A 57,062-nucleotide genomic window follows, 5' to 3' on the forward strand; every position below is an offset into this window, starting at 1 on the left:
GCGCCCGTTCCCGGGTCAGGCGAACACATCCTGCTGGTAACGCCCCTCCGACTCCAGCCCGGCCAGCCAGGCCGCCCCGTCGGTACCGGTCTTGAGGCGGTGGAGGTCGAGCAGGGCCTCCCGTACGGCGGGCGCCATCCGCAGGCCGTCGCCGCAGACGTACACATGGGCGCCCTGCTCCAGCAGCTCCCACACCTCGTCGGCGTGCGCGGCGACGGCGTCCTGGACGAACCGGTACGGGTGCCCGGCCACGGCCGAGTACGCGGGACGCACCGTCACCGGCCCCGCCTCGGCCCAGGCGGCCACCTCCTCCGCGTACAGCTCGTCGTGCCCGGGGTGGCGGGAGCCGGTGAACACCAGGGCCCGCCCGCTCGCCCCCGCCAGCGCGCGCTCCTCCAGGAAGCCGCGCAGCGGCGCGAACCCGGTGCCGGGGCCGACCAGGATCACCGGCGTGGCCGGGTCGGCCGGCAGCCGGAACGGCGGCGCGGGCACGCGGACGTAGCCGTAGAACACCTCGCCGGGCGCCAGCCCGGCCAGGTAGGCCGAGCACATGCCCTGGTAGGTGCCGCTGCCGGACCAGGCGGGACCCTCGACCAGGCCGACGGTGAGCCGGACGAGGCCCGGATCGGCCAGCGGCGAGGAGGACACCGAGTAGTAACGCGGCCTGATCGGCCCGGCCATCTCCAGGAACACCGGCAGCGGCAGCTCGGCCGCCGGGAACCGTTCCAGCAGGGCCAGCGGGGAGACGCGCTTGGCCAGGATCTCCTCGGCGTAGTTCGCGGTCAGCTCGGCGAGCTGCCCCTGGGTCCAGGGGCAGCGAGTGTGCGCGGACAGCGCCTCCAGGTCGGAGCGGGTGGCCACCTCCTGCAGCTCGGCGAACTCGGTCAGCAGCAGGCCCGCCGTCACCGGGGTGTCCACCGGCAGGTGGGTGGCGCCGGCGGCGCGCAGCCGTACCACCTGCTCGCGGGGGACGCGCAGGCAGCGCAGCGCCCACTCCACCAGCTCGGGGTCGTTCTTGGCGAAGACCGCCACGTGGTCGCCCGCCGAGTAGGTGACGCCCTCGGGCAGCCGGGCCACGATGGAACGCACGCCGGGACGCGGCGCCTCGATCGAGAAGTCCCACAGCCCGTCCGGGTCGCCGGTCAGCTCCTCGTTGGAGACGACGGTCAGCGGGAAGGCCCGCTCGGAGACGACGGCGGGCCTGATCTCGGCCTCGCTGAGCACCTCCATCTCGTAGCGCGGCCCGGCGCCGTCGGCCGACGCGCTGTACTCGGCGGCCAGGGCAGCCCACAGCCGGGCCGTCCACGCGGACACGTCGCCGTCGAAGTCGCCGTCCGTGTCGGCCTCGCCGCGCTCGATCAGCGGCACCGCCCCGGCGGCCGTCAGCTTCTCGAAGGCGCGCCGGGGGAAGTCCTGGTACGTCGGCCACTGCGTGTTCCCGCAGCCCAGCACGGCCAGGCGGACCCCGGACAGGTCGGGCAGGCCGTCCAGGGCGTCGAAGCGCTGGGCGTTGTCGGGGGCCTTGCCGTTGTAGGAGGAGGCGACCACGACGAGCAGTCCCGACCGCGGCGGCTCCAGCTCGTCCAGGGTGGTCAGCGTGGTGGCGAAGCCGGCCCGCCCGGCCCGCTCGGCCAGGCGCTCGGCGAGGTCGGCGCTGGTGCCGAGGTTGGAGCCGTAGGCGACGGTGAGGGGCACACCGGTCACGGTGACGTCCTGCTGCTCGCTCTCCTGGACCTGCTGATCGGCCACGGCGGCGCGCTCGTGGGCGCGGCGCTCGCGGACCCGGAGGGTGAACCCCTCCGGCTTCAGGGTGAGCGTCTGCTTGATCTTCATCCGGTAGGCGTTCTGGTCGGACAGGGCGAAGCGCCGCAGGATCATCGCCAGCGCCAGCCTGGCCTCGGTGAGCGCGAACTGGCGGCCGATGCAGGCCCGCTCGCCGTTGCCGAACGGCTTGTACGCGCCCGGGTGGTGGGCGGCCTTGTGCTCCGGCAGCCAGCGGTCGATGTCGAACTCGTCGGGGCGTTCCCACGCCCGGGGATTGCGGTGGAGGGCGGGCAGCAGCACGCCGATCTTCTGCCCCTCGGGCACGGCGTAGCCACCGAGCGTGGTGTCCGCCACCGGGGACACCGCGAAGATCGGGATCGGCGACCAGAACCGCAGCGTCTCCTCCAGGACGCGGGGGATGACGTCGAGCTTCATGATCGCCTCGTAGGTGGGCGGCTCGTCGCCCGGCAGCAGCCTGTCGACCTCGTCGTAGGCGCGGGCCAGGGTGTGCGGCTCGCGGAGCAGGTTGTACAGGGCGAAGGAGAGCAGGCCGCTGGTCGTCTCGTGGCCGGCGATCAGGAAGGTGAGGACCTGGTTGCGGATGTTCTCGTCGGACAGGCGGGCGCCGGTGTGCGGGTCGGACGCCTCCAGCATGAGGCCGAGCAGGTCCTTCGCACCGCCCGCTGCGCCGGCGCGACGCTCCCTGATCACCTCGTCGACCAGCTCCTGCATGGTGGCGATGTCGCGCCGGTAGGCCTCGTCGCTCTTGCGCATGAACTTGTTGACGAACGGCAGCCGCTGGTTGCGCAGCATGGCGTGGGTCAGCGCGCCGCCCATGGCCCGCAGGAACGGGTGCAGCTCGGGCGACTCGAACGAGTTGAACCGGTAGCCGAACCCGGTGAGCGAGATGATGTCCAGGGTCAGCCGGGTCATGTCATCGGAAACGGGCAGATCCTCCCCCTGCCGGCCTGCCCAGGACGCGATCAGCCGCTCGGCCACCTCGAGCATCTGCGGGTAGTACGCCTTCATCGAGCGCTGGCTGAAGGCGGGCATCAGGATGCGGTGGGCATGCCCCCACACCGGCTCGTGCAGCTCGGCGGTGAACAAGCCGTCGCCGCCGAAGTCGCGCACGATGGAGAGGGGCGGGTCGATGCGCTTGATGAAGCGCGTCTCGTCGCACACCTCGCTGACGAGGTCGGGGTCGTACACCAGCACCACCGAGCGCCCGGCGATGTCGAGGCGGTAGATGCCCTCTTCGTAGTCCGCGGCCACCCGGACGAAATGCTCCACCGGGGAGTGCGGGGGGATTTGCAGGGTGTTGCCCACGATCGGCAGGCCCTGCGGGGCGGGAATCCGAGCCATGAGTTGCTCCCTCATGCAGCCATACACTGTATGGCGGACGCTACCATACGGCGTATGGCAGTGAGCGCGCGCAGGGGCACCCCTCTGACTCTCGAAGAAATCTGCGCCACGGCCGTGCGGATGGTCGACGACGGCGGAGTGGAAGGGCTGTCCATGCGCAAGCTGGCGGCGGAGCTGGACGTCAATCCCATGTCGCTCTACCACCACGTGGAGAACAAGGAGGCGCTGCTCGCGCTGATCTGCGCCACCGTGGGCGACCGCATGACCATGCCGCCTGACGACGGCTCACCGTGGCAGGAGCAGTTCAAGGCGCTGGCGATGGCCTACTACCGGCACGCGCTGGCCCATCCGGCCCTGTGGGGATACATCCACAACCATCCCGAGCTCATCGCGGACCGCCGGCGGCCGATCTGGCAGACGCTCAACCGGATCCTGCTGCTGGCCGGGGTGCCGGAGCCGGAGCTGAAGCGGACGAGCGACGTGCTGCACGCGTTCGTCTCGGGTTTCCTCTTCGCCCAGGTCCAGGGCCATCTCTCGGACGACCCCGGGGAGATCGCGCGCATGTTCGACATGGCCGTCAGCCTGATCACCCACGGCCTCCAGGACGGCTTCTGGAAAGGGTGAGGGGCGGGCGCGCTCAGCCCGCGGCCTCCCAGACCGCCTCGAACGCCTCCGGTGTGATCTCGGTCAGCTCCCAGATCTCCAGCGGCTGGTCGGTGAGGAAGCCGCGCTCGTCATGGAGGTGCCGCCACCAGTAGCGCCGGGCGGCCCGGTCGGCGCCGACCTCGACCTGACGAACCGCCCAGTGCTCGGCGTCGCCCTCGACGCTCTCGAACAGCCACGCCCGCCCGTCCTCGTCGCCGAGATGCCAGTAATGGCGGGGGGCGTCGGACTCGGCGAGCTGCCGCACCAGCGGCCGGCGGAGTTCTTCTGAAAGCACGCCGTCCACTCTAGGGTGCCCGATCGGCCGGCTCAGCCCTGATAGGCCCCGGCGTTCGGGGTGGCGGGTACGGGCCTGCCGGCGATGTCCTTGACCAGGGCCGTGCCACCGCCGTACCAGGACGCGGAGAGCCTGACGCCGCGGCCGAGCGCCGGGGAGCCGGGGCGCAGGCGCAGGTTGGTGGCGGAGACGAACCTCGGGTCGGCCATGACCGAGCGCGGCCCCAGCTTGAACCTGGCCTTGCGGGCCTTGTAGACGCTGCCGTCCTCGTCGGCGCCCGCGCCGTCCTCCCAGCCCGCCTCGCCGCCGACGGCGATCGCGTTGTTGCGCAGCTTGAGGATCGACGGCGCGCAGCCGTCGTGGCAGGACCAGCCGATGGTGTTCCTGGCCGGCAGGTAGACGGAGTTGTGCACGGCGATCGTGCCCTTGACCGGGCCGACGACGTGGCGGGCGCCGCGGGTGATGAGGAACGAGCCGCGGCTGCGGGAGGAGGTCACCACGTTGAAGGCGAAGACGTTGTCGCCGGCGGTCTTGCCCTTCGCCGCGCCGAGCTCGGTGAAGGTCTCGTTGTCGCGGGCGAGGTTGTGGGTGACGCGGTTGCGATCGCCGTTGAAGATCTCGACGGCGGCCCCGTCGGCGCCGTAGTCGCTGCTGCCGGCGAAGCTGCCGGTGATGGTGTTGCCGGTCACGAGGTTGTCGTCGCCGTTGAGGAGCACGCCGAAGGCGCCGGAGTCGTTGTCGCCGCCCGCGTCGTTGACGCTCATGCGGTTGTTGTCGGCCAGGACGCTGCCGCGGATGGTGTTGTGCGAGCCGCTGGCCGGGACGTAGACGCCGGTGACGTTGCCGTCGGAGCGCACCCCGGTCAGCTCGATGTGGTCGCCGGCGAGCGCGAACCCGGCCCAGCGGCAGCGGGAGGCCCACAGACCGCTGATGCGCCAGTGGTCGCCCTTGACCGTGACGCAGTCGGCGCCGGTGCCGCTGATCTTGGGGAGCGCGCCGGAGCCGTAGGCACCGACCACGATGGGCCGGGCCGCGGTGCCGCTGGGGGTCAGGACGAGACCGCCGGTGAAGCTGCTGCCGCGCTTGATCCTGACGGAGTCGCCCGGCTTGAGGTCGGCGGAGTCGAGCTTGCCGAGCGTCTTCCAGGCCGCCGAGGCACTGGTGCCGGCCGCCGCGTCGTCTCCCGCCCTGGAGTCCACGTAGTACGTGGTGCCGGCCCGGGAGGAGGCCGCCGCGGGGAGCGCGGGCAGCAGGGAGGCCATGACGGCTACGGAGAGCAACCTCATACGTGCACACCACTATCTAGTTGGAGTCAACGGGTTGGCAGGGGCCACCGTAGCCTGACCGCCGTGGCGAGCGCCACCATCCGGCATGGGTGTCGTCACGGAGCGTAGAACTCGGCCGACGGCTTGCCGCAAGAACTGAAAGATCTTGCACGGCGGGCCTGTCCGGACCCGCCGTCCGCCCCGCGTCCGGCGGCCTTCCGAAGGCCCTGTCTCCTGGCGGGCGAGATTTGCAACTTACCGAAACTTGCACTTGACCGTGGTCAACGATCGCGACATTCTTCACCAGAACATCACCCGACATCTCGGGCATCCAGGGGAAGGACGATCATGCTCGGCAACGACGACTGGTGGCGTGACGCCGTCGTGTACCAGGTCTACCCCCGCAGCTTCGCCGACGCCGACGGCGACGGCATGGGGGACCTCAAGGGCGTCCGCGCCCGCCTGGGCTATCTCGCCGACCTCGGCGTGGACGCCCTCTGGCTGAGCCCCTTCTACACCTCCCCGATGGCCGACGGCGGCTACGACGTGGCCGACTACCGCGACGTGGACCCCATGTTCGGCACGCTCGGCGACTTCGACGCGCTCGTCGCCGACGCCCACGGGCTGGGCCTGCGGGTGATCGTGGACCTGGTGCCCAACCACTCCTCCGACCGGCACCCCTGGTTCCAGGCCGGGCTGCGCGACCGCTACGTCTTCCGCGACCGGCCGAACGACTGGGAGTCCGTCTTCGGCGGCCCCGCCTGGACACAGGTCGAGGACGGGCAGTGGTACCTGCACCTGTTCGCGCCCGAGCAGCCCGACCTCAACTGGAGCAACCCGGACGTACGCGCCGAGTTCCGCGACATCCTGCGCTTCTGGCTCGACCGCGGGGTGGACGGCTTCCGGATCGACGTGGCGCACGGCATGGTCAAGGCCGACGGGCTGCCCGACGTGGGCCCCAGGGACGGCCGCCAGGCCGAGATGCTGGGCGGCGAGCAGGTCCCCTACTTCGACCAGGACGGCGTGCACGAGATCTACCGCGAGTGGCGGCCGATCCTGGACTCCTATCCCGGCGGGCGGATGGCCGTGGCCGAGGCGTGGGTGTCCTCGCCCGAGCGGCTGGCCCGCTATGTCGGGCCCGACGAGCTGCACCAGGCGTTCAACTTCGAGTTCATGATGGCCGACTTCCATGCCAAGTCGTTCCGTACCGTGATCGAGAAGTCGCTCAAGGAGGCGGAGCTGGTGGGCGCGCCCACCACCTGGGTGCTGTCGAACCACGACAAGCCCCGGCACGTCACCCGGCACGGCAGCCTGGCCCGCGCCCGGGCGGCCACGCTGCTCATGCTGGCCCTGCCCGGCTCGGCCTACCTCTACAACGGCGAGGAGCTGGGCCTGCCCGAGGTGCTCGACCTGCCGGACGAGCTGCGCCAGGACCCGGCCTTCCGGCGCACCGGCGAGAGCCGGGACGGCTGCCGGGTGCCGATCCCGTGGACGCGCTCCGACGGCTTCGGCTGGCGGGACCCGTGGCTGCCGATCCCCGCCTCCTGGGGCGCCCTGTCGGCCGAGGCGCAGGAGCACGACCCCGCCTCCACGCTCAACCTCTACCGGGCCGCGCTCAGGCTGCGCAAGCAGCACCCCGCGCTCGGCGGCGGCACGCTGAAGTGGCTCGACTCCCCCAAGGACGTGCTGGTCATCGAGCGCGATCCCGGGCTGGTCGCGGCGCTCAACACCGGCGAGCAGCCGGTGGTCCTCGACGTGACCGGTGAGGTGCTGCTGGCCAGCGGCCCGCTGGGCGCCGACGGCTCGGTCCCGCCGGACACCGCGGTGTGGCTCCAGCGCTGACGATTGGCGGAATCTTTCCCTAAACCGGACGTTATGCCGGGAATCACGCTCATAACCTCATGTGGTGGCACGCTGGTGGGCCAGATCCTTGCGCGGACGCGTGACCCTCATCGCGACGGCGATCGCCGCCCTCGTGTTCGTCCCCTTGGCCCTGGCCGGGATCACCGTGGCCAAGTCGGTGGTCGCCTCCGCCGTGGCCAGCGACACCAGGGACACGGCCGAGCGCATCGCGTACGAGATGCGCGGCGGCGCGCTGCCCATGGGCGCCGCCATCCCGGTGCCCAACCCGTCGGTCGACCTCATCCAGATCGTCGCCGCCAACGGGCAGGTGCTCGCCGCGAGCGACGCGGCCAGGAACCTGCCGCCGCTCAGCGACGTACGGCCGCCCGTCGAGGACCGGGTGCTCAGCACCACGAACTGCCTGCCGACCCAGTGCGTGCACCTGTCGGCGGTCCGGACCACCATGTCCGCCGACTCCCCCGTCGTCTACGCCGGCCGCCGCACGCCGGACATCCTGGCCGGCCGCACCCTGGAGGCCGTGGTGTTCTCCGAGGTCGCGGCCGTGGTCTCGCTGACGGCGTGGGCCACCTGGCTGATCACCGGGCGGGCGCTGCGGCCGGTGGCGACCATGCGGGCGGAGCTGGACGAGGTCCACGCCGGCGACCTGAGCCGCCGCGTCACCCAGCCGGCCGGTGACGACGAGGTGTCCCAGCTCGCCCGATCCGTCAACGCCACGCTGAGCCGGCTGGAACGTTCCGCGCTGCAACAGCGCCAGTTCGCCTCCGACGCCTCGCACGAGCTGCGCACCCCGCTCGCCGGGCTGCGCGCCCAGTTGGAGAGCGCCCAGCTCTATCCGGACGACACGGACCTGGAGTCGCTGATGGACGGCGCGCTGCGGGACACCGACCGGCTGGAGGCCATCATCACCGACCTGCTCCTGCTGGCCAGGATCGGCTCCAGGGTGGACATCGTCAGCGAACGGGTGGACCTGGCCGACCTGGTCCGCCAGGAGCTGGCCGTCCGCTGCGACAAGCTCCCCGTACAGGTGGACCTGGAGCCCGGCGTGGTCGTCGACGGCGTGCGGCTGCAGCTCGCCCGGCTGCTCACCAACCTGCTGGACAACGCCCAGCGGCACGCCGAGCACACGGTCCAGGTCACGGTACGCGGGGAGGGCTCCGAGGCGAAGGTGGCGGTCGAGAACGACGGCGTGGAGATCGCCGCGGAGGACCGCGAGCGCATCTTCGAGCGTTTCACCCGGCTGGACGCCGCCCGCAGCAGGGACGCGGGCGGCACCGGGCTGGGCCTGGCCATCGCCAGGGACGTGGCGATGGCCCACCGTGGCCGGATCGGCGTCGAGGACTGCCGGGGCGGGGCGCGCTTCGTGCTCCGCCTGCCCATCGCCCCGCCGCGGCGAGGCCGCCCGTACGCGGGCGGCTAGACCGGCGAGAGCCGCCTGTCGCCGCCGGTGCCGGGTTCCGGCTCCCGGCGTTCCTCGTCCTCGTCCAGCAGCGTGGCCTCGTCGAACGGAAGCTGCCCGGCCAGCACGGCCTCGGCCCGCCCCCGGTCGAACTCGCCCGTCCAGGTGCCGACGAGCACGGTGGCGACGGCGTTGCCGGCGAAGTTCGTCAGCGCGCGGGCCTCGGACATGAACCGGTCGATGCCCACGATGAGGCCGACGCCGTCCACCAGCTCGGGCCGGTGCGCCTGGAGGCCGCCCGCGAGCGTGGCCAGCCCGGCGCCCGTGACGCCCGCCGCGCCCTTGGAGGCGATCATCATGAACAGCAGCAGCCCCACCTGCTCGCCGAACTCCAGCGGCGACCCGGTGGCCGTGGCGATGAACAGCGTGGCCATCGTCAGGTAGATCGCGGTGCCGTCCAGGTTGAACGAGTAGCCGGTCGGCACGGTGATGCCCGCCACGGCCCGGCTGACGCCCAGGTGCTCCATCTTGGCGATGAGCCGGGGCAGGGCCGTCTCCGAGGAGGAGGTGGACAGGATCAGCAGGAACTCGCGCGCCAGATAGCGCAGCAGCGTCCACAGGTTGATCCTGGCGACCAGCCACAGGATCGTGCCCAGCACCACGCCGACGAACAGCACGCACGTCACGTAGAAGGCGACCATGATGATGGCCAGGCTCTTGAGCGCCTCCAGGCCGGTGGCGCCCACGACGGCCGCCATCGCGCCGAACGCGCCCACCGGCGCGGCCCACATGACCATGGCGAGGATGCGGAACACCAGCCGCTGCAGGTGCTCGATGCCGCGCAGGACCGGCGCGCCCTTCTCGCCCATGGCCTGCAGCGCGAACCCGGCCAGCAGCGCCACCAGCAGCGCCTGCAGCACCGAGCCGCTGGTCAGGGCCGACACCAGCGTGTCGGGCACGATGCCGAGCAGGAAGTCGACCGTGCTGCCGGCGCCCTTGGCCGCCTCTTCCTGGACGGTCTGCCTGGCGGCGTCGGTGATCTGCAGCCCCGAGCCGGGGTGGATGACGTTGCCGACCACCAGGCCGATGATCAGCGCGACCGTGGACATGACCAGGAAGTAGCCCAGGGCCAGCCCGCCGACCTTGCCGACCTTGGCCGCCTTCCTGACCGAGCCGATGCCGAGCACGATCGTGCAGAAGATGATCGGCCCGATCACCATCTGGATCAGCGAAACGAAGCCGGTGCCGACGGGTTTGAGCGCCTTGCCCACGTCCGGCCAGATGAATCCGACCAGGATCCCGAGCACGACCGCCACGATGACGGCCAGGTAGAGATAACGAGTGCGATCACGCATGGGGGGTTCTCCAGCGTAGATGAATTACCTTCTGGATGTCCGACTATGCGATTCGCAGTGACGCAGGTCACCATTGAGTAAGTTTCGTTCACGGGAGAAATATCTGATGCGGCGCTGGAGCCTGGCAGGCCAGATGCTGGTCCTGCACCTGCTCGTGGTCGCCGTCACGGTGGCGGGCGGCGCGCTGCTCGCGCTGGTGCAGGCGCAGGACCTGCTCACCGACGAGGCGGCCAACACCGCCACGGCGGTGGCGGTGAGCGTGGCGGCCTCACCCGAGGTGCTCGCCGCCCTGGACACGGCCGACCCGAGCGCGCGGCTGCAGCCGTACGCCGAGCGCGTACGCCACCGGACCGGCGTCGACTTCGTCACCATCATGCGGCCGGACGGGACCCGCTACACCCACCCGAACCCCGACGAGATCGGCCACCCCTTCCTCGGCCACATCGACCGGGCGGTGGCGGGCGAGACCTTCACCGAGACCTACACGGGCACGCTCGGCGCCTCCAAGCGGGCGGTCACCCCCGTGATGGCGGGCGGGCAGGTGCGGGCGCTGGTCAGCGCGGGCATCACGATCGAGAAGATCAGCGCCAGGCTGCGCGACCAGTTCGCCTGGAACGGGCTCGTCGGCGCGCTGGCGCTGGTCGTGGGCGCGGCGGGGACGTGGCTGGTCACCGTACGGCTGCGCCGCCAGACGCACGGGCTCGGCCCGGTGGAGCTGGGCCGCATCCACGAGCACCACGACGCGGTCCTGCACGCCGTCAGGGAGGGCCTGCTGCTGGTCGGCAGGGACGGCACGCTGACGTTGTGCAACGACGCCGCCCGGCAGCTGCTCGGCCTGCCACCGGACGCCGAGGGCCGGCACGTGGCCGAGCTGGGGCTCTCGGAGGTGCTGGCCGACCACGAGGAGCGCGTCCACCTGGTGGGCGACCGGGTGCTCGCGGTCAACAGCGCCGCGAGCCGGCTCGGCACCGTCGTGACCGTGCGGGACCACACCGAGCTGCAGTCGCTGACCGGCCAGCTCCACGCCGAACGCGGCTTCGCCGACTCGCTGCGCGCGTCCGCGCACGAGGCGGCCAACCGGTTGCACACGGTGATCACGCTGGTGGAGCTGGGCCGGACCGAGCAGGCCGTGGCGCTGGGCACGGCCGAGCTGCGGGCCGCGCAGGAGCTGACCGACCGGGTGGTCGGCGCGGTGCGCGAGCCGGTGCTCGCGGCGCTGCTGCTGGGCAAGAGCGCCGAGGCGGCCGAGCGCGGCGGCGAGCTGGTGATCAGCCAGGACAGCGAGCTGGACGACCTGGGGCTCGACTCGGGCGAGCTGGTCACGATCGTGGGCAACCTGATCGACAACGCGATCGACGCGGCGAGCCGGGTGGAGGTGCACCTGGCCGCCGACGCGGACGGCGTGGTGATCAGGGTGGCGGACGACGGGCCCGGGCTGAGGGACCCGGCGGCGTTCACGAAGGGCTGGACCACCAAGGGCGACGGCCACGGGCTGGGACTGGCCCTGGTGGGCCAGGCGGTGCGGCGGCTGGGCGGCACCATCGACGTCGCCGGCTCGACCTTCACCGTGCGGCTGCCGGTGCCAGACCCGCGCACAATTCAGCACATGCCGGACGTGGTGCGATGAGTTCGGCGCGCGTTCCGGGGTCCGTGATCTCCGTCCTGGTGGTCGAGGACGAGGAGATCACCGCCGAGGCCAATCGTATCTACGTCGAGCGGGTCCCGGGTTTCGCGGTGGCCGCGGTCGTCAGGTCGGGCGGGGAGGCGCTGCGCTTCCTGCGCAGGACGCCGGTGGACCTCATCCTGCTCGATCTCTACCTGCCCGACATGCACGGCCTGGAGGTTTGCCGGGCCGTACGCGCGGGCGGCCTCATGTGCGACGTCATCGCCGTCACCTCGGCCCGCGACCTGGCCATGGTGCGCTCGGCGGTGTCGCTGGGCATCTCGCAGTATCTGCTCAAGCCGTTCACCTTCGCGACACTCGCCGAAAAGCTCACGCGTTACGCCCGGTTCAAGGAGGAAGCGGGCCTGGCCGTCGGGCAGGGGGACGTGGACCGGGTGCTGGGCACCCTCCGAGGCAGCTCCGAGCTGCCGAAAGGGATGTCCAGGGACACTCTCGACAGCGTGGCCGCTCAACTGCGCCGGCACCCGCAGGGCATGGCGGCCCAGGCCGTGGCCGACGCCGTCGGAGTGTCCCGCGTGACCGCCCGCCGCTACCTGGAATACCTGGTGGAGCTGGGGGTCGCGGCCCGCTTCCCGCAGTACGGCGGAGTGGGTCGGCCAGAGTTGCTCTACCGGATCCCCATGGAAAGTTAATGACACTGACGCTGGCTGTTCAATCCGGCCCTCTAGCTTCTGGGTGCAATCCAATGCTTTGAGGAGACACACCTTGCGAGTCCTGGCCGTTGTTCCCGCCCGCGGAGGTTCGGCGGGCGTACCCCTGAAGAACCTCGCCCTGGTCGGGGGCGTCCCCCTGGTCACGCGCGCCGTGCGAGCCGCGCTGCGCGCTGAACTGGTGGACCGGGTCGTGGTCAGCACCGACCACGACTGCATCGCCGAGACCGCCAGGCAGGCGGGCGCCGAGGTCGTCGAACGGCCCGAGGAGCTCAGCGGCGCGACCGCCTCCAGCGAGTCGGCCGTGCTGCACGCGCTCGACGCTCTCGGCGAGGACCCCGAGGTCGTCGTCCTCGTGCAGTGCACGAGCGCGTTCATCGACCCCGCGGACCTGTCGGCCGCGGTGCGCAAGGTGCTCGACGGGGAGGCCGACTCGGTGGTGTCGGGCCTGCCGACGCACGAGTTCCTCTGGACGGCCGCCGGCGGCGGGGTCAACCACGACCCGGCCGTCAGGCAGCGCAGGCAGGACCGCGAGCCCGAGTTCCGCGAGAACGGCGCCTTCTACGTCATGCGCACCTCCGGCCTGCGCGAACACGGCCACCGCTTCTTCGGCAGGACCGCCGTCCAGCCCGTGCCGGCGCGGCACGGCATCGAGGTGGACGCCCCCGAGGACCTGGAGCTCGTCCGCGCGCTCGCCCCGTTCATCGACGTGCCCGAGCCGATCGACGTGGACGCGGTCATCACCGACTTCGACGGCGTGCACACCGACGACCGCGCCTACGTCGACTCCGACGGCCGCGAGATGGTGCTGGTCAGCCGCTCGGACGGGATGGGCGTCTCGCTGCTGCGCCGCTCCGGCGTGAAGGTCCTGATCATGTCCACCGAGCACAACCCGGTGGTGGCCGCCCGCGCCCGCAAGCTCGGCGTGCCCGTGCTGCAGGGGCTGGCCGACAAGCGCACCGTGCTGCGCGACTGGCTGAGGATCGAGGGCCTCGACCCCGCCCGGGTGGCCTACGTCGGCAACGACGTCAACGACCTCGGCCCGATGAGCGAGGTCGGCTGGCCGGTCGCGACGCCCGACGCCCACCCGCGCGTTCGCGCCGCCGCCAGGGTCGTGCTGACCAGGGCCGGCGGGGACGGCGCCGTGCGCGAGCTCTGCGACCGCGTGGTGGCCGCGCGGCCGGAGCCGACGGCGACCGAGGTCAGGACGCAGCCCAGGCTGGGCCCGGTGGCCATCGGCGACGTGCTGGTCGGCGAGGGTGAGCCGGTCTACGTGATCGGCGAGATCGGCATCAACCACAACGGCGACCTCGACCTCGCCCGCCGCCTCATCGACGTGGCGGCCGAGGCCGGCTGCCAGGCGGTCAAGTTCCAGAAGCGCACTCCCGCGATCTGCGTGCCCGAGGAGCAGAAGGGGCAGATCAGGCAGACGCCGTGGGGCGAGATGACCTACCTGGAGTACAAGGAGCGGACCGAGTTCGGGTACGACGAGTACCGGCAGATCGCGAAATACTGCGACGAGCGTGGCCTGCACTGGTTCGCCTCGCCGTGGGACGTGCCCTCCGTGGAGTTCCTGGAGGAGATGGACGTCCTGGTGCACAAGGTGGCCTCGGCCAGCGTCGCCGACCACGAGCTGCTGCGTGCCCTGGCGGCCACCGGCAAGCCGCTCATCCTGTCCACCGGCATGTCCACGCTGTCGGAGATCGACGCGGCCGTAGAGATCCTCGGCACCGATAAGCTGATCATGATGCACGCCACCTCGACGTACCCGCTGCCGCCCGAGGAGGCCAACCTGCGCACGATCACGACCCTGAAGGACCGCTACGGCGTCCCCGTCGGCTACTCCGGCCACGAGCGCGGCCTGCAGATCTCGCTGGCCGCCGTCACGCTCGGCGCGGTCTGCGTGGAGCGGCACATCACGCTCGACCGCACCATGTGGGGCTCCGACCACGCCGCCTCGCTTGAGCCCTCCGGCCTGGAGCACCTCGTACGCGACATCAGGATCATCGAGCAAGCCCTGGGCGACGGCGTCAAGCGCGTCTTCCCGGGTGAGGAGGCGCCCAAGGCGCGTCTCCGCAGGGTGACCGTCTGACCGTCCCGTACTCCATAGGCCCCCCAGGAGAAATACCGTTGATCACCCTCTCGGTTGTCGTGCCGGTCCGGGACGGCGAGCGCTTCATCGCCGACGCGCTGACCTCGCTCTGCCGTAACGCCCGGCGCGACTTCGAGTTCATCGTCGTGAACGACGGTTCCGTGGACGCGACCGGGGACATCATCGAGGACTTCCTCCCTGATCTCCCCGGGCTCACCGTGTTGCGCAACCCCGCCCCCGTCGGGCTGGCGGACGCGCGCAACACGGGCCTGTCGGCCGCGTCCGGCCGGTACGTGACGTTCATGGACGGTGACGACTGGCTCGCGCCCGGCTATCTGGCGCAGCTCGTCGCCGCCATCGACGGGCTCGGCTGCGACTTCGTACGCACCGACCACGTCCAGGTCGAGGGCCGCAAACGGGTGCTGCACCGGGCCCCGATGACGCGGCGCGGCGTGGTGCTCAATCCGCGCGACGCCATCCTGCCGGCCAGCGTGCGGACCATGGTCGACTACCCGTACGCGTGGGCCGGGATCTACCGGCGCTCCCTGCGGGACCTGCTGCACTTCCCCGGCTCGCTGCACACCGCCGAGGACCGGCCGTGGATCTGGCGGCTGCACCGCGAGGCCGCGACGTTCTCGGTCGTGTCACTGGCCGGGGTGTTCTACCGGCGCCTGGTCTCCGGGTCGCTGACACAGGTCGGCGACGAGCGCCAGCTGCACTTCTTCGACGCGTTCGAGCTGGTGCTCAAGGACCTGGAGCCGGAGTTCCAGCCCAAGGCCGTACGGAACTTCTGCGCGCTGCTCGCCCACCACCTCGGGCTCGCCGACCGGTTCACGCCGGCGCTGCGGGCCCGCTTCGAGGAGCGGGGCGCGCAGATGGTGCGCGCGTTACCGCGGGACCTGGTGGCCGAGTCGGTGGCGCGGATGTCCATCGAGCGCGAGACCACGCTCCGGGCCCTGGTGCCCGATCTGCCCCCCAGCCCGCACATCCGGGTCCGCCGTGACCGGGAGGAGTCCTAGTGAAGGTCTTCTACGCCTCGACGCTGTTCGGGGCGATGTCCCTGGCTGCCGCCATCGACGACGGCCGGTTCGGCGGCGGGCGCCGCGTCCTCGTCGTGTCCAACAACGCGGCCATCCCCGAGGTGTCGACGCCACTGGACCAGGCGCCCGGATTCGCGGTGCTGCGCTCCCGGTTCGACGAGGTGCTCTCCTGGAACGAGCTGATCGCGCCGCTGCACCCGTCCGACTGGCGGGCGCGCGTCATCGAGGTCCCGATGATGGAGCGCCTGATCCGCGCCCACTGGCGGCTGGACGGGGTCGAGGAGCTGGTGCTGGAGTCGATCGCGGTGGCGCCGGCGCGGACGATCGCGGGGCTGGTGCGCGACTGTCCGATCACCGTCTACTCCGACGGGCTGATGAGCTACGGCCCGACCCGCGACCCGCTGCCGGCCGAGATCTTCCGCCGCATCGGGCGGCTGCTCCACCTGGACCTGGTGCCGGGGCTGACGCCGCTGCTGCTCAGCGAGTACGGCGTCGCCCCCGCCGTCCTGCCCGAGGAGCGGTTCCTGTCGATCGTGCACGAGGTGGCCACCACCGCGCCCGAGATGCCGACCGGCCCGGCCGTCATCCTCGGGCAATACCTGTCGGCGCTGGAGATCGTCACGCCGGAGGAGGAGGCCGAGCTGCACGAGACGATGCTCAAGGCGCTGGTCGCCCGCGGCTACCGGGACATCGTCTTCAAGCCGCACCCGGCGGCCGGCCGCCGGCACGCCCAGCTGCTGCGGGCCGCGGCCGGGCCGCTCGGCGTGCGGCTCTCGGTGGCCGGGGACAACGTGCCGGCCGAGGTGTGCTTCGCGGCGCTCCGGCCGGAGCTGGTGGTGGGCTGCTTCTCCACCGGTCTGGTGACGGCCCAGCGCTATTTCGGGCTGCAGGTCGCCTCCTATGGCACGGAGATGGTGCTCGACCGGCTGACGCCGTACGAGAACAGCAACCGGATCCCGGTCACCATCGTCGACGCCCTGCTGCCCCGGATGTCGGCGGACGGCACGATCGAGCAGCCGCCGGCCGTGGACCTGCCCCGGCTCGTCCGGGCGGTCGGCTACTGCATGCAGGCCGACAGCTACCCGGACCTGCGGCCGGAGAGCATCGAGTTCGACCGGCGCTACTTCAAGCGCAAGCGGCTGGAGGTGCTGGGCCTCACCGGCGCCGGAGTGGGCAAGCCCAGCACGTTCACCAAGATCCGCAGGAAGATCAGGTCAGCGATTTGAGGTAGCGGCGCATCCGCCGCTTGGCCCGCCAGCCCGCCCGCAACATCGTGGGCGGCACCTCCACCCGCAACCTGGCCCTGCGCCGCGCGGCCGCGAACTCGGGCCCGTCGAGCAGTGACTTGGCGGGCACCCGCGGCCGCGAGATCACCAGCCCGGCCAGCAGTCCCGCCCAGTCGTTGCGCTCGGCCGGCTGGAAGTAGTTGGCCGCGCACCACCGCTCCGCGGCCGTCCGGAAGTCGCCCTTGGCCAGGTCGTCGAGCGTGCCCAGCAGGTCGCTATCCTCGAACACCAGGTTGATCATCTCGGCGCTCACGCCGAAGTCGCTCAGCACCAGCGACGGCACGCCCATGGCGATGGCCTCCAGCGCCGCCGTCGAGCTCACCGTGACGAACCCGGCCGCGTGCGAGAGCTGCTCGTACATCGAGCCGGCCTCGAAGAGCAGCCGGCCCGGCTCGCCCATCTCCCGCCACAGCCGCTGGTAGTGGTGGCGCTCGTTGTGCGTCTGCCGCTCGTCCTCCAGGGCGCGCAGCTTGACCACCACGTCCAGGTCGGGCCGCCGCGCGGCCAGCTCGGCCAGCGCGGTCAGGATGCTCTCGCGCTGCTCGCGCTGGCGCGGCACCTTGGCCTGCGTGGCGAACACGACCCGGTTGCCACTCCCGGAGACGACCTCCGGCCGCAGGAACGGCAGCCTGGCCAGGCCCACCGCCCCGCCGCCGCCCAGCCGGGCCGCGATCTCGCCGAACTCCGCCGTCTCACGCTCGCTGTGCACCACGAACAGGTCACAGCCGCTGCGGAACAACCACGCCTTCTCCGTCGCGGGCACCGAGATGCCGGGCAGCCCGCTCACGAACACCGGCCGGGGCCGCAGCCCCGCGAACACCTCGGCCACCAGCACGTCCACCACCGGGCCCGTACAGGCCACGAGGATCACGTCCGGCTGCGTCCGCTCGGCCACCCGGCGCACCGAGCGCGCGGACAGCACCGGCGGCGGCTCCTGCCCTTCCGCGCGCCGACCCACCGCCGCGGCGATCTGCTCCGGGGAGGGCGCGATCGGCGTGCGCACCACCACCAGCTCCGTCACGCAGCCCGAGGGCAGGTCGTCGAGCAGGCAGGCCGCCCATTTCAGATACGAGTCGGAGTCGGCAACCGCCAACACTTTCAACCGGATACTCCAGTCAGATGCGAGCGCAGGGCGGGAGCCGCCCTGCTGGTCCACCAGTCATCGGGAACGTCCACAGGCTCCACGGCGACACCGCGCGGGCTGAGCAGCACCCGCAGCGAGGTGATCGCGGTGGAGGGGAGGCTGAGCACCCGCTGACCGGGGTCCAGTCCGCGCAGGGTCAGTTCGGCGGGCGCGCCGGCGTCGTGCACGGTGATGCCGGGACGCTCGCGGATCAGCGCCACATCCCCCGGGTCCTCGCGGCGGTGCGGGTAGTAGGCCAGCGGCTCGCGCGCGGCCAGCTCCGTCAGCCAGCGCAGGTAGTGGTCGCGGTGCACCAGGCCGTTGCGGACGAGCGAGGTGCCGAGCACCACCGTACGCTCGACGGGTCCCTCGGCGCTCGGCGGCTGGGCCCGCAGCCAGGAGAAGTCGTGCCGGACCAGGTCGACGCCCGCCTGCTTGACGGCCGCTTCGAGCTTGTCGTCCACGGACAGGGCGGTGAAGACCGACACCTTGCTCAGGCGCAGCCGCAGCGCCGCCGCCAGGCCGAGCGCCTGACGCAGCCTGGTCGGCGTGGCGCGGGCCCGCAGCAGGGGCTTGAACGGCCCCGCGGCCAGCAGTTCGAGCAGCCGGATCGTGGCCAGCCCGTCGTCCACCACGATGATGCGGCCGGGATTGGACGCCAGCCAGCGAAGCTGCACCTTGCCGGAGAAGGCGTCGCCGACGGCCTGCACGCTCCTGGGCATGCGCTCACGCGGCTCTGCCAGCTCCAGGCCGTCGGGCAGCCCGAGGGCGCCCAGCTCCCGCCGCGTCGCCTTCAGCGGTCGAAGGCCCGCACGCGGCACGACAGCCGTCGTGGGACCGAGGAGCCCGGCATGGTGGGCCTCGACGGCGCACAGCATCTGGAGCGGGGACTCCACCCAGGCCGACGCCTGTTCGACCACTCGTAGTCCTCCCAGCCGGGTGATAGGCCCGTTTTACGACCCCTGCAAGCTACCCCGGCCGCCTTAAGCCCTCAGAAACTCAGCGTGAACAATGGACGGTATGAACTCGCTCATGCTCAACACCGACGGCGTGCAGATCCCCCAGCTCGGGTTCGGTGTCTGGCAGATATCCGCCGACGAGACCGAACGGGCCGTGACCACCGCGCTGCAGGCCGGCTACCGGCACATCGACACCGCCGCCGCCTACGGCAACGAGGAGAGCGTGGGCCGGGCGGTGCGCGCCAGTGGCCTGCCGCGCTCGAAGGTGTTCGTCACCACCAAGCTGGGCAACGGCGACCACACCCGCGCCGAGGAGGCCTTCGACGAGAGCCTGGCCCGGCTGGGCCTGGACCACGTCGATCTCTTCCTCATCCACTGGCCGGTGCCCCAGCAGGGCAAGTACGTGCAGGCGTGGAAGGCGTTCGAGAAGATCTATCGTGACGGCCGGGCCAGGGCCATCGGCACGTCCAACTTCACCGTCGGGACGCTCACCCGGCTCATGGACCAGACCGACATCATCCCGTCCATCAACCAGATCGAGCTCCACCCCTACCTGCAGCAGCGCGAGATGCGGGCCTTCCACGAGGCCAACGGCATCCTCACGGAGGCATGGAGCCCGCTCGGGCAGGGCAAGGGGCTGCTCGACGACCCGGCGCTGCGGGTGCTGTCGGACAAGTACGGCAAGACACCCGCGCAGGTCGTGCTCCGCTGGCACCTGCAACTCGGCAACGTCGTCATCCCCAAGTCCGTGACGCCGTCCCGGATCGCCGAGAACATCGACGTCTTCGACTTCATCCTCGACGCCGAGGACATGGTCGCCATCGGCGCGATGAACAGGGGGCATCGCATCGGGCCGGACCCCGACACGTTCGGCTGACCTGATACGTCGTAGCATGCTCCCCCGTGCGGGACTTTGCGTGGGGCATAGCGGCGACGGGCGGCATCGCGCGGACCGTCGGGGCGGCGATCGTGGCCGAGCCCGGCATGCGGGTGGCCGCCGTCGGGTCCAGGGCCCTCGGCCGGGCGCGGGCGCTGGCGGCCACGCTGGGGGCTGAATCGGCGTACGACTCCTATGAGCGGTTGTGCGCCGATCCGGCCGTGGACGCGATCTACGTGGCGACGCCGCATGCCCAGCACCTGGAGGTGGCCGAGGCGGCCATCGCCGCCGGCAAGGCCGTGCTGTGCGAGAAGCCGCTGGCCGCCACCGTGGCCGACGCCGAGCGCATGATACGCCTGGCGCGGGAGGCGGGCGTGTTCCTCATGGAGGCCATGTGGATGCGCTTCAACCCGCTGATCCAGGCCATCGCGGCCGATCCGCGCTTCGGCGACGTCCGCTCGGTGCAGGCGTCCTTCGGCTTCAGCCACCCCTACGACCCCGCGCACCGGCTGTGGGCGCCGGAGCTGGGCGGCGGGGCGCTGCTGGACCTGGGGATCTACCCGTTCGGGCTGGCCCAGCTGTTCCTCGGCCTGCCCACCGAGCTGCGGGTCACCGGCTCGCTGGCGCCGAGCGGGGTGGACGCGGAGGCGGCCGGCGTCCTGCTCTACCCGGAGGGCCGGCGGGCGTTGGTGGAGACGTCGCTCCTGGGCGACTATCCCAACAGCGCCAGCGTCGTGGGCACCGGCATGCGGGCCGACATCCTGACGCCGTTCTGGGCGCCGCAGCGGATCCTGCTCTCCGGGCCCGGCATGGAGCCGGAGGAGCACGTACTGGATCCGGCCGACAACGGGTACGCGGGCGAGCTGCGCGAGGTCAGGGCCGCGGCGGCCGAGGGCCGAACGGAATCCTCGATCATGCCGCTTGACGACTCTCTTGCCATGATGCGCCTGCTGGCTGACGCCCGGCGGCAACTTGGCTAGCTGTGCCTTTATGGACTTGTAATACCCTTGCCGGATGTATTACCTTATGGGGCATTCGCGGATGAACATCCGGTTTGTCCGGTTTTATCCGACCATCGTTTGAAAGATCACAGGAACGTCCTGTGACCGCTGAATCCGCCGCCAGGCGGAACCGGGGACCCACGTCCTTTGGGGTGAATCGGCACTCCGGTGCCGTAGGACAGCTTCCACGTCCGAACCCGTCAGCTAACCCGGTAAGCGGCATGGAAGCAAGGAGTCACCCCCTCGATGGCAGAACACTGTACGACCTCCCGGAAGGCCCACCTCGCCCGCGCCGCCGTCGGAGCGGCGATCGTCGCGGGACTCTTCGGCGGCAACATCGCCGCCGCCAGCGCCGACAGCGCCCACGAGCAGCCGGCCACCGTCACCGCCCACCAGGCCGCCGACGGGAACAAGCCCGAGAAGGCCGGCATCCAGGTCACCGCCTCCCAGGTGCTGGCCCTCGCCCGAGCCCAGATCGGCACCTCCGAGAACTCCGACGGCGGCGGCACCAAGTACCAGAAGTGGTACGCCTCCACCCCCCGCGCCGCCGAGACCGTCGCCCGTGACGGCGGCACCACGGCCGGCTACCTGGACGCCGCCTGGTGCTCGATGTTCGTCTCCTGGGTCGGCAACCAGACCGGCGCCCGCAACCTCATCGGCTGGGACGCCTACACCGTCGCCCACGCCAAGTGGTTCGCGGACAACCACCGCTTCGGCGACGAGCCCAAGCCCGGCGCCGTCGTCTTCTTCTCCTGGAGCGGCAGCAAGAGCATCGACGACATCCAGCACGTCGGCTTCGTCGTCAAGGACAACGGGAACGGGACCATCTCCACCATCGAAGGCAACACCGCGGGCACGGTGGCGGCCCGGGTCCGCTCCAAGTCCCAGGTCGTCGGCTACGGCTACCCGGACTACGCGGGCTGACTGACTAGCTGACGCGGGCCCTGCCGCCCCGCCGGACACGATGTGAGCGCGCACCCTTTCGCCCAGGGTGCGCGCTCACATCGCGTCCGGGGCCTCTCAAGCCGAGCTGGGCGCGTCGCCCAGCCCCGAAGCGGGCCGGCCTCGGCCGCGCGGTGCCGGGTTTGGCGGGGCCGCGCACCGGCTACGAGTATCCGGCGACGCTGTCACCAGCGGAAACCCGCCGGTGCCGCCCCGTCGCCACGCCGCCACGCCGCCACGTCGCCCGCCGCCCGCCGCCGTCGAGGAGATCCGCATGAGAGCCGACCCGCCACCCCGCCGGTCCGCCGGTGCCCGCCGTACCGGGGGGCGCGGGTGAGGGGCGGGCTGGGGCGGATCGCCGACGCGCTGTTCCCCCGCGGCCCCAACCCGCACGGCGAACTTCCCGCCCTGCTGATCGCGCTGACCCTGGTGAGCGGCCTGGTGGACGCCGTCAGCTTCCTCGGCCTGGGCCGGGTCTTCGTCGCCAACATGACCGGCAACGTCGCCTTCCTCGGCTTCGTGCTGGCCGGCGACCACGAGTTGCCGATCTGGGCCCCGCCGCTGGCCCTGTCCTCCTTCGCCGCCGGCGCGTGGAGCGCGGGCCGGCTGGCCGGGCGGATGGCGGACGCGCGGCGCGAACTCGTCATGCTCACGATCGCGCACGCGTTCCTCGTGGCCGCCGCCCTCGCGCTGGCCCGGCTCGCCGGCCACCGGGAACCGGCCGTCCAGGCGGCGCTCATCGCCCTGCTGGCCTGCGGGATGGGCCTGCAGAACGCCGCCGTGCGCAGGGTGGCGGTGCCCGACATGACCACCACCGTCCTCACCCGTACGCTCACGGGCCTGATCGCCGACCCGCCGGGGCGGGCCACCCGGCGGCGGGCCGTGTCGGTCCTCGCGCTGTTCACCGGCGCGCTGGCCGGCGCCGCGCTCTACCTGACCGTCGGACCGGTACCCCCGCTCGCGGCGGCGCTGGTGCTGCTCGCGCTCGTCGCGGTCTCGGTCCCCCGGGCGCCGCGGCCCCCGGCTCCGGCGGAGGCATAGCGCCGCCCGCCTTTACATTGTAGATTTCGTGGTGACCGGCGGCGCGGCGGCGGCCTCCGTACGCAGCGGGACCTCCCGGACGAACCAGGCCGCGGCGAAGGCGAGCACGGCCAGCACCGCGGACCCGGCCAGCACCATGTGCAGCCCCGCGCTGACGGCCTCCCGGACGGCGGCGCGTACGGGGGCGGCCAGCGCGGACATCAGCTCGGGAGTGAGCCCGCCGCCGCCCATCAGCCGCTCGGCCGCCGCGGCGCCGAGGCTGCCGGACAGGCCCGCCTCCATCCGGCTGCTGTAGAGCGCCCCGAGCAGGGCGATGCCCAGCGACCCGCCGATGGTGCGCACCAGCGTGACCGTCCCGCTGGCCGCCCCCATGTCGCGCGGGCCGGCGCTGTTCAGGGTGAGCAGCAAGGTGCTCTGCATCAGCAGCCCGGTCCCCACCCCGGCGACCACCGTGAGCGCGGAGGAGAGCCCCGTACCCGTGCCCGTGTCCAGCAGGGTGAGCAGCAGCACGCCCGGCACAAGCACGGCCCCGCCCAGGATCGGGTAGACGCGGTAGCGGCCGTTGCGGCTGATCAGGCGGCCGGTCACGAGCTGCGCGGCGAGCATGCCGAACAGCAGCGGCAGCAGCAACATCCCGCCGGCGGTGGGCGAGGCGCCCTGGACGAACTGCATGTACTGCGGCAGGTACGCCGTCACCGCCATCATCACGGCCCCCGCCAGGAAGCTGAGCACCTGGGCCAGCGTGAAGTTGCGGTCGCGGAACAGCCCCGGCGGGATGATCGGCTCCGCGGCCCGCCGCTCCACCCGGACGAACCAGGCCAGGGCGCCCACCGCGACCGCGCCCAGGCCCAGGATCTGCGGCGAGGTCCACGCGTACGTGACGCCGCCCCAGCTCGCCAGCAGCGTCAGCGCCAGGATGCCGCAGGTCAGCAGCGCCGCCCCCGGCACGTCGATCCTGGCTCTGATCCGCTCCCCCGTGAGCCGGACGCCGAGGCCCACGACGACCAGGGCCACGGCGCCCACCGGCACGTTCACGTAGAAGGTCCAGCGCCAGCTCAGGTGGTCGGTGAGCAGGCCGCCGAGCAGCGGGCCGCCGATGAAGGCGACCGGCATCATGGCCCCGACCATCGACTGCACCCGGCCGCTCTCGCGTGGCGGCACCAGCACGCCGATGATCGACAGGGGGCCCACCATCAGCCCGCCCGCGCCGATCCCCTGTATCGCGCGGAAGGTGATGAGCTGGCCGATGTCCTGTGCCAGCCCGGCCAGCATGGACCCGGCCAGGAAGATCACGATGGCGGTCATGAACGTGCCCTTGCGGCCGTACAGGTCGCCCAGCTTGCCCCAGATCGGGGTGGTGGCCGCGCTGGCCAGCAGGTACGCGGTCACCACCCACGACAGGAGCTCCAGCCCGCCCAGCTCGCCGGTGATCGTGGGCAGCGCGGTGCCCACGATCAGGCCGTCCAGCATGGCCAGGAACATGCCGAGCATCAGCCCGAACACGCCGAAGTAGAGCGAGCGTGTCACGGGGTCACATCCCGTACGGGCGGGCCGCCCTGGCCTCGCGCAGGGCACGCCCCCACCACGCGAGCTGGTCGAGCATCGCCTTGGCGGCCGCGTCGCCGCCCGGGTTCGGGGTGGTGCCGTCCGGCCCGAGCTGGGCCCACGGCGCCTGCAGCCCCACGGCGTCGCGCATGGTGACGGCGTGCAGCTCCGCCAGCACCAGCCGCAGCTGCTCCACGGCCCGCAGTCCGGCCGAGAAGCCGCCGTAGGCGACGAATCCCACCGGCTTGGCCTGCCATTCGCGATTGTGCCAGTCGATGGCGTTCTTCAGCGCCGCGGGGAAGCTGCGGTTGTACTCCGGAGTGACGATCACGAACGCGTCCGCCGCCGCCATCCGGGGCGAGACGGCCGCCAGCAACCCCGCGGCCTCGTCCGAGGCGGGCGGCCGCCCCAGCTCCGGGAACACGGTGGGCAGCGGGGTCTCGACCAGGTCGATGACGTCGGCGGTCATGTCGGGGCGCCGGTCGAGGTGGTCGCGGATCCAGCTCGCCACGACGGGGCCGAATCGCCCTTCCCTGGTGCTGCCGAGCAGGACGGCGACGTGCAGTGGGGTGTCCATGGAATCTCCTGATGTGTACAACGTATTAGTGCGGATACAACGTACACACCGATGTGTACGTTGTCTACCGCTGATACGTTGTACGCGACACCGTGCCGGAAGGGAGGCGGTCCGATGGCCGCACAGAAGGACGAGCCCTCGCTCTGGGAGCGCCTCGAGCGCCCCGCGCCCGCGCCCCGCCAGACCCTGTCACCGGAGCGGATCGCCACCGCGGCGGTGGGCGTCGCCGACGCCGAGGGGATCGAGGCCATCACCATGCGGCGCCTGGCCACCGAGCTGGGGGTCGCCCCCATGGCCGCCTACCGTTACGTGTCCGGCAAGGACGACCTGCTGCAGCTCATGGTCGACCACGTCTACACCGAGCTGGAGCCGCCCGAGGAGGGCACCGGGTGGCGCGAGGCGCTGCGGCTGATCGCCCTGCGGACGCGCGAGCTGATGCTGCGCCACCTGTGGCTCGCCCAGCTCCCGCCGAGCGCGGTGCTGGCGCTGACGCCGAACCGCACGGCGACCACCGAACGCTGCCTGCGCGCCCTGGACGGCCTCGGCCTCGATCCCGACACGATGATGACGATGGTCACCACGCTCCACTCCTACACGCTCGGCGCCACCGGCGCCGAGATCGCGATGCGCCAGGTCATGGTCGGCCACGGCTGGACCAGCGAGCAGGAGGTCTACAAGAGCATGGCCCGGCAGCTCCGCCACCTGCTCGACACCGGCCGCTACCCGGTGTTCAAGCGGTACATCTACGAGGGCAGATGCAAGAACGATCCTGACTGGCAGTTCGAGACCGGGCTCCAGTACGTTCTGGACGGGATCGCCGCCCGGGTCGCCGTGCCGTAGATTCCGGCGGACGTGTCGATCCGCCGCGGTGCCGTTCGACGCGGTGACGGGACCGGCCGGTGGCGGCCGGACGCAGGAGAAGGAGACGACCTCGATGAAGTTCATGATCGTGGGCAAGGCCAACGCGGAGACCGAGGCCGGGATGCTGCCTCCCCAGGAACTGGTCGATGACATGTACGCCTACAACGAGTCGCTGGCCAAGGCCGGCGTGCTGCTGGCGGCCGAGGGCCTCTACCCGAGCTCGGAGGGCGCGCAGATCGCCTACAGCGGTGGCAGGGCGAGCGTGATCGACGGGCCGTTCACCGAGGCCAAGGAGCTCATCGCCGGGTTCTGGCTGATCCAGGTGAAGTCCAGGGAAGAGGCCATTGAGTGGGCCATGCGGGTGCCGGTGCCGCCGGGGCACGACGGGATCGGGCTGGACGTGTGGCGGGTGTTCGACCCGGCTGACGTACCGGACGACTCGCTGCCGCAGGAGACCCGCGAGCGTGAGGAGGCGCTGCGGGAGCGCCTGCGCGCCGACGACCACTGACCGGCCCACGCCGATCCCGTCCGGCCTGAGCGGTGACCTCCACTGCCCCGCGGGGGTCCCGGCCGGGACGCGAGTTGCGAGCCCGGGGTGCGGGCTGGTGTCATAGGCCCGATGACGGCTTCCGACACCCACCACACCATTGAGGCGGTCTGGCGGATCGAGGCCGCCAGGCTCATCGCCGGGCTGGCCGGGCTCGTCCGCGACGTCGGGCTGGCCGAGGAACTGGCGCAGGACGCGCTGGTCGCCGCGCTGGAGCAGTGGCCCGAGTCCGGCGTGCCGCGCAACCCCGGCGCCTGGCTGATGACCGTGGCCAAGCGCCGCGCCATCGACCTGATCCGCCGCAACGAGCGCCTCCAGCGCAACCTGGCCGAACTCGGCCACCGGCTCGACACGGCCGGCGGCGACGAGCCGCCCGAGGTCGACGAGATCGAGGACGACCTGTTGCGGCTGGTGTTCACGGCCTGTCATCCGGCGTTGTCCGTGGAGGCGCGGGTGGCGCTGACGCTGCGCGTGCTCGGCGGCCTGACGACCGAGGAGATCGCGCGGGCGTTCCTGGTCTCGGAGTCCACCGTGGCCCAGCGCATCGTCCGCGCCAAGCGCACGCTGGCCGACAAGCGCGTCCCGTTCGAGGTGCCGCAGGGCGCCGAGCTGGCAGGGCGGCTGTCCTCCGTGCTGGAGGTCATCTACCTGATCTTCAACGAGGGCTACTCGGCGACCGCCGGGGACGACTGGATGCGCCCCGCCCTGTGCGAGGACGCCCTGCGGCTGGGGCGGGTGCTGGCGGGCCTGATGCCGAAGGAGCCGGAGGTCCACGGCCTGGTCGCGCTCATGGAGATCCAGGCGTCCCGATCGGCCGCCCGGGTGGGTCCCGGGGGCGAGCCGATCCTGCTCCTGGAGCAGAACCGGGCGCGCTGGGACCGGCTGCTCATCCATCGCGGCCTGGCCGCCCTCGACCGGGCGGAGTCCGTCGCCGCCTCGCCCGGCCCGTACACCCTTCAGGCCGCCATAGCCGCCTGCCACGCCCGGGCCCTCACCGCGCAGGACACCGACTGGGTCCGCATCGCCGCCCTGTACGAGGCGCTGGCCAAGCTTTCCCGCTCCCCCATCGTCGAGCTCAACCGGGCCGTCGCGCTCGCCATGGCCTACGGGCCGGAGGTGGGCCTGGGCCTGCTCGACCAGATCGTGGACGAGCCGTCGCTCAAGGACTACCATCTGCTGCCGAGCGTGCGGGGCGACCTGCTGTTCAAGCTGGGCCGGACCCGGGAGGCACGCGCCGAGTTCGAGCGGGCGGCCACGCTGACCCGCAACGCCCGCGAACGCGCCCTCCTGGAGGACCGCGCCGCCGCCTGCTGACCCGCCCGGCCCACCCCGGCGAGATTCCCGGATCGGCTCACCCCGGCCCGGCCGGCGGGTTTGCGGACCGGCGTGCCCCGGTCCGGTGTCTCCAGATCACCGGACGGGCGGCTCCGGGCGGGAGGGGACGGTCAGCACGCTTCCAGGGCCGGGAGGCGGCCGGCGAAGAACGCTCCGGGAGACACCCCCATCATGGCGCGGAACTCGGCGTTCATGTGCGACTGGTCGTAGTAGCCGGCCGCCGCGGCGAGCCCCGCCCATCGCGCGGTCCTGGCCCGGCCGGCGGCCAGCACCCTGCGGACCCGCGCGATGCGCTCGAAGCGCTTGGGCGACAGCCCGATCCAGGCGGTGAACAGGTCACGCAGGTGCCGCTCGCTGACGCCCAGCCGCCGGGCCACCCCGGCCACGGACTCCCGGCGCGACCCGGCACGACCGGCCAGCGCTTCGGCGGCGGTGCGGATCAGCTCGCTGCGGGCCAGCTCGGCGCTGCCGCGGGCACGCAGGCGGGCCGACAGCGTCGCCTCGACCCGTTCGAGGAGATCCCGCGGATCGACGCCCGTCCCGGCCGGGGCGTGCCACGGGCCGCCGTCCACGTCATCGAGGGGGATCACCCGATCCACCAGCTCGCTCACCGCGACCCCGAGCAGCAACCTCGCGACCCCCGGGCGGAGCCGGATCCGGAGGCAGAGCGGGAAGTCCTTGCCCGCGTGGTAGGTGGCACGCGTACGCGGCCCGACGATCAGCAGCTCGGCGCGGCGGGCGGAGGACGTACGGAGGACCAGCGCGGTGTCGCCGTCGGGGACGTGCACGAGCGGCTCCCCGCCGATGTACCCGCCGGGGTGCCCGCCGCCGGAGGTCAGGGCGGTGACGCCGCCGGCCCACCATCGCGGGGGCAGGGCCAGGCGGGATTCGGTGCTCACGGGCCTCACGCTATCCGGCGCCGCGCGGCTTCGGCGAGCGGGCCCGGCCGTGCCGAAACTTCCTATAGGCGCTGGTGGCGGCGCTGGCAGGGTGGCAGGCATGATCCTTGTTACCGGTGCGACAGGCACCGTCGGCAGTGAGGTGGCCCGGTTGCTGGCGGCCGGGGGCGAGCGCGTACGGGCGATGACCCGGAACCCGGGGAAGGCACCGGCGATGGCCGGTGTCGAGCTGGTGCGGGGCGACTTCGACGACCCCGGATCCCTGGCGGTGGCGGCGGCCGGGGCGAAGGCGCTCTTCCTGCTCGACGCCCCCGGCCCGTGGATGGTCCGCCACGACCTGGCCATGCTGGCGGCCGCGCGGGCGGCGGGCGTGCGTAAGGTGGTGAAGCTCTCGGCCATCGGCACCGGCGAGCGGGACGGCGCCGGGCCCGGGGACTGGCATCTCCCGGGAGAGCGGGCGCTGCGGTCGGGCGACATGCGGTGGACGATCCTGCGGCCGTCCAGTTTCGCCTCCAACGCCCTGCGCTGGGCCGCGCCCGTCCGCTCCGGGTCCCCGATCCCCAACACGACGGGGAACGGCACGCAGGGGGTGGTCGACCCGCGCGACGTGGCCGAGGTCGCGGCGCGGGCGCTGACGTCGGACGAGCACGCGGGCGACGTGCTCACCCTCACGGGACCGGAGTTGCTGAGCGTCCCGGGCCAGGTCGAACGGCTGGGCACGGTGCTCGGACGGGTCCTGGACACGGTGGACGTGCCGCTGGAGTCCTACCGTGAGAGCCTGCTCGCCGGCGGCGTGGACCCGGTCTTCGCCGAGGTGGCCGTCAGCGGCTCCCGCCTGGTCGCGGCCGGCGGCAACGCCCGGCTGACCACGGACGTGGCACGGGTTCTGGGCCGCCCGCCCCGCTCGTTCACCACCTGGGCGGAGGACCACCGCGCCGCGTTCACCGGCTGACCGGGCACCCCGCGCAGCCCCCGTTGTGACTGGCCGGGTGACCGGGAGGCAGAGGGGGCTGTGCGGGTGACATGCCCTTGATGCGACACAAAAGATGTCTCTTGTGGTGGGAGCGCTCCCAATCAGGTCTTTGCGAGCTTTATCAGCAAAAATCCCCTTCTGACGGGCCTAAACGCCCCCTTGGTAACGGTTACGTTTCGGCGCATTGACGCGCTGAGCCGCTAAGTGCACCCTTTGTGGGAGCGCTCCCAAGACTCCCACCGCGGCGGGGCGCATGCCGCGGTGCATCTCCCCAACATTCACCCGAGAAGGGGTCCACCATGATGATCAGCAGGCGTCGCGGCGGTCTTGCCGCGGCCTCGGCCCTGGCCGCGGCGGCGCTGACCGTCGCGTCCTGTGGCTCCGGCAGCACCCCGGAGTCCAGCGCTCCCGCCTCCTCGGCGGCGGCCGAGCCCGTCACGATCCGCGTGCAGACCTTCGGCGGCGGCACCAACTTCGGCTACAAGAACGCCATCGAGAAGTGGAACGCCGAGCACAAGGACATCCAGATCAAGGAAGAGCACCTCACCGACCAGTTCGAGCAGCAGTACTGGCCGCAGATGATCCAGTGGTTGCAGGCCGGCAACGGCGCGGGTGACGTGGTCGGCATCGACGAGGGCGGCATGGGCCTGGCCAAGGCGCATCCCGAATGGTGGGCCGATCTGAAGGAGTACGGCCTGGAGTCCCGCAAGGCGGACTTCCCCGCCTGGAAGTGGGAGAACGGTGTCACCGCCGACGGCAAGCTGTTCGGCCTGGGCACCGACATCGGCGGCATGAGCATCTGCTACCGCAAGGACCTGTTCGAGAAGGCCGGCCTGCCGGGCGACCGCGACAAGGTCAGCGCCCTCTGGCCGACCTGGGACGAGTTCATGAACGTCGGCAAGACGTTCCAGTCGAAGGTGAAGGACAGCAAGTTCGCCGACGGCACGAACACCCTCTACCAGGTGGTCCTCTACCAGGAGGCGGCCAAGAACGGCAACGTCACCTACTTCGACAAGGACAACAACCTCATCGTCGACAAGAACCCGGCGGTGAAGGCGGGCTTCGACTTCGCCACGAAGATGAGCCAGCAGGGCCTGACCGCCAAGCTGCGCAACTTCACCGACGAGTGGGCGGCGGGCACCCAGAAGGGCGCGTTCGCCACGCTCGGCTGCCCGTCCTGGATGCTCGGCGTGGTCAGCGGCAACGCGGGCGACGCCGGCGCGGGCAAGTGGGACGTGGCCGCGGTGCCCGGCGGCGGCGGCAACTGGGGCGGCTCCTGGCTGGCCGTGCCCAAGCAGTCCAAGCACCCGAAGGAAGCCGCGATGGTCGCCGACTACCTGACCAGCGCGCAGACCGAGGCGAGCATCTTCACCGACTTCGGCAACATGCCGAGCAACACCAAGTCGCAGGCGGACCCCGCCGTGCAGGGCGCCAAGAACGAGTTCTTCAACGACGCCCCCATCGGTGAGATCTTCGCCAAGTCCGCGTCGAGCCTGCAGCCGGTCTTCCTGGGCGTGAAGCACGCCCAGGTCAAGAATGCCATCGAGTCGGTCATCCAGGGCATGGACGACGGCTCTGTTCCCTACGACAAGGCCTGGCAGCAACTGGTCGACGACGCGGTGAAGGCCGCGGGCTGATCTCCCTGCCCGGCCCGCGCCCAGCGGGCCGGGCTTGCCGCCGCCGAAAGGTCTGCTATGAGCCTCGACACCCTTCCGCGGGCGATGCGGAGCAACCACCGCCGCCCGCGCCCGCCCGGCCGCCGCTGGCGTTCCAGACTGGACGTCAAGGCGATGCCGTACGCCCTGGTGTCCCCGTATTTCCTGCTGTTCGCCGCCTTCGGGCTCTTCCCGTTGGCCTTCACCCTGTACTACTCGCTCTACGACTACGACCTGGCCGGCACCACCGAGTGGGCCGGGCTGGGCAACTACACCGCGCTGCTGGCCGACGACGACTTCTGGAACGCCGTGGTGAACACGGTGGGCATGTTCGTCATCGCGACCGTCCCGCAGATGCTGCTGGCGCTGTTCCTGGCCAACGCGCTGAACAAGCGCTTCAGATTCCGCCTGGCGATCCGGATGAGCGTGCTGCTGCCGCTGGTCACCTCGGTGGTCGCGGTCGCGGTGGTGTTCACCCAGCTGTACGCCCGCGACTGGGGCCTGGTCAACTGGATCCTCGGCTGGTTCGGCGTGGATCCGACCAACTGGCGGGCCGAGCGCGTGCCGTCCTGGATCGCCATCGCCACCATGGTCGACTGGCGCTGGACCGGCTACAACGCGATCATCTTCCTGGCCGGCATGCAGACGATCCCGCGCGACCTGTACGAGGCCGCGGCGATCGACGGCGCCTCGCGCCGCCGGCAGTTCTGGCAGATCACGCTGCCGATGCTGCGCCCGACCATGATCTTCGTGGTGCTCAACTCCACGATCGGCGGCCTGACGCTGTTCTCCGAGCCGACCACGTTCTACAACGGCAACGTCGACGGCGGGTCACAGGGGCAGTTCCAGACGGTGGCGATGTTCATCGTCAAGGAGGGCTTCCGCGAGTTCGACTACGGCTACGCCGCCGCGGCCGCCTGGCTGCTGTTCCTGCTCATCCTCCTAGGAGCGCTCATCAACTTCCTGTTCGTGCGCAGGATCGGGGGCACGAAATGACCAACTGGTCTCCGACCGTCATCACCAGGGTCATGCTGGGCCTGGCCATCGTGGTGTCGGCCTTCCCTCTGTACTGGATGCTGGTGATCGCCTCGCGCACCAACGCCGACGCGGTGGCGGTGCCGCCGCCGTTCCTGCCGGGTGGCAACCTGGGCGAGAACATCGTCGCGGTGCTCAACAACGAGGACGCGCACTTCCTGCTGGGCCTGACGAACTCGTTCCTCATCGCGAGCATCGTCACGGTCTCCGTGGTGCTCATCTCGACCCTGGCCGGCTTCTCGTTCGCCAACCTGAACTTCAAGGGCCGGAACATGCTGCTGCTCGCCGTGCTGCTCACCATGGCGGTGCCGCTGCAGCAGATGGGCGTGGTCCCGCTCTACCGGCTCATGGTGAGCCTGGAGTGGACGGGCACCCTCAAGGCGGTCATCCTGCCGTACCTGCTCAACGGGTTCGGCGTGTTCCTGATGACGCAGTACACCCGGCAGGCCGTGCCCATGGAGCTGGTCGAGGCCGCCCGGGTGGACGGCGCCGCCACGCTGCGCATCTGGTGGAACGTCGTGCTCCCCGCGGTGCGGCCCGGTATGGCCGTGCTCGGCATCAACACGTTCATGCTCATGTGGAACGACTTCATGTGGCCGCTGATCGTGCTCACCCCGGACAACCCGACCGTGCAGATCGCGATCACCCAGCTCAACGCCAGGTTCTCGACGAACTACACGTTGATCTTCGCGGGCACCGCGTTGTCCATCATTCCGCTCATCGCAGTATTCGTCGCATTCGGCCGCCAGATCGTCGGCGGACTCATGGAAGGTGCGGTCAAGGCGTGACGACACAAGAGGAACAGACGCGTTCCGGGCTGCGCTTCCCCGCGGGCTTCGCGTGGGGTGCGGCGACCTCGGCGTACCAGATCGAAGGAGCCGTCCACGAGGACGGGCGCGGCGTGTCCATCTGGGACACGTTCGCCAGGACGCCGGGCCGGGTCCTCAACGGACACCACGCGGACATGGCCATCGACCACTACCACCGGTACAAGGAAGACGTCGGCATCATGGCGGAGCTGGGCCTGTCGGCCTACCGCTTCTCGGTCTCCTGGCCCCGGGTGCAGCCCTCGGGCTCCGGCCGGATCAACGCCAAGGGACTGGACTTCTACAAGCGGCTCACCGACGAGCTGCGCCAGCACGGCATCGACCCCTGGCTGACCCTGTATCACTGGGATCTCCCCCAGGAGCTGGAGGACAGGGGCGGCTGGCCCAACCGCGACACGGCCTACCGCTTCGCCGACTACGCGGCGGCCGTGCACGAGGCGCTGAAAGACCACGTCCACACCTTCAGTACCGTCAACGAGCCATGGTGCGCCGCGTTCCTCGGCTACGCCTCGGGCGAGCACGCCCCCGGCCGCCGCGAGCCGCAGAACGCGATCAGGGGCGCGCATCACCTCAACCTGGCCCACGGGCTGTCCGTGCAGGCGATGGACGCCCGCCGCGTCGGCGGGTGCGTCAACCTGTACGCGGTCACCCCCGCCACCGACAGTCCCGAGGACCTCGACGCGGCCAGGCGCATCGACGGGCTGCAGAACCGGTTCTTCCTGGACGCCCTGCTGAGCGGGCGATATCCGGAGGACGTGCTCAACGACCTGCCGTTCGAGACCGACTTCATCGAGCCGGGCGACATGAAGATCATCAAGGCGCCGATCGACGTGCTGCTCGTCAACTACTACAGCCGCTTCACGGTCTCGGGAGCACCAGGCGGCAAGGCGTCGGCGGCGGCGGCCCCCACGGACACGGCTTCGCCGTGGGTGGGCAGCGAGCACGTGTCGTTCGTCAGCGGCGGCCACCCGGTCACCGCGATGGGCTGGGAGATCGACGCGGACGGGCTGGTCGAGGTGCTCACCAGGGTCGCGCGGGACTACCCGCCGATCCCGATGGTGCTCTCCGAGAACGGCGCCGCCTTCGACGACCACCTGAACGACGGCCGGGTGCACGACCGGGAGCGGCAGGCGTTCGTGGAAGCTCACCTCGGCGCCTGCAAGCAGGCCATCGAGGCGGGCGTGCCGCTGGAGGGCTACTTCGCCTGGTCGCTGATGGACAACTTCGAGTGGGCCTGGGGCTACGGCAAGCGGTTCGGTCTGGTCCATGTGGACTTCGAGACACAGAAGCGGCTGCTCAAGGACTCGGCGCTCTGGTACGCGGAGATCATCCGGCAGAATAGGCGCCATGAACCGACCGACTCTTGAGGCAGTCGCTGCCCGGGCCGGCGTTGGCCGGGGCACGGTGTCGAGAGTCATCAACGGCTCGCCGAATGTCAGTGCCAGGGCCCGCGAGGCCGTGGAGCTGGCCATTCGCGAGCTGGGCTACGTGCCCAACCGTGCGGCGCGCGCGCTGGTGACGCGCCGCACGGACACGGTGGCGCTGGTGGTGTCCGAGTCGCAGTTCCGCGTCTTCGACGAGCCGTATTTCGCGGGCACGATCCGCGGCATCGGCTCGGCACTGTCGGAGACCGGGCTGCAGCTCATCCTGGCGATGGCCCGCACCCCGGAGGAGCACGGGCGCCTCCAGCACTACCTGACCTCGCAGCACGTCGACGGCGTGCTGCTGCTGTCCCTGCACGGCGCCGACCCGCTGCCGGGCAGGCTGGAGGCGCTGGGCGTGCCGACCGTGCTCGGCGGCCGGCCCGTGGGCCTGGATCCCTACAGCTACGTGGACATGGACAACAGGGCAGGGGCCCGCCAGGCGGTCAAATACCTGCTGGGCCTCGGCCGCGCCGCCATCGCGACGATCGCGGGCTCCCAGGACATGGGCGTGGGCGTGGACCGGCTGGCCGGCTACCGCGACGCGCTGCTGCCCTCGCGGCTGCCAGAGCTGGTGGCCTACGGCGACTTCTCGGAGCAGAGCGGCGCGACCGCGATGGCCGAGCTGCTGGCGGCCCATCCCGATCTCGACGCGGTCTTCGCCGCCTCCGACCCGATGGCGCTGGGCGCGATGCGCGTGCTCAAGGCCCAGGGGCGGGCGATCCCGGGCGACGTGGCGGTGATCGGGTTCGACGACTCCAAGGCCGCGCTGCACGCCGACCCGCCGCTGACCACCGTCCACCAGCCGACCGAGGCGATGGGCCGGCAGATGGCCCAGCTCCTGGTGGCCCGGATCAACGGCGAGGAGCTGCGCCAGCCCGTCGTGATCCTCGACACGCACCTGGTGCGCCGGGAGTCCGCGTGACCGGGGACCACGAGCCGGACCGTCACCATCGCCTGGAAGGGTGGGTCGCCTGAGAGCGCTCCGCCGAAAGGGGTTGCCGTGGACAGTAGGACGAAGCGCCGGCTGACCGGCGCCGAGCTCGACGCGCTGACCCGGCGCGCGCTGGGCGCGGGCGTGACGGCCGCCACCGAGCTGACCGACGGCTTCGCCAACGCCGTCTGGCGGCTGCGGCTGGACGACGGGCGCGAGGTGGTGCTCAAGCTGTCGCCGCCCCCCGACCTCGATCAGCTCAGCTACGAGCGCAACCTGCTGCGCATGGAGGCCACCGCCTACGAGCTGGCGCTGCGGGCGGGGGTGCCGGTGGCGGAGCTGCTGCGGGCCGGCTTCGACGATCCGGTGCTGGGCGGCGACTACTTACTGCTGGGCGCGCTGGACGGCGTGTCGTGGAACGACGTCAAGCCCGCGGGCGAGGACGCCCTGCGCCGGGAGCTGGGCCGCCATCTGGCCAGGTTCAACACGGTGACCGGCGAGGTGTTCGGCTACCCGCACGCCGGGATCGTCGGCGCCACCTGGCGGGAGGCGTTCCTGGCCATGGTGTGCGCGCTGGTCGGCGACATCGAGCGCTACCCCACACCGCTGCCCCGCCCGGCCGGGGAGATCATGGCGGTGTTCGAGTCGGCGGCGCCGGTGCTCGACGAGGTGACGACGCCGCGGCTGGTGCACTTCGACGTGTGGGCGGGCAACGTCTTCCTCGACCTGAGCGGGACGCCGCGGATCCAGGCCATCATCGACCACGAGCGGGCCTTCTGGGGCGACCCGATCGCCGAGTTCGTCACGCCGACGATCTTCGGCGAGCTGCGCGAGGACGACCCGCTGCTGGCCGGCTACCGCGAGGTGACGCCGCTGGAGCTCACCCCGTCGGCGCTGGTGCGGCTCGACCTCTACCGCGCCTACCTCTACCTGATCCTGCTGGTCGAGAACGGACCCCGGCAATACCCGGAGGACGAGTACGCCAGGGTCCGCGATCAGGCCATCCGCTCACTCGGAGACGTGCTGGACCGCCTCATACGCGCGTCCCCGGGCTCCGGGGGCTAGGTCTGCGCACTGGCCGGCGCCGGTGATCGTGTTCGGCACGCCGAGGTCCACCGGCGCGGGCGTGTTGCCGGCGCAGGCGAGCGCGCCCTTGACCGTGGTGCCCGAGAGGATCGGCGCGGTGTTGCCGGTCAGCCGCGCCGCGCCGCGCAGGTCGGCGCCGACGACGGTGAGCGCCCGCGCGCCGTCGACGCTGACCGCGCCGCTGACGCGGGTGTTCAGCAGGTGCACGGCGGCGGCCCCGGACGCGGTCAGCGTGCCGGTGAGGCTGCCGCCGGTGACCACCAGCGCGGCCCCCGGCCGGACGGTGACGTTGCCGGTGACCTGGGCGCCGTCCAGGCAGGTGACGCCGCCGGCGACGGTGATGGGGCCGCGCTGCGCGCCGGTGAGCGTGCGGGTGCAGGCGGGCGGCGGGGCGATCGTGGTGACGGTGAAGCGGCCGGGCGCGCCGTAGTTGCCCGCGGCGTCGATCGAGCGGTACTCGACCTCGTGCCGGCCGCGCGGCAGCTTGCCGTAGACCAGGGAGTCGATGACCGTGCCCTCCTCCGAGAACGTCCACGGCAGCTCGGACGAGGTCGGCCAGCCGAAGTAGTTGAACCAGCCGTCGCCGTCCACCCGCGACTCCGAGACCACGTAGCCGTCGTGATCGTCGTCTCCGGTGAGCCGCATGGAGAACGGGCCGTTGTAGACGTAGGTGTCGCCGGACCGGGCGAGCGGCCGGGACAGCTCGTATCCGGTGGTGGGCGGGGTGGCGTCGACCGTCCAGGTGCGCGTCTGGCCGCCCAGGGTGGCGGTGAGGGTGTGCGTGCCGGGCGCCAGGTCGTGGCCGCCCAGGTCGAAGTCGGTGCCCGTGGCCCGCTCGCCGTCCAGCGTCCAGGTGACCTCGGGGACGGTGGTGGCCGGGTGGGTGGTCTCGACGTAGACGACGTCGTCGCGGCCGAGCGGGCGGTCGGTGGGCGTGGAGGAGACGAAGGCGGGCTCGACGCCGTCCGGCGGGGTGGTCAGCGCGGTGTCCACCGTCCAGGTGCGCGTCCTGGTGATGGCCGACCTGATCGCCGGGTCCCGGACGAACTCGGTGGGGTCGGTGACCGTGGCCCTGACCGTGTGCGTGCCGGGGGTGAGGCCGAGGGTGCGCAGGTCGAGGGTGTCGCGGTCGCCGGGCAGGTCCGTGCCGTCCACGGTCCAAGTGGTCGTGAGGGAGTGGCCGACCGGGCGCATCGGCTCGACCCAGAGCACCCGGTCGGCGCCGACGGGGGCGGCCGTGGGGGCGGAGTCCTGGATGACCATGGTCTTGGCGGTGATGCGCTGGACCATGACCTCGCGGCCGACCTGGTCGTAGTAGTAGCCGAGGGTCTTCATCATCGAGTGCCGGCTCGGCCGCCAGACGCCGGTCGTGTAGTAGAGACCGCCCTCGTAGCGGGCGATCGGGCCGCCGGACTCGCTGGGCTCGCCCAGCCAGCGCCACCACTTGCGCCGCTGGTCGCTCATCTGCTGCTCGGTGAGCAGGGTGTGGTGGGCGCTGGACGGCTCGCCGCCGGTGTAGGCGCCGCCGGGGACGCCGCGCTGGTAGTAGTCGTACTCGTCCTGCAAACCGCCCAGGGAGTGGCCCAGCTCGTGCGGGCTGATCAGGGCGGACATGCTGTTGCTGCCGGAAGCGGTGGCGTACGCGCCGCCGGCGCCGCCGTACGTGGCGCTGTTGCCCAGGGCGAGGATCTGCCGGTTGCCGGTGGTGGTGCCGGTGACCAGGTTCGCGAACCGGTTGGCGGCGGCGTTGTCCATGGTGATCAGGCGCTGGACGCTGCCGGGGTCGCACCGGCCCCAGAAGCCCATGCCGAGCGGCGTGTTCCGCCGCGGCGCGTCGAGGCCGGGGTCGCAGCTGATGCCCGACTCGCCGGAGACGATGTCGATCCGGTAGACGTTGATGTAGTTCCGGTAGGTCTTGAACGGCTCGATGGACCACATCACGTTGAGGTGCCGGTCCACGTCGGCCTGGAACCGGGCCTGCTCCGCGGCGGTGTAGCCGTCACCCATGACGATCAGGTTGAACCGTTGGGCGGGAGCCCCCGTGACCTGCACGGGCACGACGGTGGCCGAGCCGGGTTCGGGGGCGGTGGCATGCGCCGGGACGGTCAGCACCGGGGGGACGGACAGCAGGGCGGCGGCCAGTACCAGGGCCGCTAATCTACGCATGCCCTGAACTATCGGGCCAAAGCCGGCCTTGCGTCCATGGTCCGCGCCGATCTTCCGGCGGCCGTCAGGCGCTGGGCAGTTCGGTCAGCAGGATGGGTGGCGTCGTGGGCTTCTTGGAGCCGCCCGCGGGCTCGACCGTGAGCGCCACGTGGCCGTCGCCGGGCACGGGCGTGAGGAGCACGGGCGTGGTCATCCCGCCCTGCTCGTGCCGGAGCAGGCCGGCCGGGCGCGGGCCGCCGGGGCCCATCAGCCACAGCTCGTACGCCCGGCCGCGCGGCGGCTCGGGCAGGTCGGACGAGGCGAACACCATGCGGCCACGCGAGCGGGAGATCACCACCGTGCCGGTGCCGCCGCTGGTGACCGGCTGCCGCACGGTCTCGGCGTCCGGCGCGGCCAGCACGGCGAGCAGCTCACCGTTCCTGGCGTTCACCTCGCCCAGCTCGCGGCGGGCGTCGAAGGCCAGCACGCCCAGCACGACCGCGGCCGCCGCCGAGACCGCCGCCAGGGCCGCCGCCACCCTGGTCCGCCGGGACCGCAGCGGCAGCACGACCTGTCCGGCGTCGGACGTCACGCGGATCTCCGGCGCCACGGCCTCCGGTATCCGTTCGCGCCGGGGGTGCCAGATCGTCGGGCTGTCGTCGTGGTCCTGTCCTCGCTCCTGTCGCGGCGCGTCGGGACGGCGCCGCTCGTGGGCGGCGGAGAGGAGCCGCCGCCGCAGCCCGGTGGGCGGCGGCTCGGCCACCGCCTCGGCCAGCCTCGCGGCCGTCTCCCGCAGCCGGCGCACCTCGACCCCGCAGCGCGGGCAGGCGAGCAGGTGCTCCTCGAAAAGCACCCACTCGGCGTACGGCAGCGCGTGCACGGCGTAGGCGCCAGAGAGGGTGTGGAGCTCGTCGTTCATCCTTCCACTCCCTGTGCGAGAGGCGGCTCACGCATGTACTTCGGTGGTTCGGGCATGTCGGATGGCCACGAGGCTTGCTCATTTCCGATGGTGTGAGAGAATCTCACTAGGTGATGAATTATGAGCTGTGTCATAGCGGGCGGCGGCCCGGCGGGCGCTGTGCTCGCGTTGCTGCTGGCCAGAGCGGGCGTCGAGGTGACGCTGCTGGAGAAGCACGGTGACTTCCTGCGCGACTTCCGGGGAGACACCATCCATCCGTCCACGCTGCAGGTGCTCGACGAGCTGGGCTTGGCAGAGGAGTTCGCGAAGATCCCGCACCGCAGGGCGTACGGGATGACCATGGTGTCGGACGCCGGCGAGATCCGGCTGACGAGCCTGCGCGGGCTGCCCGGCCGGTACGACTACATCGCGTTCGTCCCGCAGTGGGACTTCCTCAAGCTGGTCACCTCGGCCGCCGCGGCCTACCCGGCCTTCCACCTGAAGATGAACGCCGAGGCCTACGACCTGATCAGGGAGAACGGGGCCGTACGCGGCCTGCGCTACCGGGACGCGTCCGGCGAGCACGAGATCAGGGCGGACCTGACGGTCGCCGCCGACGGCCGGCACTCGACCCTGCGGAGCCGGGCCGGGCTCGTGCCGAAGGACCTCCGCGCGCCGATGGACGTGGTGTGGTTCCGGCTGCCCCGGCACGACGATGACCGCACGGACGCCTTCCTGCGCGTCTCCGCCGGGCACATGATGGTCGCGATCAACCGGGAGACCTACTGGCAGCTGGCGTACCTGATCCCCAAGGGCGGCTTCGGCGAGCTCGTCCGCGGCGGGATCGACGCCCTCCGCGAGCCGGTGGCCGAGCTGCTGCCGTGGCTGGCCGACCGGGTCGGGCAGATCAGCGACTTCGACGACGTCAGCGTGCTCACGGTGGCGCTCAACCGGCTGCGCCGCTGGCACCGGCCCGGGTTCCTGTGCATCGGGGACGCCGCGCACGCCATGTCGCCGGTGTTCGGGGTGGGGATCAACCTGGCCGTGCAGGACGCGGTCGCCACCGCCAACCTGCTGGCGGGCTCGCTCCGGTCGGGCGGGCCGATCCCGGAGTCCACCCTGCACCTGCTGCAGCGCCGGCGGCTGTTCCCGACGCTCGTCACGCAGGAGGCGCAGCGGCTGGTCCAGAACCGGGTGATCAGCCCCGCGCTGAGCCGGCGGTTCAACCCGTCCCGGATGCCACGCGACCTGACGAGGATCCCCGGGATCAACCGGCTGACGGCCCGCTTCCTCGGGCTCGGCGTACGCCCGGAGCACGTCGAGGTTCCCGCGGCGGGCAGCTGACCCGCCCGCCCGCCGCGACGCGCCGGAGGGCATGTCAAATGGTGGGACAATGAGGTCGGTTGGTCGGCAGAACGGGGTCAGTGGAATACCCTCGTATCTCGTGAGCAGCAATCTCGTGGATCTGGATTCCTGGCGAGCGCTTTCCGCCGCGCAGCAGCCCGACTGGCCCGACCGTGGCGAGTTGGAGAAGGTCGTCGCCGAGCTCGGCGGCCTGCCCCCGCTGGTCTTCGCGGGCGAGTGTGACCAGCTCAAGGAGCAGCTGGCGGCCGTCGCCCGGGGTGAGGCGTTCGTCCTGCAGGGCGGCGACTGCGCCGAGACCTTCTCGGGCGCCACCGCCGACAACGTCCGCAACAAGCTCAAGACGTTGCTGCAGATGGCGATCGTCCTGACCTATGCGGCCAAGGTGCCGGTCGTCAAGATCGGCCGGGTGGCGGGGCAGTTCGCCAAGCCGCGCTCCAAGGGCACGGAGATCCGCGACGGCATCGAGCTGCCCGCCTATCGCGGCGACATGGTCAACGGGTTCGACTTCACCGCCGAGTCGCGGGTGCCCGACCCGTGGCGGCTGCTCAAGGCCTACCACTCCTCGGCCGTGACCCTCAACCTGGCCCGCGCCTTCACCAAGGGCGGCTACGCCGACCTGCGCCAGGTGCACGCCTGGAACCAGGACTTCGTGGCCGAGTCGCCCGCCGGGCGCCGTTACGAGCGGCTGGCCAGGGAGATCGACCAGGCGCTGGCGTTCATGCGGGCCTGCGGGGCCGATCCCGAGGAGTTCCACACGGTCGAGTTCTACTCCTCGCACGAGGCGCTCATCCTCGACTACGACCGCGCGCTCACGCGCATCGACTCGCGTACGGGGCTGCCCTACGACGTGTCGGCGCACATGGTCTGGATCGGCGAGCGCACCCGGCAGCTCGACGGGGCGCACGTGGAGTTCTTCTCCCGCATCCGCAACCCGATCGGCGTCAAGCTCGGCCCCTCGACCACACCCGACGAGGCCCTGGCGCTGGTCGAGCGGCTCAACCCGCGCAACGAGGCGGGGCGGCTGACGTTCATCACCCGGATGGGCTCCACCAAGATCCGCGAGCTGCTGCCGGCGCTGGTCAAGGAGGTCACGGCCTCGGGCGCGAAGGTGGCCTGGATCTGCGACCCGATGCACGGCAACACGTTCGAGGCGCCCAGCGGGCACAAGACGCGGCGGGTCGACGACGTGCTCGACGAGGTGGCGGGCTTCTTCGAGGTGCATCGCGCGCTCGGCACGCATCCCGGGGGCATCCACATCGAGTTCACCGGCGACGACGTGACGGAGTGCGTGGGCGGCGGGCACGAGATCGTCGAGGGCGACCTGGCCACGCGCTACGAGACGGCCTGCGACCCGCGCCTCAACCGCAGCCAGTCCCTCGACCTCGCCTTCCAGGTGGCCGAGCTCTACCGCGGCTGACCCTGCGCCTTCCCTTCCGTGCCACCGGCCGCCACGGGCCGGTGGCACGAGTCATGTGATCTGCGTCTCATCGGGACCGCCGGGGAGAACGAAGTTCGGTGGAACGGGCGGGACCGCCGCTATGATCGCCCTCGGTATCAGGGCGGACATATCTGGAGAAAAGCCGTGGACAATGCCCCTGAGGGAGTGGACCCCACCGTCCCCAACGTCGCGCGGATGTACGACTACTACCTCGATGGCAAGGACAACTTCGCGGCCGACCGCGCGGCGGCGGACAAGATCCTCCAGACGTTCCCGCGTACCAAGCCGGCCGCCCGCGCCAACCGGGCGTTCCTGCGCCGGGCCGTCCGGCACGTGATCGACTCGGGCGTCAGGCAGATCGTGGACCTGGGCGCCGGCCTGCCCACCCAGGGCAACACGCACGAGATCGCGCCCGAGGCGCGCGTGGTCTACGTGGACTACGACTCGGTGGTGTGCGTGCACGGCAGGGCGCTGCTGGCCAGGAAGGACGACGTCGACTTCCTCCAGGGCGACCTGCGCGAGCCGGACCCGCTGCTGGACAAGCTCGGCGGGCTGGTGGACTTCGGGCAGCCGGTGGCGTTCCTGATGCTGGCGGTCCTGCACTTCATCCCGGACGAGAACGCCTACGACCTGGTGACCAAGCTGCGGGAGACGAGCGTGCCCGGCAGCCTGCTGGTGATCAGCCACGCGGTGGACACGACGCCGAACACCACCCCGCAGGCCCTGGAGATCTACCGCAAGGCCACGGCCGCGCTCAACCTCCGCTCCAGGGAGGAGATCCTGCGCTTCTTCGACGGTTACGAGCTGGCCGAACCGGGGCTGACGTTCCCGAACGGCTGGCGTCCTGACGACCCGGACGCGCCCGGCAACGGCATCGACTTCGGCTATGTGGGGGTCGGCCACAGGCCCTGAGAAGCGGCCCCATGATCACCAGGTGATCATGGGGCCCGCCGCTTCGGAGCCACGTCGTCACGAGCGTCCCGGCGGAAGGCGGGGACGCGGCGCGTCAGTTTTGCTCGGCGCCCTTGAGCTCCTTGGCGAGATCCGCCCTGATCTCGTCCATGTCGAGCGCCCGCACCTGGCGGATCAGGTCCTCCAGCGCCGGCGCCGGGATGGCACCCGCCTGGGAGAAGACCACGATGCCGTCGCGGATCGCCATGAGCGTGGGGATCGAGGTGATCTGGAAGCCCTGCGCGAGCCCCTGCTCGGCGTCCGTGTCTATCTTGCCGAAGGTGATGTCGCCGTGGGTGTCCGACGCCTGCTCGAAGATCGGCCCGAACTTCTTGCACGGCGGGCACCAGTCGGCCCAGAAGTCGAGCAGCACGATCCCCTTGTCGGCGATGTCGTTGAAGTTCGTCTCGGTTACTTCGATGGTCGCCACAAGTGGCTCCTCGTCACGTCGCTGAAGGTTTGCACTGGGTAAGAACCACTACCCTGCCCGCTGCATTCCAGCAACCCCGCCGGCGAGGCGCGATCGCGGGCGGCAGGCCGTTCTACGGGGTGGCGTCGCCACTACCGTGGGTGGCGGGCGCACCCCGGCGGGTCGCCGGGATGGCGGGCAGACCCATCGTCATCGGAGCGGTCAGGGCCTTTCCGGATAAATTACACATGTCCGGCGCATTTAGTGCAGATTTAGACCGCATATTTTTCCCTAAAGTGGCTATCACATAAAATCATCGAACCTTGACATCGGCCGTCGCGGGTATGACCAGGTGCATGGACTGGGTTACCTGCGCGTATTCGGCTGCCTGCACCGGAATCGCCGGCCAGCCGTCCGGCCTCTGCATGGCGCATCTGTCACCCGAGCAACTCCAGGGGGCCCTCGGTGAGCTGGCCCCGGGCCGTCTGCTCGACCTGCGCGGCACCATCGTCAACAGCGAGTTGCTGTCACAGGTGCTCGACGCCACCGGCGGCCGGCCCGGCAGGGCCCGGCTGGACCGGGTCAGGTTCACCGGCGACGTCCGGCTCGCGGGCGTGACGTTCGCGGGCGACGTGTCACTCGACGGCGCCAGGTTCGAGCGGCTGGCCTCGTTCTTCGGCGCCCGCTTCGAGGGCAACGTGTCGCTGGCCGGCGCCAGGTTCAGCAGGGAGCTGTCCTTCCACGGCGTCACCGTACGCGGGCACGTCTCCCTCGACCGGGCCGTGATGTGCCGCGACGCGCTGTTCGGCCAGGTGGTCGTCGGTCACGGGCTGTCGTGCGAGCGGGCCAGGTTCGACGGTTACGCCTCCTTCGACGGCGCCCACCTGGGTGACGGGGCCGCCTTCCGGGGCGCGCGCTTCGGCCGTACGCTGTCCTTTCGCAAGGTCACCGGGCAGGCCGGGTTCGAGGCCGCGCACTTCGCCGCGGACGCCTACCTGTCGGCCACCGGCCGGTTGTCCGTCGCCCGGGCCCGCGCCGACGGGCTGCTGGACGTGTCGGTCGCGCGGTGCGGCCTGGACCTGCGCCGGGTCGAGGTGGCGGGGACCACGACCGTGCGGCTGACCGACTCGCAGGCCGACCTGGAGGGCGCGGTGCTGCGCGGCCCGGCCACCGTGACCGGCCGGGGCAGGTCCATGGTGACCTCGTTGCGCCAGGTGGAGGCGGCCAACCTGGGCCTGTCCGGGCTCGACCTGTCGGCGTGCAGGTTCGCCGGGCTGGCCCATCCCGCGGGGGTTCAGGTCAAGGACTGCACGTTCGCGCTCACGCCGCGCGGCGTGCGGGTGAGCCTGCGCTGGCCGATGTTGCGCTGGTTCTCCCGCCGCCGCGCGCTGGCCGACGAGCACACCATGCGCGGCTGGTCCTCCCCCGGCGACCCGACCAGCACCACCCCCGACCGGCTGGCCGCCCTCTACGCGGGGCTGCGCCCCAGCGACCACGCCACCTCGGCCGACTTCGCCTTCGCCGCCATGGAGATGCGCCGCCAGGCCGGCCATCGCTGGTGGCTGTCGGTGTCGTGGCTTCTGTGTGGGTACGGCATGCGCATGGGCCGGGCGGCGGCCTGGGTCGCGCTGCTGGCGGCGCTCACCGCGGCCGCGGTGTTCTGGGGCTCGGCCTCGCACGCCGACCGGCAGGCCGAACCCCCGAACCCCGCCATGCACCCCTGACGGCCATCCGAAGCGCGGGGAAATATCGGGGAGTTCCCCGATAGGACCCTGAGACCCGCCTTCGTAAACTTGGACCATGCTCATCGACGACTACGTCGCGGACCTGCACCGCTCCTTGTCCGGTCCGCACGGGCCCAAGCGCGACATGGTCGTCGAGGCACGCGACAGCCTGACCGACACCGCCGACGCGCTGGAGGCCGACGGGCTGGACCGCGCCGAGGCGGAACGGCTGGCGGTCGCGGAGTTCGGGAAGGTCGCCGAGATCGCCCCGGAATACCAGGCCGAGCTGACCGCCGCCTCGGGCCGCCGGCTGGGCGTGCTGCTGTTCGTCGGCGTGCCGGTCATGACGGTCATGTGGTCGGCGTTGTGGATCCTCTACCCCGCCACCGAGGACGTCTGGACGCACCGGCCCGACTGGTATTCGATCGTCGCCCGGTCGCTCGACATCATGCATCTCGGGGTCGGCCTCTATGGCGGGATCGCGCTGTTCGCACTCAGCCGGGGCGGCCGGTGGATCCATCGGCCGCGGCTGGTCACCCGGTCGCTGGGCGTGCTGGTGTTGGCCATGCTGCCGATCAACGTCGTGGTGGGGCTGGTCCTCACCTACGGCATGGACTCCCCCAACACCCTGACGCCGCTGCCCGCCGTGCTGGCCAACCTGGTGAGCGCGGCCATCTGGGGCATGCAGATCTACGGCGCCACCCGCTGCCTGCGCGTCACCCGGGTGCCGCTGCCACAGGGCTGACCGCCACACGACCGGCCGGCATCCCGCTCATCGCCGGCCGGCCGGTGACATGGCTCACCCGAGTGCGGTGACGTCGGCGCGCAGAACGCTGCCGATCACGCTGGTGAACTCGTTCCACGCCGACCGCTCCCCTTCGAGCTGCTTCCTGCCCGAGTCCGTCAGCCGGTAGGTGCGGCGTTTGCGCCCGCTCACCGTCGCCCACTCGCTGGCCAGGAAGCCGACGCGTTCCAGCCTGCGCAGAGCCGGATAGACGGTGCCCGTGGGCACGTTGAGTGCTCCGCCGCTGCGCTCCTGCAGTGCCTCGATGATGGCATAGCCGTGCAGCGGCCGCGCTTCGAGCACCGAGAGCAGCAACGCGTCCATGTGTCCGCGCAGCGCGTCTGGATTCATGTCCCAGATCCTAGACATTCGTTCGCCATGTAGCCAGTCTACATGTAGGCTCTCTATATGTAGGCAGACACAACAACGGAGTCGCAATGGATGTACTTGACCTGGCACGAACACAGTTCGCGGTGACGGGGAGCCTGCACTTCCTGTTCGTGGTGCTCACGCTGGGGCTGGCGCCGCTGGTGGCGATCATGCACACCCGGTGGGCGAGGTCGGGCAAGCCCCTCCACGAGCAGATGACCCGGTTCTGGGGGCAGATCTACGTCATCAACTACGCCCTGGGCATCGTCACCGGCCTGGTGATGGAGTTCCAGTTCGGGCTGTCATGGAGCGGGCTGTCGCATTACGCGGGCGACGTGTTCGGCGCGCCGCTGGCCATGGAGACGCTCGTGGCCTTCTTCCTGGAGTCCACGTTCCTGGGGCTGTGGATCTTCGGCTGGCGGCGGCTGCCGAAGTGGGCGCACGTGGCCTGCATCTGGGTCGTGACGCTGACGGCGTACGCGAGCGCGTTCTTCATCATGGTGGCCAACTCCTACCTGCAGAACCCGGTCGGCTCCGTCTTCAGGAACGGGCGGATGGAGCTGGTCGACTTCTTCGCACTGCTCACCAACAAGTCGCTGGTCTTCTCCTATCCGCACGTGATCGGGGCCGGGCTGTTCACCGGGGGCATGGTGCTGGTGGGGGCGAGCGCGTACCAGCTGTGGCGCCGTACGCAGGACCTGGAGTTCTTCACCGCGTCGCTGCGGACGGGGGTCGTCACGGCGGGGATCGGGATTCTCGTCACCATAAGCTTCGGCTACGCGCAGTTCGCGGGGGTCGCCGAGGGCAAGTTCGGGAACAGCGGGCTGGCGGCCACCGCGCTCGGGTTAATGATCGAGTCCGGGCAGTACCTGGCGCTCGTCGTGCTGCTCGGCATGTGGCCGCTGGTCCGCTCCCTGCACCGGCGGCGCTGGGCGCATCCGATCCTCATGGTGATGACGCCACTGCCGTTCGCGCTGGCGATCCTGGGCTGGATCGCCAGGGAGGTCGGGCGGCAGCCGTGGATGATCTGGGAGCGGCTCAGCGTGGCCGACGCCATGTCGCCGGGGCTGACCTCGGGCATGATCACGACCTCGCTCGTGGGGTTCGTGGCCGTGCTGGGGCTGCTGGCGATCGTCGACTACGTCCTCATCGCGCGGGCGATCCGGCGGGGGCCGCAGCGCCTCGCGCTCGGGGCCGCCGCCGACGCCGACGAGCCGCGTTCGCCCGCGCTGAGCTACTGAGGGGTATGGGACATGGAAATCTTGTGGTTCGTCGTCTTCGCGGCGCTGCTCGCCGGATATTTCGCCCTTGAGGGGTTCGATCTGGGGGTGGGGCTGCTGCTGCCCGTGCTCGGCAGGACGCGGGAGAACCGGGACCGGATGGTGGCCGCCATGGCGCCGTATGTGCTGGCCAACGAGGTCTGGCTGGTGGCCGTGGCCGGGACGCTGTTCGGGGTGTACCCGCTGCTGGAGGGCGAGGTGCTGTTCGGGCTCTACCCGCTGGTGGTGGCCATGCTGCTGAGCTGGGTGCTGCGGGACGCCGGGCTGTGGTTCCGGCGCAGGCTCGACGGGCGGCGGTGGCGGGGGTTCTGGGACGCGATGATCGCCTTCGGGTCGCTCGGGCTGTCGTTTTGCTGGGGCATGGCCCTGTTCGCCGCCGCCACCGGGTTCGAGTCGCCGGCCGTGCATCCGCTCGGGGTGTTGCTGGGCGTGGTCGTGAGCGGGTTGTTCGCCCTGCACGGGTGGATGTTCCTGGCCTGGCGGACGCCCGGGGTGTTCGGCGGGACCCGGTCGGGGCGGGCGCTGCTGGTGTCGGGGATGGCGGCGGCGCTGCCCGTGGTGGCGCTGCTGGCGGGCGCGATGCCGTACCTGCTGGCGCACAGCGCGCCCGCGAGCACGCTGAATGTGCTCAGTCTCATGGCGCTGCCCTTCGCACCGGTCATGGTGGGCGCGCAAGTATGGGTATGGCGCACCTTCCGTCCCGGAAAGGACGCCGTCCGTCTTCCGTCGTTCTTCTGAGGGCTCGTGCACAAGGATCTTCTACGGCTCATGCGGGCCGAGCGGTCGGTGCGCCGCCATCTGGCCGTGACCATGGTCGCGGCGGTGGCGGCGGGGCTGCTCGTGCTGGTGCAGGCCGAATTGCTGGCCGGAGTGCTGTCCGGCCGGTTCACCTCCGCCGCCCTGGCGGGGCTCGCCGCGGTCGTCGGCCTGCGGGCGGCGCTGGCATGGGGCCAGGGCGTCTTCGCCGGACGCACCGCGACCGGGGTGAAGTCGGCGCTGCGGCACCGGCTGCTGGGCCGGCTGCGCGACCTCGGGCCCGCGCGGCTGGCCGCGCACCGCTCCGGTGAGCTGGTCACGCTGGCCGGGCGGGGCCTGGACGGGCTCGACAACTACCTGACCGGCTACCTGCCGGCGATCGCGGTGGCCGCGGTGGTGCCGGTGGCGGTGCTGGTCCGGCTGTTCGCCGCCGACCTGGCCAGCGCGGTGATCGTACTGGTCACGCTGCCGCTGATCCCGGTGTTCGGGGCGCTGGTGGGCATGACCACGAAGGCCGTCACGGAGCGCCAGTACCTGGCGTTGTCGCGGCTCGGCGGGCACTTCCTGGACGTGGTGCGCGGGCTGCCCACCCTGCGCGCCTTCGGGCGGGCCCGCTACCAGGCGTCGGTCATCCAGCAGGTCGCCGACGCGCACCGGAACGCCACCATGCGGACCCTGCGGGTGGCGTTCCTGTCGTCGCTGGTCCTGGAGCTGTGCGCGTCGTTGTCGCTGGCGCTGGTGGCGGTGCCGGTCGGGTTGCGGCTGCTCGGGGGGTCGCTGGATCTGACGACGGCGCTGCTGGTGCTGTTGCTGGCGCCGGAGGCCTATCTGCCGCTGCGGGCGATGGGGACCCGCTTCCACGCCTCCATGGAGGGGGTGGCCGCCGCCGACGCGGCCTTCGCCGTACTGGAGGGCTCCGGCCCCGACCCGGTACGCCCGCGGGCTGATGTCCCCTCGACGGACGCGGGGGCGCCGGAGATCCGGCTGGAGGGCGTGACCGTCCGCTATCCCGGCCGGGAGGGCGCGGCGCTGGAGAACGTCTCGCTCGTCATCCGGCCGCGGGAGCGGGTGGCGCTGGTGGGCGAGAGCGGCGGCGGCAAGAGCACGCTGCTGCACCTGATCCTCGGCTTCATCCGCCCGTCCGAGGGGCGGGTGCTGATCGACGGCGTGGACCTGCGCGAGCTGGACCTGGGGAGCTGGCGTGCCCGGCTGGCGTTCGTGGCCCAGCGGCCGCACCTGTTCGCCACGTCCGTGGCCGACAACATCCGGCTCGGCGCGCCGGACGCCTCCCTGGAGGAGGTACGCCGGGCCGCCGCCGCCGCGCACGCCGTCTTCGTGGACGGGCTGCCCGAGGGGTACGACACGGTGGTGGGCGAGCGGGGCGCCAACCTGTCCGCCGGGCAACGGCAGCGGATCGCCCTGGCGCGGGCCTTCTGCCGTTCCGACGCCTCGGTGCTGCTGCTGGACGAGCCGACGGCCCGGCTGGACGGGCGCAGCGAGGCGGCCGTGGTGGCGGGCACGGCGGCGCTGGCCCGCGACCGCACGGCCGTCATCGTCGCGCACCGGCCCGCCATGATCGACCTCGCCGACCGCGTCGTCCGCCTCCACGACGGCCACATCGTCAGCGACACCACCCGCCGCCCTACCGCCTCCGCCGTCGAACAGGACGCCCCGGGGCGGGGGGACATAGGCGAGCGGGAGGAGCTCGACCGGGGAGACGCAGGGCTCGGCGTAGGTGAGCAGGACGCCCCCGACCGGGATGGTTCTGAGCAGGGCAGCCCTGGCCGGGGCGGTTCCGAGCAGGGCAGCGCTGGCCGGGACGGCTCTGAGCAGGGCAGCCCTGGCCGGGACGGCTCTGAGCAGGCTGGTCGGGAAACGGCGGGGTCGGGTGTGGCCGGGGAGCCGGTGGGTGGTGCACGGCGGCAGGGACAGGTCGCGGTGGTGCGGGGCGAGCGGGGGCAGCGGTGAACCGGCGGATGGGGATGCGGCTGGTCTGGGCCGTGCTGGCGGGCGCGGCGGCCGATCTGGCCGGGCTGGGGTTGATCGCCGCGGCGGCGTGGCTGATCACCCGGGCCGCCGAGCAGCCGCCGCTGGCCGCGCTGAGCGTGGCGATCGTGGCCACCAGGGCGTTCGCCACGAGCAAGGGCGTCTTCCGGTACGCCGAACGCCTCACCGGCCACGACGTGGCACTGCGCGCCCAGGCGGGCACCAGGGAACGCCTCTACCAGGCCCTGATCCCGCCCCAGCGGCCCCGGCACGGCGGCGCCGACCTGCTCAGCCGCATGGTGGACGACACCGAGGCCGTACAGGACCTGCTCGTCCGCTGCCTCCTCCCGGCCGTCGCTGCGGCCCTGGCCGGGCTGGCCGCCGTCGTCATCGGCCTGACGCTCCTGCCCGTGGCGGCACTCGTGCTGGTGGCCGGGCTGGTGCTGGCCGGGGTGCTGCTGCCCGCCGGTACGGCCGCCGCGGCCCGCCGCTGGTCGGCCCGGATCGCGCCGGCGCGGGCCGTGCTGGCGGGCCGGGTGGCCGACCTGGTGCACGGCTCCGCCGACCTGGCCGCCTACGGAGCCGACGACGCGGCCCTGGCCAAGGCGCAGGCGGCCGACGAGGCACTGGCCGCCCTCGAACGCCGCCAGGCCCGCGTGCACGCCGCCGCCCTGGCCGGGGGCACGCTGGTGCAGGGGCTGACGGTGGCGGCAGTGGTCCTGCTCGCCCAGGGGGCCGGCGTGAGTACGGTCGGCACGGCCGTGCTCGCACTGACCGCGCTGGTGTCCTTCGAGCCCGTGCTGCCGTTGGCGGCGGCGGGCGAACGCCTGGCGGGCATCATGGCCGCCATCGGGCGGATCCGCGAGGTCCGCCGTGCCGCTCCGGCGATCACGGAGCCCGCCCGCCCCGCACCGAGGCCCACGACCCCGCTGACCATCGAGATCGACGACCTCGTGGTACGCCACCCGGAGGCGTCCGTCACGCTGGAGGGCGCGCCGGCGGCGGCGTCGGTGCGGCCCGAAGGGCTCGGGGGGCAGGGGGCTGCCGCCCGGCCAAGCGCGCGGGACGCGGCGGCTGCGGCGGGTGTGCAGGACGCGGGGCATGCGACCGCCGTGGCCCGTGTGGGCGGCGACGCGGCGGGTGTGCCGGACGTGGGCGTCGGGGATGCGGCGGGTGGGGGCCGGGCGGCTCTGGACGGGGTGTCGTTGCGGCTCACGCCGGGCAAGCGGGTGGCGATCGTCGGCCCCAGCGGAGCCGGGAAGAGCACGTTGCTGGCCGCCCTGATGCGCCTGGTGGAGCCGGAGTCGGGCAGCATCCGGGTCAACGGAGTGGAGCTGCGGGAGCTCGCGGGCGACGACGCGCGGGCGCTGATGACGGGGCTCACCCAGGATCCGTACATCTTCCGTACGAGCCTGCGCGACAACCTGCGCCTGGCCGGCCCCGAGGCCGATGACGAGGCGTTGCGGCAGGCCGTACGGGATGCCAGGCTCGACGACTGGGTCCAGCGGACCGGGTGGGACACGGAGCTGGGCGAGGACGGCACGACCGTGTCCGGCGGGCAGTTGCAGCGGCTGGCCCTGGCCAGGGCGCTGCTGTACGACCCGCCCGTGCTGCTGCTCGACGAGCCCGCCGAGGCGCTCGACGAGGACACGGCCGACCGGCTGATGAGCGACCTGCTGGACGTGACCCGCGACCGCACCACGCTGCTCGTGACGCACCGCCTCAAGGGGCTGGAGACGGTCGACGAGATCGTGGTGCTCGACGAGGGCCGCGTCGTCCAGCGGGGACGCCACGACGAGCTGGTGGCCGTACCGGGCTACTACCGCGACCTGTGGGAGTCCGAGGTCCTGACCAGGCGTTGATCCCCGGGGACCCTGCGAGCACATCGCCTCTGGTCTTTGCACGGCAATCTGGTTTAAGATGCAAACCAGTTTGAGTTCGCGAGGAGTTTGCGATGACGGAGGACGACGAGCGTACGGCGAGCCCCGAGGAGCTGCTGCGCGTCATCGAGGAGCAGAGCACCGCGACCGTGCGCTACCTCACCGCCGATCCACGGCTGTACTACCTGCCCTGGGGCGCCGCCTGGCTGGTCGGTTACACCGCGTTCTTCCTGCACTACGGGCTCGGCGGCCACTCCTACGCCCCCATCTCCCAGATGCAGGCCCTGGCCGTGCTGATGGCCGCCCACGTCCCGGCGATGACGATCATGGGGGTCGGGATCGCCCGAGCCAACCGGCTCGTTCGCGGCAAAAGCCGTTCACGCGGAATCATGTATGGCTTCGCATGGTTCGCTGGCTTTGCGGCGATGTACATCATCTGCGGCAGGGTGAGCTCCCTGCTGCCCCAGGAGGAGAGCGGCCTCCTGTGGGCGGGCTCGCTGCTGGCGGTGGTGGGGATCCTGTACATGGCGAACGGCGCGATGGCGCTGAATCGGCCGATGTTCCTGCTCGGCATCTGGGTGACGGCCGTCAACGCGCTGGGCGTGCTGCTCGGCGCCGGCTGGCACGCGCTGCTGGCGGCGGTGCTGCTGGGCGGGGGGTTCATCGGCGCCGGCCTGTGGCTGAGGCGATCCCCATGAATCCGGACGCGGCCCCGCCGGAGCTCGATCCGGTGATCCACGGGCAGGCCAGGTTGCGGGTGATGGCCACGCTCAACGTGCTGCGCGACGGGGACGAGATGGCGTTCGCGTCGGTGAAGGAGCTGCTCGGCATGACGGCGGGCAACCTCTCCGTGCACCTGACCAAGCTGGAGGACGCCGGATACGTCCGGATCACCAAGACCCACAAGGGCCGTACGCCGGTCACGTACGTGGCGCTGACCAAGCGCGGCCGGCTGGCCTTCGAGGACTACAAGCAAACCATTCGCGCACTACTGGACAACGCAGGAGGTAAGCCATGACGGTGCTCGCCAGAGCCGGCGACGTCACCCGCCGCTACGGCGACGTGCTCGCGCTCGATGGCGTCTCGCTCGATATCAGGGCGGGTGAGATGGTCGGCCTGCTCGGCCCCAACGGGGCGGGCAAGTCCACTTTGATCAACTTGTTCGTGGGGCTGCGCCGCCCCACCTCCGGCACGGTGGAGCTGCTCGGCGGCTCGCCGCAGGATCCGGCCCGGCGGCTCGGCATCGGCGTGACGCCTCAGGAGACGGGGTTGCCCGAGACGTTACGCGTCGGGGAGATCGTCGACTTCGTGGGGGCGCATTTCCCGAAAAGGGTGGAGAAAGGGGAGCTGCTTGAGCGGTTCGGCCTGAGTGACCTGATCAAGCGGCAGATGGGCGGCCTGTCCGGCGGGCAGAAGCGGCGGGTGGCCGTGGCACTGGCCTTCACGGGCCGGCCGCGGCTGGTGTTCCTCGACGAGCCCACGACCGGGCTCGACGTCGAGGCCAGGCGGACGTTGTGGGAGGGCATCAGGGCCTTTCACGAGGAGGGCGGCACCGTGCTGCTCACCAGCCACTATCTGGAGGAGATCGAGGCCCTGGCCAAGCGGGTCGTGGTCGTGGGCCACGGCCGGGTGCTGGCCGACGACACCGTGGACGCCGTACGCGCCATGGTGGGCGTCCGGCGCGTCTCGCTGGTCGCCGAGAACCTGCCCGAGCTGCCCGGCGTGCTCGGCTCCGAGCTCGTGGACGGCCGTACCAACCTGGTGACCACCGATCCCGACCGGCTGGTCGTCGAGCTGGTGAGGAGCGGCACGCCGTTCTCCGGGCTCGAGGTCAGGCCGACCACCCTGGAAGAGGCCTTCCTCGCCATCACCTCGAAGGAGGGCGCGCATGTCTAGCCTGGTCGCCGCGCACACCCGCTTTTTCGTCATCGAGCAGCTCAGGGTGCCGATCGGCATCCTGGCCAGCGCGTTGTTCCCGGCCATCTCGATGCTGGCGTTCGTGGTGCCGTTCGCGGGCGACGATCCGCAGGCCGCCACCCAGGCGACGGGCTCGCTGATGTTCTTCGGCTCGATGTCGAGCGCGCTGATCTCGCTGAGCATCGTGGTCTCCCAGGACCGGGAGCAGCCCTGGAACACCTACGTACGCACGCTGCCCGCGGGGCCGTTCCCCCGTTTCGCCGGGCGGATCCTGTCGGGCTTCGCCGTCATGGTGCTGTCGGTGATCCCCTCGCTGCTGGTCGGCGCGCTGTTCACGGAGGCGACAGCGACGCCGGCCCAGTTGCTGATCGGGCTGGTCGTGCTGATCGTGACCGGGATCCCGTTCATGCTGATCGGCCTGTTCGTCGGCTTCACGCTGTCGGCCAGGGCCACCCTCGCGGTCTCACAGCTGCTGTTCTTCCCGCTGGCGATCCTGGGCGGGCTGCTGATTCCGCCCCAGATCCTGCCGGGGTTCATCGAGGTCGTCTCGCCGTTCACGCCCGCCAGGGGCGCTGCCGAACTGCTCTGGTGGGTGACCACCGACCACGCGCCCGACCTGGTCGCGGTGATCGCACTGGCCGTATGGACCGTGGTCGCGGCGGTGGCCGCCTCCTGGGCCTACCGGCGCGACGAGGGCCGGCGCTTCAAGTGATGGGGGGGGTGTGCCGCCGAGTCCGCAGCGATCTCGACGGCACACCCGTCCATGTGGGGGTCCTGATTACTTATCCTCTTGAAGGGTCACGTCGATCTCGTGCGACGTTCCATCCCTCATATATGTGATCTTGACCTGTTGGCCCGGTTTGAAACCTCTGACCTGCCCAACAACCGTATCTCCCCCGTCAACCGCTGTGTCACCGATCCTGGTGATGAGGTCCCCCTGCCGCAGCCCCGCCTTCTCCGCCGGGCTGCCCGCGGTGACCTGCCTGATCAGCGCGCCGGGCACGTCGCCGGTCGCGTCCGTGACGCTCACCCCGAGGAACGCGTGGCTGACCTTGCCGCTGCTGATGAGCTGCTCGGACACCTGCTTGGCGGTGTTGACCGGGATCGCGAAGCCGACCCCGCCGCCGGCCGCCTCCGAGGCGATGGCGGTGTTGATGCCGACCAGCTCGCCCGCGGCGTTCACCAGGGCGCCGCCGGAGTTGCCGGGGTTGATCGAGGCGTCGGTCTGGATGGCGCCGCCGATCGTGGTCCCGGGGCTCTGCTGCTGCTCCTGGCCCCAGCCCGGCGGGAGCTGCTGGCGCTGCTCCGGCCCGGTGGTGAGCGTACGGTCGAGCGCGCTGACGATGCCTGCCGTGACCGATCCGTCCAGGCCGAGCGGGCTCCCGATGGCCAGCACGGGGTCGCCCACCTTGAGCGCGTCGCTGTCGCCGAGGGTGGCCTTGCTCAGCCCGGAGACGCCCTCGGCCTTGATGACGGCCAGGTCGGTGGCCGGGTCGGTGCCGACGACCGTGGCCCTGGCCGTCTTGCCGTCGCTGAACTTGACCGTCATCTGCCCGCCACCCTGAGCGGCGCCCTCCACCACGTGGTTGTTGGTGAGAATGAGGCCGTCCTCCGACAGCACGACGCCGGAGCCCTCACCGGTCTGGCCCTCGATCATCACGACGGTCGGCTGCACCTTCGCCGCGACCTCGGCCACGGTGAGCTGGTCGGAGGCCGACCTGAAGACCGGGCTCGGCGCGCTGGCGGTGGCGACCGGCGTGGGCTGGAACGAGGTGGCGACGACGGCTCCGACGACACCGCCGCCGACCGCCATGGCCGCCAGGGCGAGCCCCGCTATGGCCTTCTGCCCGGCGGTGAAGCGGGCCGGCCTGGGCGGCGCGGGCGGGGGCGGGGGCTGCTCCATGGCGATGGTGTCGCGCCGGGGAAAGCCCCCGGCGGCCGGCGGAGTGGCGCCGAACTGGCTCCACCCGCCGGTCCCCTGCTCCTGAGGCTCGTTCGCGTTCATCTGTCATCTCCCTCGAGTCCCGATAGCTCAAGGGTGTCAACTCTTACGTAAGAGCTGGTTAAGCCAGTGATCGGGGTGGGCTTACGGTCCCTGACGACGCCCTTATCGGTCGAGGTGGGACGCCGATCGGAGCCGGGGAAAATCTTCCCGGAATTTACCCGGCGGGCGGCCAGTACTCGTCCCTGAGCAGGCGCTTGTAGAGCTTGCCGGTCGGATGGCGGGGCAGCTCGGCGCGGAAGTCCACCGACTTCGGGCACTTGTAGTGGGCCAGGCGCTCCCGGCAGTACGCGATCAGCTCGGCCTCCAGCGCCGGCCCCGCCTCGGCCATGGACATCGGCTCGACCACGGCCTTGACCTGCTCGCCCATCTCCTCGTCCGGCACCCCGAACACCGCCACGTCGGCCACCTTCGGATGCACCGAGAGCACGTTCTCGGCCTCCTGCGGGTAGATGTTCACGCCGCCGGAGATGATCATGTACGAGCGGCGGTCGGTGAGGTAGAGGAAGCCGTCGGCGTCGAGGTAGCCGATGTCGCCCAGCGTGGTCCAGCCCCGGCCCCGGGGGTCCTGCACCGAGCGGGTCTTGTCGGGGTCGCCGTGGTATTCGAAGCGGCCGCCGTTCTCGAAGTAGATCGTGCCGTGTTCGCCCCGCGGGAGGTCGTTGCCGTCCTCGTCGCAGATGTGCACGACGCCGAGGAGGGAGCGGCCGACGGTGCCGCGGTGTTCGAGCCAGTCCTGGGGGCCGACGTAGAGGAAGCCGTTGCCCTCGGTGCCCGCGTAGTACTCGTGGATGATCGGGCCCCACCACTCGATCATCTGCTC

50 protein-coding genes and 1 riboswitch (1 of these 51 running past the window's edge) are annotated in these 57,062 nt (G+C 71.5%); of the genes, 35 read left to right on the top strand and 15 right to left on the bottom strand.

What is annotated here, in order from left to right; translation table 11 throughout:
- Positions 1-15: 15 nt before the first annotated feature.
- Complete coding sequence (locus BLS95_RS26210; protein WP_090936502.1) at positions 16-3,126, bottom strand: bifunctional cytochrome P450/NADPH--P450 reductase; 3,111 nt, start codon at positions 3,124-3,126, stop codon at positions 16-18.
- A gap of 54 nt (positions 3,127-3,180) precedes the next feature.
- Here BLS95_RS26210 and BLS95_RS26215 point away from each other — a divergent pair, with 54 nt between their 5' ends.
- A complete protein-coding gene (locus tag BLS95_RS26215; protein ID WP_176993389.1) occupies positions 3,181-3,750 on the top strand; it encodes a TetR/AcrR family transcriptional regulator in 570 nt (189 codons plus the stop codon).
- Positions 3,751-3,763: 13 nt separating this feature from the next.
- Here the strand turns inward: BLS95_RS26215 and BLS95_RS26220 are convergent, their stop codons facing one another.
- Both BLS95_RS26220 and BLS95_RS26225 read right to left on the bottom strand, forming a co-directional pair.
- A complete protein-coding gene (locus tag BLS95_RS26220) occupies positions 3,764-4,066 on the bottom strand; it encodes a hypothetical protein (protein ID WP_143043872.1) in 303 nt (100 codons plus the stop codon).
- 32 nt (positions 4,067-4,098) lie between these two features.
- A complete protein-coding gene (locus tag BLS95_RS26225) occupies positions 4,099-5,352 on the bottom strand; it encodes a right-handed parallel beta-helix repeat-containing protein (RefSeq protein WP_245765282.1) in 1,254 nt (417 codons plus the stop codon).
- Positions 5,353-5,679: 327 nt separating this feature from the next.
- On the opposite strand from BLS95_RS26225, the gene BLS95_RS26230 reads away from it, so the two are divergent.
- Entirely contained in the window at positions 5,680-7,173 is a 1,494-nt protein-coding gene (locus tag BLS95_RS26230) for a glycoside hydrolase family 13 protein (protein ID WP_090936514.1), read from the top strand.
- A 100-nt stretch (positions 7,174-7,273) separates the two neighbouring features.
- On the top strand, positions 7,274-8,611 hold the full coding sequence (locus BLS95_RS26235; RefSeq protein ID WP_245765283.1) for a sensor histidine kinase: 1,338 nt from the start codon (positions 7,274-7,276) through the stop codon (positions 8,609-8,611).
- Here the strand turns inward: BLS95_RS26235 and BLS95_RS26240 are convergent.
- The gene (locus tag BLS95_RS26240) at positions 8,608-9,945 is read right to left on the bottom strand and encodes a cation:dicarboxylate symporter family transporter (protein ID WP_090936517.1); all 1,338 of its coding nucleotides are present in this window, start codon (positions 9,943-9,945) and stop codon (positions 8,608-8,610) included. The two genes, BLS95_RS26235 and BLS95_RS26240, sit on opposite strands and share 4 nt — an antisense overlap.
- A gap of 106 nt (positions 9,946-10,051) precedes the next feature.
- Here BLS95_RS26240 and BLS95_RS26245 point away from each other — a divergent pair, with 106 nt between their 5' ends.
- The 5 genes from BLS95_RS26245 to BLS95_RS26265 all read left to right on the top strand — a co-directional run bounded on the left by BLS95_RS26245 (position 10,052) and on the right by BLS95_RS26265 (position 16,637).
- Positions 10,052-11,572, top strand: coding sequence for a sensor histidine kinase (locus BLS95_RS26245; protein WP_090936520.1), 1,521 nt, complete (start codon positions 10,052-10,054; stop codon positions 11,570-11,572).
- Entirely contained in the window at positions 11,569-12,261 is a 693-nt protein-coding gene (locus BLS95_RS26250; protein WP_218135988.1) for a response regulator, read from the top strand. Before BLS95_RS26245 ends, BLS95_RS26250 begins: the two co-directional genes overlap by 4 nt.
- Positions 12,262-12,334: 73 nt before the next feature.
- Entirely contained in the window at positions 12,335-14,371 is a 2,037-nt protein-coding gene (locus BLS95_RS26255) for an N-acetylneuraminate synthase family protein (RefSeq protein ID WP_090936526.1), read from the top strand.
- Between the two features lie 38 nt (positions 14,372-14,409).
- Positions 14,410-15,390 (top strand): glycosyltransferase family 2 protein, encoded by a 981-nt coding sequence (locus tag BLS95_RS26260; protein ID WP_090936529.1) that lies wholly within the window; start codon positions 14,410-14,412, stop codon positions 15,388-15,390.
- Entirely contained in the window at positions 15,390-16,637 is a 1,248-nt protein-coding gene (locus tag BLS95_RS26265) for a polysialyltransferase family glycosyltransferase (protein WP_090936531.1), read from the top strand. The genes BLS95_RS26260 and BLS95_RS26265 overlap by 1 nt, the downstream gene beginning before the upstream one ends.
- Here the strand turns inward: BLS95_RS26265 and BLS95_RS26270 are convergent.
- Together BLS95_RS26270 and BLS95_RS26275 are read right to left on the bottom strand one after the other, a co-directional pair.
- Positions 16,621-17,793 (bottom strand): DUF6716 putative glycosyltransferase, encoded by a 1,173-nt coding sequence (locus BLS95_RS26270; protein WP_245765284.1) that lies wholly within the window; start codon positions 17,791-17,793, stop codon positions 16,621-16,623. The two genes, BLS95_RS26265 and BLS95_RS26270, sit on opposite strands and share 17 nt — an antisense overlap.
- Before the next feature lie 2 nt (positions 17,794-17,795).
- Positions 17,796-18,740, bottom strand: coding sequence for a hypothetical protein (locus BLS95_RS26275; protein ID WP_090936538.1), 945 nt, complete (start codon positions 18,738-18,740; stop codon positions 17,796-17,798).
- Between the two features lie 100 nt (positions 18,741-18,840).
- Here BLS95_RS26275 and BLS95_RS26280 point away from each other — a divergent pair, with 100 nt between their 5' ends.
- The 4 genes from BLS95_RS26280 to BLS95_RS26295 all read left to right on the top strand — a co-directional run bounded on the left by BLS95_RS26280 (position 18,841) and on the right by BLS95_RS26295 (position 22,640).
- On the top strand, positions 18,841-19,656 hold the full coding sequence (locus BLS95_RS26280) for an aldo/keto reductase (protein WP_090936540.1): 816 nt from the start codon (positions 18,841-18,843) through the stop codon (positions 19,654-19,656).
- Positions 19,657-19,682: 26 nt separating this feature from the next.
- The gene (locus tag BLS95_RS26285) at positions 19,683-20,636 is read left to right on the top strand and encodes a Gfo/Idh/MocA family protein (RefSeq protein ID WP_090936543.1); all 954 of its coding nucleotides are present in this window, start codon (positions 19,683-19,685) and stop codon (positions 20,634-20,636) included.
- 117 nt (positions 20,637-20,753) lie between these two features.
- A riboswitch (cyclic di-AMP (ydaO/yuaA leader) is annotated at positions 20,754-20,891 on the top strand.
- Positions 20,892-20,903: 12 nt separating this feature from the next.
- Complete coding sequence (locus BLS95_RS26290) at positions 20,904-21,581, top strand: C40 family peptidase (RefSeq protein WP_090936546.1); 678 nt, start codon at positions 20,904-20,906, stop codon at positions 21,579-21,581.
- A gap of 351 nt (positions 21,582-21,932) precedes the next feature.
- Positions 21,933-22,640 carry a YoaK family protein gene (locus BLS95_RS26295; protein WP_090936549.1) on the top strand — a complete coding sequence of 236 codons (708 nt, stop codon included), beginning with the start codon at positions 21,933-21,935 and terminating at the stop codon, positions 22,638-22,640.
- 12 nt (positions 22,641-22,652) lie between these two features.
- Here the strand turns inward: BLS95_RS26295 and BLS95_RS26300 are convergent, their stop codons facing one another.
- Both BLS95_RS26300 and BLS95_RS26305 read right to left on the bottom strand, forming a co-directional pair.
- Positions 22,653-24,167, bottom strand: coding sequence for a DHA2 family efflux MFS transporter permease subunit (locus BLS95_RS26300; protein WP_245765285.1), 1,515 nt, complete (start codon positions 24,165-24,167; stop codon positions 22,653-22,655).
- Positions 24,168-24,171: 4 nt separating this feature from the next.
- On the bottom strand, positions 24,172-24,762 hold the full coding sequence (locus BLS95_RS26305; protein ID WP_090936552.1) for an NADPH-dependent FMN reductase: 591 nt from the start codon (positions 24,760-24,762) through the stop codon (positions 24,172-24,174).
- A gap of 114 nt (positions 24,763-24,876) precedes the next feature.
- Here BLS95_RS26305 and BLS95_RS26310 point away from each other — a divergent pair, with 114 nt between their 5' ends.
- The 3 genes from BLS95_RS26310 (at position 24,877) to BLS95_RS26320 (ending at position 27,484) form a co-directional block, all read left to right on the top strand.
- Positions 24,877-25,602 carry a TetR/AcrR family transcriptional regulator gene (locus tag BLS95_RS26310; RefSeq protein ID WP_090936555.1) on the top strand — a complete coding sequence of 242 codons (726 nt, stop codon included), beginning with the start codon at positions 24,877-24,879 and terminating at the stop codon, positions 25,600-25,602.
- Between the two features lie 28 nt (positions 25,603-25,630).
- A complete protein-coding gene (locus BLS95_RS26315) occupies positions 25,631-26,131 on the top strand; it encodes a YciI family protein (protein ID WP_245765286.1) in 501 nt (166 codons plus the stop codon).
- 111 nt (positions 26,132-26,242) lie between these two features.
- A complete protein-coding gene (locus BLS95_RS26320; RefSeq protein WP_090936558.1) occupies positions 26,243-27,484 on the top strand; it encodes an RNA polymerase sigma factor in 1,242 nt (413 codons plus the stop codon).
- A 131-nt stretch (positions 27,485-27,615) separates the two neighbouring features.
- On the opposite strand, the gene BLS95_RS26325 is transcribed toward BLS95_RS26320, so the two are convergent.
- On the bottom strand, positions 27,616-28,404 hold the full coding sequence (locus BLS95_RS26325; RefSeq protein WP_218135989.1) for a helix-turn-helix domain-containing protein: 789 nt from the start codon (positions 28,402-28,404) through the stop codon (positions 27,616-27,618).
- A 100-nt stretch (positions 28,405-28,504) separates the two neighbouring features.
- Between BLS95_RS26325 and BLS95_RS26330 the strand changes: the two genes are divergently transcribed.
- From BLS95_RS26330 to BLS95_RS26360, 7 genes are all read left to right on the top strand, one after another.
- Positions 28,505-29,356 carry an NAD(P)H-binding protein gene (locus BLS95_RS26330; protein ID WP_090936564.1) on the top strand — a complete coding sequence of 284 codons (852 nt, stop codon included), beginning with the start codon at positions 28,505-28,507 and terminating at the stop codon, positions 29,354-29,356.
- Positions 29,357-29,676: 320 nt separating this feature from the next.
- Positions 29,677-31,014 (top strand): ABC transporter substrate-binding protein, encoded by a 1,338-nt coding sequence (locus BLS95_RS26335; protein ID WP_090936567.1) that lies wholly within the window; start codon positions 29,677-29,679, stop codon positions 31,012-31,014.
- A gap of 57 nt (positions 31,015-31,071) precedes the next feature.
- Positions 31,072-32,028 carry a carbohydrate ABC transporter permease gene (locus BLS95_RS26340; RefSeq protein WP_090936570.1) on the top strand — a complete coding sequence of 319 codons (957 nt, stop codon included), beginning with the start codon at positions 31,072-31,074 and terminating at the stop codon, positions 32,026-32,028.
- Positions 32,025-32,855 carry a carbohydrate ABC transporter permease gene (locus BLS95_RS26345; protein ID WP_090936601.1) on the top strand — a complete coding sequence of 277 codons (831 nt, stop codon included), beginning with the start codon at positions 32,025-32,027 and terminating at the stop codon, positions 32,853-32,855. Before BLS95_RS26340 ends, BLS95_RS26345 begins: the two co-directional genes overlap by 4 nt.
- Positions 32,852-34,261, top strand: coding sequence for a GH1 family beta-glucosidase (locus tag BLS95_RS26350; protein ID WP_090936603.1), 1,410 nt, complete (start codon positions 32,852-32,854; stop codon positions 34,259-34,261). The genes BLS95_RS26345 and BLS95_RS26350 overlap by 4 nt, the downstream gene beginning before the upstream one ends.
- A complete protein-coding gene (locus tag BLS95_RS26355) occupies positions 34,242-35,240 on the top strand; it encodes a LacI family DNA-binding transcriptional regulator (RefSeq protein ID WP_090936605.1) in 999 nt (332 codons plus the stop codon). The genes BLS95_RS26350 and BLS95_RS26355 overlap by 20 nt, the downstream gene beginning before the upstream one ends.
- 78 nt (positions 35,241-35,318) lie before the next feature.
- Positions 35,319-36,314 (top strand): phosphotransferase family protein, encoded by a 996-nt coding sequence (locus BLS95_RS26360; RefSeq protein ID WP_090936607.1) that lies wholly within the window; start codon positions 35,319-35,321, stop codon positions 36,312-36,314.
- Here BLS95_RS26360 and BLS95_RS26365 read toward each other — a convergent pair.
- Positions 36,258-38,501: a M64 family metallopeptidase gene (locus BLS95_RS26365; protein ID WP_090936608.1), complete on the bottom strand. Its 2,244-nt coding sequence runs from the start codon at positions 38,499-38,501 to the stop codon at positions 36,258-36,260. The genes BLS95_RS26360 and BLS95_RS26365 overlap by 57 nt on opposite strands.
- A gap of 64 nt (positions 38,502-38,565) precedes the next feature.
- Positions 38,566-39,399, bottom strand: coding sequence for an anti-sigma factor (locus tag BLS95_RS26370; RefSeq protein WP_090936610.1), 834 nt, complete (start codon positions 39,397-39,399; stop codon positions 38,566-38,568).
- A gap of 120 nt (positions 39,400-39,519) precedes the next feature.
- On the opposite strand from BLS95_RS26370, the gene BLS95_RS26375 reads away from it, so the two are divergent.
- The 3 genes from BLS95_RS26375 to BLS95_RS26385 all read left to right on the top strand — a co-directional run bounded on the left by BLS95_RS26375 (position 39,520) and on the right by BLS95_RS26385 (position 43,093).
- Positions 39,520-40,722: an FAD-dependent oxidoreductase gene (locus tag BLS95_RS26375; protein ID WP_090936612.1), complete on the top strand. Its 1,203-nt coding sequence runs from the start codon at positions 39,520-39,522 to the stop codon at positions 40,720-40,722.
- Positions 40,723-40,822: 100 nt separating this feature from the next.
- Positions 40,823-42,160 (top strand): class II 3-deoxy-7-phosphoheptulonate synthase, encoded by a 1,338-nt coding sequence (locus tag BLS95_RS26380; RefSeq protein ID WP_090936614.1) that lies wholly within the window; start codon positions 40,823-40,825, stop codon positions 42,158-42,160.
- A 165-nt stretch (positions 42,161-42,325) separates the two neighbouring features.
- Positions 42,326-43,093, top strand: a complete 768-nt coding sequence (locus BLS95_RS26385; protein WP_090936616.1) for an SAM-dependent methyltransferase — start codon at positions 42,326-42,328, stop codon at positions 43,091-43,093.
- A 94-nt stretch (positions 43,094-43,187) separates the two neighbouring features.
- Here the strand turns inward: BLS95_RS26385 and BLS95_RS26390 are convergent, their stop codons facing one another.
- Positions 43,188-43,562, bottom strand: a complete 375-nt coding sequence (locus tag BLS95_RS26390; protein ID WP_090936621.1) for a thioredoxin family protein — start codon at positions 43,560-43,562, stop codon at positions 43,188-43,190.
- A gap of 335 nt (positions 43,563-43,897) precedes the next feature.
- On the opposite strand from BLS95_RS26390, the gene BLS95_RS26395 reads away from it, so the two are divergent.
- Positions 43,898-45,265 carry a pentapeptide repeat-containing protein gene (locus tag BLS95_RS26395; protein ID WP_176993390.1) on the top strand — a complete coding sequence of 456 codons (1,368 nt, stop codon included), beginning with the start codon at positions 43,898-43,900 and terminating at the stop codon, positions 45,263-45,265.
- 76 nt (positions 45,266-45,341) lie between these two features.
- On the top strand, positions 45,342-46,010 hold the full coding sequence (locus tag BLS95_RS26400; protein ID WP_090936627.1) for a permease prefix domain 1-containing protein: 669 nt from the start codon (positions 45,342-45,344) through the stop codon (positions 46,008-46,010).
- A gap of 54 nt (positions 46,011-46,064) precedes the next feature.
- Here BLS95_RS26400 and BLS95_RS26405 read toward each other — a convergent pair whose 3' ends face one another.
- Entirely contained in the window at positions 46,065-46,400 is a 336-nt protein-coding gene (locus BLS95_RS26405) for a PadR family transcriptional regulator (RefSeq protein WP_090936648.1), read from the bottom strand.
- Positions 46,401-46,486: 86 nt separating this feature from the next.
- On the opposite strand from BLS95_RS26405, the gene BLS95_RS26410 reads away from it, so the two are divergent.
- From BLS95_RS26410 to BLS95_RS26445, 8 genes are all read left to right on the top strand, one after another.
- Positions 46,487-47,659 (top strand): cytochrome ubiquinol oxidase subunit I, encoded by a 1,173-nt coding sequence (locus tag BLS95_RS26410; RefSeq protein WP_090936650.1) that lies wholly within the window; start codon positions 46,487-46,489, stop codon positions 47,657-47,659.
- 12 nt (positions 47,660-47,671) lie between these two features.
- Entirely contained in the window at positions 47,672-48,436 is a 765-nt protein-coding gene (locus BLS95_RS26415; RefSeq protein ID WP_090936653.1) for a cytochrome d ubiquinol oxidase subunit II, read from the top strand.
- A 6-nt stretch (positions 48,437-48,442) separates the two neighbouring features.
- A complete protein-coding gene (cydD, locus tag BLS95_RS26420; protein ID WP_245765287.1) occupies positions 48,443-50,422 on the top strand; it encodes a thiol reductant ABC exporter subunit CydD in 1,980 nt (659 codons plus the stop codon).
- Positions 50,423-50,430: 8 nt separating this feature from the next.
- The gene (locus tag BLS95_RS26425) at positions 50,431-52,302 is read left to right on the top strand and encodes an amino acid ABC transporter ATP-binding/permease protein (protein ID WP_090936656.1); all 1,872 of its coding nucleotides are present in this window, start codon (positions 50,431-50,433) and stop codon (positions 52,300-52,302) included.
- Between the two features lie 92 nt (positions 52,303-52,394).
- Positions 52,395-53,018 carry a hypothetical protein gene (locus BLS95_RS26430; RefSeq protein ID WP_090936659.1) on the top strand — a complete coding sequence of 208 codons (624 nt, stop codon included), beginning with the start codon at positions 52,395-52,397 and terminating at the stop codon, positions 53,016-53,018.
- Positions 53,015-53,338 carry a winged helix-turn-helix domain-containing protein gene (locus BLS95_RS26435; RefSeq protein WP_090936662.1) on the top strand — a complete coding sequence of 108 codons (324 nt, stop codon included), beginning with the start codon at positions 53,015-53,017 and terminating at the stop codon, positions 53,336-53,338. Before BLS95_RS26430 ends, BLS95_RS26435 begins: the two co-directional genes overlap by 4 nt.
- Positions 53,335-54,216, top strand: a complete 882-nt coding sequence (locus tag BLS95_RS26440; protein ID WP_090936665.1) for an ABC transporter ATP-binding protein — start codon at positions 53,335-53,337, stop codon at positions 54,214-54,216. The genes BLS95_RS26435 and BLS95_RS26440 overlap by 4 nt, the downstream gene beginning before the upstream one ends.
- Positions 54,209-54,949 (top strand): ABC transporter permease, encoded by a 741-nt coding sequence (locus tag BLS95_RS26445; protein WP_090936668.1) that lies wholly within the window; start codon positions 54,209-54,211, stop codon positions 54,947-54,949. The genes BLS95_RS26440 and BLS95_RS26445 overlap by 8 nt, the downstream gene beginning before the upstream one ends.
- A 66-nt stretch (positions 54,950-55,015) precedes the next feature.
- On the opposite strand, the gene BLS95_RS26450 is transcribed toward BLS95_RS26445, so the two are convergent.
- Both BLS95_RS26450 and BLS95_RS26455 read right to left on the bottom strand, forming a co-directional pair.
- A complete protein-coding gene (locus BLS95_RS26450) occupies positions 55,016-56,242 on the bottom strand; it encodes a S1C family serine protease (RefSeq protein WP_090936671.1) in 1,227 nt (408 codons plus the stop codon).
- Between the two features lie 154 nt (positions 56,243-56,396).
- Positions 56,397-57,062, bottom strand: partial view of an AMP-binding protein gene (locus BLS95_RS26455; protein WP_090936674.1) — the end only. The gene runs 870 nt beyond the window's last position; the window shows 666 of its 1,536 coding nt (coding positions 871-1,536); its start codon lies beyond the right edge, outside the window — the gene reads right to left on this strand; its stop codon occupies positions 56,397-56,399.

The organism is Nonomuraea jiangxiensis (assembly GCF_900099965.1).
GTDB lineage: Bacteria > Actinomycetota > Actinomycetes > Streptosporangiales > Streptosporangiaceae > Nonomuraea > Nonomuraea jiangxiensis.

What these genes read in the sequence shown, in the direction of transcription:
- BLS95_RS26210 (WP_090936502.1), bottom strand. Translation starts at nt 3,126, where the DNA reads ATGGCTCGGATTCCCGCCCCGCAGGGCCTGCCGATCGTGGGCAACACC.
- BLS95_RS26215 (WP_176993389.1), top strand. Translation starts at nt 3,181, where the DNA reads ATGGCAGTGAGCGCGCGCAGGGGCACCCCTCTGACTCTCGAAGAAATC.
- BLS95_RS26225 (WP_245765282.1), bottom strand. Translation starts at nt 5,352, where the DNA reads ATGAGGTTGCTCTCCGTAGCCGTCATGGCCTCCCTGCTGCCCGCGCTC.
- BLS95_RS26230 (WP_090936514.1), top strand. Translation starts at nt 5,680, where the DNA reads ATGCTCGGCAACGACGACTGGTGGCGTGACGCCGTCGTGTACCAGGTC.
- BLS95_RS26240 (WP_090936517.1), bottom strand. Translation starts at nt 9,945, where the DNA reads ATGCGTGATCGCACTCGTTATCTCTACCTGGCCGTCATCGTGGCGGTC.
- BLS95_RS26245 (WP_090936520.1), top strand. Translation starts at nt 10,052, where the DNA reads ATGCGGCGCTGGAGCCTGGCAGGCCAGATGCTGGTCCTGCACCTGCTC.
- BLS95_RS26250 (WP_218135988.1), top strand. Translation starts at nt 11,569, where the DNA reads ATGAGTTCGGCGCGCGTTCCGGGGTCCGTGATCTCCGTCCTGGTGGTC.
- BLS95_RS26280 (WP_090936540.1), top strand. Translation starts at nt 18,841, where the DNA reads ATGAACTCGCTCATGCTCAACACCGACGGCGTGCAGATCCCCCAGCTC.
- BLS95_RS26290 (WP_090936546.1), top strand. Translation starts at nt 20,904, where the DNA reads ATGGCAGAACACTGTACGACCTCCCGGAAGGCCCACCTCGCCCGCGCC.
- BLS95_RS26305 (WP_090936552.1), bottom strand. Translation starts at nt 24,762, where the DNA reads ATGGACACCCCACTGCACGTCGCCGTCCTGCTCGGCAGCACCAGGGAA.
- BLS95_RS26310 (WP_090936555.1), top strand. Translation starts at nt 24,877, where the DNA reads ATGGCCGCACAGAAGGACGAGCCCTCGCTCTGGGAGCGCCTCGAGCGC.
- BLS95_RS26320 (WP_090936558.1), top strand. Translation starts at nt 26,243, where the DNA reads ATGACGGCTTCCGACACCCACCACACCATTGAGGCGGTCTGGCGGATC.
- BLS95_RS26330 (WP_090936564.1), top strand. Translation starts at nt 28,505, where the DNA reads ATGATCCTTGTTACCGGTGCGACAGGCACCGTCGGCAGTGAGGTGGCC.
- BLS95_RS26335 (WP_090936567.1), top strand. Translation starts at nt 29,677, where the DNA reads ATGATGATCAGCAGGCGTCGCGGCGGTCTTGCCGCGGCCTCGGCCCTG.
- BLS95_RS26340 (WP_090936570.1), top strand. Translation starts at nt 31,072, where the DNA reads ATGAGCCTCGACACCCTTCCGCGGGCGATGCGGAGCAACCACCGCCGC.
- BLS95_RS26345 (WP_090936601.1), top strand. Translation starts at nt 32,025, where the DNA reads ATGACCAACTGGTCTCCGACCGTCATCACCAGGGTCATGCTGGGCCTG.
- BLS95_RS26355 (WP_090936605.1), top strand. Translation starts at nt 34,242, where the DNA reads ATGAACCGACCGACTCTTGAGGCAGTCGCTGCCCGGGCCGGCGTTGGC.
- BLS95_RS26365 (WP_090936608.1), bottom strand. Translation starts at nt 38,501, where the DNA reads ATGCGTAGATTAGCGGCCCTGGTACTGGCCGCCGCCCTGCTGTCCGTC.
- BLS95_RS26370 (WP_090936610.1), bottom strand. Translation starts at nt 39,399, where the DNA reads ATGAACGACGAGCTCCACACCCTCTCTGGCGCCTACGCCGTGCACGCG.
- BLS95_RS26375 (WP_090936612.1), top strand. Translation starts at nt 39,520, where the DNA reads ATGAGCTGTGTCATAGCGGGCGGCGGCCCGGCGGGCGCTGTGCTCGCG.
- BLS95_RS26395 (WP_176993390.1), top strand. Translation starts at nt 43,898, where the DNA reads ATGGACTGGGTTACCTGCGCGTATTCGGCTGCCTGCACCGGAATCGCC.
- BLS95_RS26400 (WP_090936627.1), top strand. Translation starts at nt 45,342, where the DNA reads ATGCTCATCGACGACTACGTCGCGGACCTGCACCGCTCCTTGTCCGGT.
- BLS95_RS26405 (WP_090936648.1), bottom strand. Translation starts at nt 46,400, where the DNA reads ATGAATCCAGACGCGCTGCGCGGACACATGGACGCGTTGCTGCTCTCG.
- BLS95_RS26410 (WP_090936650.1), top strand. Translation starts at nt 46,487, where the DNA reads ATGGATGTACTTGACCTGGCACGAACACAGTTCGCGGTGACGGGGAGC.
- BLS95_RS26415 (WP_090936653.1), top strand. Translation starts at nt 47,672, where the DNA reads ATGGAAATCTTGTGGTTCGTCGTCTTCGCGGCGCTGCTCGCCGGATAT.
- BLS95_RS26425 (WP_090936656.1), top strand. Translation starts at nt 50,431, where the DNA reads ATGGGGATGCGGCTGGTCTGGGCCGTGCTGGCGGGCGCGGCGGCCGAT.
- BLS95_RS26430 (WP_090936659.1), top strand. Translation starts at nt 52,395, where the DNA reads ATGACGGAGGACGACGAGCGTACGGCGAGCCCCGAGGAGCTGCTGCGC.
- BLS95_RS26435 (WP_090936662.1), top strand. Translation starts at nt 53,015, where the DNA reads ATGAATCCGGACGCGGCCCCGCCGGAGCTCGATCCGGTGATCCACGGG.
- BLS95_RS26440 (WP_090936665.1), top strand. Translation starts at nt 53,335, where the DNA reads ATGACGGTGCTCGCCAGAGCCGGCGACGTCACCCGCCGCTACGGCGAC.
- BLS95_RS26445 (WP_090936668.1), top strand. Translation starts at nt 54,209, where the DNA reads ATGTCTAGCCTGGTCGCCGCGCACACCCGCTTTTTCGTCATCGAGCAG.
- BLS95_RS26450 (WP_090936671.1), bottom strand. Translation starts at nt 56,242, where the DNA reads ATGAACGCGAACGAGCCTCAGGAGCAGGGGACCGGCGGGTGGAGCCAG.